Below are 51786 nucleotides of genomic sequence, written 5' to 3'. Positions count from 1 at the left end.
ACGGGCACCCCCGGGAGCGTGCACTGGGCCGTCCGGCAGCGTGCATCGGGCCGCCTGGCGGCGCGCACCGGACAGTCCGGCAGCGCGCACGGGGCGGTGCCCGGCGACGCACACGGGCACCCGGGAGCGTGCACTGGGCCGTCCGGCAGCGTGCACCGGGCCGCCTGGCGGCGCGCACCGGACAGTCCGGCAGCGCGCACGGGACGGTGCCCGGCGACCCGCACGGGCACCCGGGAGCGTGCACTGGGCCGTCCGGCAGCGTGCATCGGGCCGCCTGGCGGCGTGCACCGGACAGTCCGGCAGCGCGCATCGGGCCTCCGGTGACGCACACGGCCGCCTGGCGGCGTGCATCGGACAGTCCGGCAGCGCGTCCCCGGCCGCCCGGCCGCGTATGGGAGGCCGCTCCTGCCGCGTACGGGCTCCGTCCTGCCGCCTACGGACCCCGCCCGGTCGCCCCCTCAGTCCTCCGTTCCCTCAGCTCTCCGTCCCGTCGGCGTCCCTGGTCGACGGGGCGTACGTGCCGAAGCTCCAGACGTTGCCCTCGGTGTCGCGGGCCATGTAGTCGCGGGAGCCGTACTCCTGGTCGGTGGGCGGGACGAGGATCTCCGCGCCGGCGGCCCTGGCCCGCGCGTGGTGCGCGTCGACGTCGCCGACGACGACGTAGACACCGGTCGGGCCCGCGTCGCCCATCGTCTCGGCGAAGACTCCGGCGCGGCCCTTCGCGCCGAGCATGACCGTGCCGTTGCCGTAGGACAGCTCGGCGTGCAGCACGGTGCCGGTCTCGTCCTCGTACAGCGCGCCCCTGGTGAAGCCGAAGGCGGTCGTCAGGAGCTCGATCGCGGCCTTGGGGTCGCGGTAGAGGAGCGTCGGGCAGATCGAGGGAGGCGGGGTGGCGGACATGATGCGGTCCCTTCGCGAGCCGGTGTGTCCTGACTCACATCAGTGTGCCAGTGGGGTCCGACAACGCCATGTGACCTGGGAGTACACCCGCTCCACGGGCGCTCCGGGAGCGCCCCCGGAGCCCCCGGCCGGTCCGCGCCGGCGCCGGCGGCAGCGGGCTGACCGGTCCGCTCCGGCGCAGGCGGCAGCGGAAAAAACTGCTTGCACAGCCCCGTTAGACTGGTCCCATGGCAATTCTCCTTGTGCATTAGACGGCGCAGGCCCGTCCGCGCTCCCTCTGCCGAGCGCGCCGCGTTGCGGCTTCTCCCGCCCGTCCGTTCGCCGTCCACCCTGCCCTGGAGTCTTTCCCCGTGATCACCGCCTCCGGTCTCGAGCTGCGCGCCGGCGCCCGAGTCCTCATCGAGTCCGCTTCCTTCCGCATCGCCAAGGGCGACCGCATCGGCCTGGTCGGCCGGAACGGCGCGGGCAAGACCACCCTCACCAAGGTGCTGGCCGGCGAGGGCATCCCCGCCGCGGGCACGGTCACCCGGTCCGGCGAGGTCGGCTACCTCCCGCAGGACCCGCGCACCGGCGACCTGGACGTGCTGGCCCGCGACCGGGTGCTCTCCGCCCGCGGCCTGGACGAGGTCCTGCGCAAGATGCGCGAGAACGAGGACCGGATGTCCAACGGCAAGGGCGCCACCCGCGAGCGCGCGATGAAGAAGTACGAGCGCCTGGAGACGGAGTTCCTGACCAAGGGCGGGTACGCCGCCGAGGCGGAGGCCGCGACCATCTGCGCCAGCCTCGGCCTGCCCGACCGCGTCCTCGGCCAGCCGCTGCACACCCTCTCCGGTGGTCAGCGCCGCCGCGTCGAGCTGGCCCGGATCCTCTTCTCGGACTCCGACACGCTGCTCCTGGACGAGCCGACCAACCACCTGGACGCCGACTCGATCCTCTGGCTGCGCGACTACCTCAAGACCTACCGCGGCGGCTTCATCGTCATCTCCCACGACGTGGACCTCGTCGAGACCGTCGTCAACAAGGTGTTCTACCTGGACGCCAACCGGTCGACGATCGACATCTACAACATGGGCTGGAAGCTGTACCAGCAGCAGCGCGAGGCCGACGAGAAGCGCCGCAAGCGCGAGCGCGCCAACGCCGAGAAGAAGGCGGCGGCGCTGAACTCCCAGGCGGACAAGATGCGCGCCAAGGCGACCAAGACCGTCGCCGCGCAGAACATGGCCAAGCGCGCCGAGAAGCTGCTGGCCGGCCTGGAGGAGGTGCGCCAGTCCGACAAGGTCGCCAAGCTGCGCTTCCCGAAGCCCGCGCCGTGCGGCAAGACCCCGCTCACGGCGGAGGGCCTGTCCAAGTCGTACGGCTCGCTGGAGATCTTCACCGACGTCGACCTGGCCATCGACAAGGGCTCCCGGGTGGTCATCCTCGGCCTGAACGGCGCGGGCAAGACGACCCTGCTGCGGCTGCTCGCCGGGGCCGAGAAGCCGGACACCGGCACGGTCACCCCCGGCCACGGCCTCAAGCTCGGCTACTACGCGCAGGAGCACGAGACGCTCGACCCGGACCGCACGGTCCTGGAGAACATGCGCTCGGCGGCTCCTGACCTGGACCTGGTCGAGGTCCGCAAGACCCTGGGCTCCTTCCTGTTCTCCGGCGACGACGTGGACAAGCCGGCGGGCGTGCTCTCCGGCGGTGAGAAGACCCGGCTCGCGCTCGCGACCCTGGTCGTCTCCTCCGCCAACGTCCTCCTTCTGGACGAGCCCACCAACAACCTCGACCCGGCCAGCCGCGAGGAGATCCTCGGGGCGCTGCGCACGTACGAGGGCGCGGTGGTCCTGGTGACCCACGACGAGGGTGCGGTGGACGCCCTGGAGCCGGAGCGGATCATCCTGCTGCCGGACGGCGTGGAGGACCTGTGGGGCCCGGATTACGCGGATCTGGTGGCGCTGGCCTGAGGCCCGCTCCGGCCCGCCGCGGTGCCCGGCACGGCGCGGCACGGGCCGTGGGACACCGTGATCAACACCGTATGGATCATTCGGCCGACGGGTGATCCATCATCTGAGTGAGAACGGCTCGTACCCGGCGCGCCGCACCGCACGAGAGGCGGTGCGCCGGTACGAGCCCGCCGCCGTTCTGTCGTATACCTCCTGACCTGGCCGTTCTTCCGGGCGCTCGGACGGGGCCGCTCGGTAAGGCCCTTGGAATTCGCGATTCCGGGCACTCGTGCGCCATCCCGCGCGCCAAACGATGTCCTACCGACCTTGTCGAATGGGTGGCCAGGACGGGCGGGAGGGGTGATCATGAGAGTCCAGAGCGCACTTCCCATGAGGAGGCACGGGTGGCCGAGACTCTGAAGAAGGGCAGCCGGGTGACCGGCGCCGCGCGCGAGAAGCTCGCGGCAGACCTGAAGAAGAAGTACGACTCCGGAGCGAGCATCCGGGCGCTGGCCGAGGAAACCGGCCGCTCCTACGGATTCGTGCACCGGATGCTCAGCGAATCCGGTGTGGTCCTGCGCGGTCGTGGCGGGGCCACGAGGGGCAAGAAGGCCGCCTCGGCCTGACTCGAGGCGGCCCGCGACTCCGAAGAGCCGACGGTGCCACCCGGTCGAAGAAGTGATCGACCGGGTGGTTACTGTTCAGTTAACTTAGCGGTTGCTGTGCAGTGACCGTTGAAACTCGGAGGCGCTCCATGACCCTGCTCGACAAGGATGGTGTCCGGCTCACCGTTGACGACGCCGTCGCCACGGTGACGCTCACCAACCCCGCCAAGCGCAACGCCCAGTCGCCCGCCCTGTGGCGGGCCCTGGCCGAGGCGGGGCAGCAGCTGCCGGGGAGCGTACGGGTCGTCGTGCTGCGCGGCGAGGGAAAGTCCTTCTCCGCGGGGCTGGACCGGCAGGCCTTCACTCCCGAGGGCTTCCCGGGCGAGCCGTCGTTCCTGGACATGGGACGAGGTCCGGAGAGCGAGCTGGACGCGCTGATCGCCGAGTACCAGGAGGCGTTCACCTGGTGGCGGCGGAACGACCTCATCTCCATCGCCGCCGTCCAGGGGCATGCCATCGGCGCCGGCTTCCAGCTCGCGCTCGCCTGCGACCTGCGGGTGTGCGCGCAGGACGTGCAGTTCGCCATGCGTGAGACGAGCCTGGGCCTGGTGCCGGACCTGACCGGCACGAAGCCGCTCGTCCACCTGGTGGGCTACGCCCGTGCGCTGGAGATCTGCGCCACCGGCCGGTACGTGCACGCCGAGGAGGCCGAACGCACCGGCCTGGCCAATCTCGTCGTACCCGGCGACCAGCTCGACGCCGCCGTCACCGACCTGGCCGCCGCGCTGCTCGCCGCGCCCCGGGACGCCGTCGTCGAGACCAAGGCCCTGCTCGCCGGTGCTGCTGCGCGCTCGCTCGACGAGCAGCGTGCGGCGGAGCGTGCGGCGCAGGGCCGCCGGCTGCGCGACCTCGCCGGCGCGGGCGAGTAACCGGCCGCCGTGTCCGGGGCGCGCCGCGCGTGCCCCGGGCGCGCAATGGATCACTGCGCGCCGCCTTCCCGCCGCTTTGCCCGCCCGGTCGGCGTATCCCGGCGGTATCCCGGCGGCGCTCCGCCCCGACCACCCCTAATGTGGGTTTCGAGGGCATGCCAGGTGTGCCCGCTCCTCCCCGAGGAAGGGACGACGCGATGAGCGACACCGCACAGGGCGGCCGGCCGCACGGCGAAGGCGGCGCCCGCAAGACCCTCGGCACCGAACGTGGTGGCGGCGACCCGGCGACCCGGGGCCGTACGACCATCGCGGACGGCGTGGTCGAGAAGATCGCCGGCATGGCCGCCCGGGACGTCATGGGCGTCCACGCGATGGGCGGCGGACTGGCCCGCACCTTCGGCGCGGTACGCGACCGGGTGCCCGGCGGCCGCTCCGTCACGCGCGGCGTGAAGGCCGAGGTCGGCGAGGTGCAGACGGCACTGGACCTGGACATCGTCGTCGAGTACGGCGTGGCGATCGCCGAGGTGGCCAAGGCGGTGCGGGAGAACGTCATCGCCGCGGTCGAGCGGATGACGGGACTGGAGGTCGTCGAGGTCAACATCGCGGTCGGCGACGTCAAGCTGCCGGACGAGGTCGAGGAAGAGGAAGCGGAGCCCCGGCTCCAGTAGCGGTCCGATCCGTCCGGGCGGTCCGGCCGGACGGGCGTACGGATGCCGGCGGCCGGGTTCCGGCAGTGGTCCGGCTGGTCCGCCATCCCTGCCGGGGTGGCAGCGAGGGAGTGCACGATGAGCATGGCCGTGGCCGGTCTGTTGGCCGGCATGGCACTGGGCTTCGCCGGGTACTTCGGCGGATTCGGGGCCTTCTTGCTGGTGGCGGCGTTGGGGGCGGTGGGGTTCGTGGCCGGCCGGTTCCTCGACGGCGACCTGGAGCCCGGGGAGTTCTTCCGGCGCCCCGGAGGCCGTGAGCGCGACGTCCGGCGGCGGTGAGGCGTGGCCGGACAGCTTCCGGAACCGGCCGTCGAGGCGGGGCTGCGCGGTGCGACGCGGATCGCCGACCGGGTGGTCGCCAAGATCGCGGCACAGGCCGCACGGGAGGCGCTGCGGCACGGCCCGGACGGCGGCGCGGAAAGCGGCAGCGGGGCGCACGCCGCCGGCCGCCCGCCCGCCGACGCACGCGGCCCTGACGCCGTGCCCGCCGGCGCGGCCCCCGACGACGCGGCGGCGGCCCCTGAAGACGGAACGCCGGACGGCGGGACGGTGACACGCCCTGGCGGCCCGGCGCGTGACGTCCGTCCCGGTGACGCCGACGCCACCGTCGTCGTACGCCGCCACAACAGTCAGGACACCTTCGGCGAGGCCCGGGTGCGGGTCTCCGTCGAGCTGGGCTACCCCGGCGACATCGGCGCCCAGTGCGGCGCGGTGCGTCGCCGGGTGACGGAACGGGTATGGGCGTTGGCGGGCATGACGGTGCCCGAGGTGGCGATCCAGGTGACCCGTCTGCACTCGCCGCAGCTGAGGCGGACCGGGCAGGGGAGAGTGCGATGACACGTACGGTGACCCGGGTGACGGGACGCGGAGCATGAGCGAGCCGGACACGACGCGGCGCCTCCCGACCCTGGAGAAGGCCGGCCGCGGCCCCGAACAGTCCGCTTCCGACGCCGCCTACACCTCCGGCGCGCGCGGCGGCAGGACCGGGCGCTTCTGGTCGGCCCGGCGGCTGCCGGCCGCGCTGGTGGCACTGGTGGTGCTCGCGGTGGCCGGGCTGTTCCTGTACGACGTGGCCGCCGTGCGCGCCGGGCAGCCCGCGATGGCCTGGCGCCGCCGGCTCGCCGACGAGCTGGCGAGCCGCCCGCTGGAGGACACCTGGGTGCTGGCCGCCGCCGCGCTGGCCATGGCCCTGGGCCTCTGGCTGGTCGTGCTCGCGGTGACCCCCGGGCTGCGCGGCGTCCTCCCGATGCGGCCCGCCACGCCCGCGACCCGCGCGGGCCTGGACCGCTCGGCCGCCGCACTGGTACTGCGCGACCGGGTCATGGAGGTGCCGGGCGTGCAGTCCGTACGGATCACGGTGTCCCGGCGCAAGGTGACGGCCCGCGCGTTCGCGCACTTCCGCGAGCTGGACGAGGTACGCGGCGACGTGGACGCGGCGCTGGCCGAGGGCCTGGAGCGGCTCGGCCTCGCCCGGCCGCCGGGCATGTCTGTGCGCGTACGGCGCGCCGGGAAGAGGTGAGCTGTGGCGATGCGTCAGGTACGGCGGACGGTCAACCGGGTGCTGCTCGCGCTGCTCGGGCTGGTGCTGCTGGGCACCGGCGGGCTGGTGCTCTTCGGCGGGCTCGGTCTTGCGGACGCATGGCACGCGGGGCCGCCCGGCGGTTGGCCGTGGACCGCGCCCCGTGACGTCCTGCTGCCGGCGGCCGACCGCACCCGCTGGACGGGGTCGGGCTGGTGGTGGCCGGCCGTGATCGCCGCGCTGGCCGTGCTGGTGCTGCTCGCCCTGTGGTGGCTGCTGGCCCAGTTCCGCAACCGGCGGCTGCGCGAGGTCCTGGTCGACACCGGGGACGGGGAAGGGGCGCTGCTGCGCGGCCGGGCCCTGGAGGACGTCCTCGCGGCCGAGGCGGAGAGCGCGGACGGCGTGCACCGCGCCGTGACGCGCCTGACGGGCCGGCGTCGGGAGCCCCGCGTACGGGTGCGCCTGCTGCTGGAGCCGCACGCCGACCCGGCCGGCGCCGTGCACCTGCTGAGCACCCGGGCGGTGGCGCACGCCCGGGAGGCGACGGGCCTGCCGGAGATCCCGGCCGAGGTCCGGCTGCGCGCCGTACGGCACCGCGCCGAACGGGTCACCTGAGCGCCTGGTACGCCGCGGGGTGCCGCCGGACGGCGGCACCCCGGGCAAGGAGAGGGGTGCTCAGAAGCCGTGCCGCGCGCCGCCGTCCACCGGCACCATCACGCCGGTGACGTAGGACGCCGCGGGGGAGAGCAGGAAGGCGGCGGTGCGGCCGAACTCCTCCGGCGTGCCGTAGCGGCGCAGCGGGATCGAGGCGGAGTTGCGGGCGCGCGCGGCCTCCGGGTCGCCCGACAGGTCGTCCAGCTGCCGCATCCGGTCGGTGGCGATCCGGCCGGGCAGCACGCCGACGACGCGGATGCCCTTGGGGCCCAGCTCGACGGAGAGCGACTTGGCGAAGCCGGCCAGGCCGGGGCGGAGTCCGTTGGAGATGGTCAGGCCCGGGATCGGCTCGTGGACGGAGCCGGAGAGCACGAAGCCGATCACGCCGCCCTCGCCGAGCGCCTCGGCCGCAGTGCGGGCCAGCCGGACCGCGCCCAGGAACACCGACTCGAAGGCGTCCCGCCACTGCTCGTCGGTGTTGGAGGCGCCGGTGCCGGGGGGCGGGCCGCCGACGCTGATGAGGATGCCGTCCAGACCGCCGAAGCGGTCCTCGGCCGCGTCCACCAGGCGCTGCGCGGCGGCCGGGTCGGCGTTGTCCGCGCCGATGCCCAGCGCGCGCGGCCCCAGGCCCTTCGCGGCCTCGGCGGCCGCCTCGTCGGTGCGGCCGGTGATCACGACGTTCGCGCCGTCGGCGACGAGCGCACTGGCGGTGGCGTGGCCCAGCCCTCGGGTGGCGCCGGTGACGATGTACGTCCGGTCGGTGAGTCCAAGATCCATGGGGTCAGTCTGCCTTGGGCATGCCCGCCAGGGTGAAGGCGGTCCCGATCAGACCGATGTGGCTGAACGCCTGCGGGAAGTTGCCGAGCTGGCAGCCGCTCACCGGGTCGTACTCCTCCGCCAGCAGCCCGAGGTCGGTGCGCAGCTCCAGGAGGCGGTCGAAGAGCTCCTGTGCCTCCTTGGGCCGTCCGGTGAGGTACAGCGCGTCGGCGAGCCAGAAGGAGCACACCAGGAAGGCGCCCTCCTCGCCGGGCAGCCCGTCGGTCGCGTGCGAGCCGTCGCCCCGGTCCGCGCTGTAGCGGCGCACCAGCCCGGCGCGCGCGCCGCCCGCGCCGTCGGGGCCGGCGGCGTACGTCAGCTCGCGGCGGACCGCGTCGACCGTGCCGATCACGCGCGGGTCGTCACCCGGCAGGAAGCCGACGCGCGGGATGAGGAGCGTCGCGGCGTCCAGCTCCTCGGAGCCGTAGTACTGGGTGAACGTGCCGCGCTCGGGGTCGTACCCCTTCTCGCACACCTCGCGGTGCACCTCGTCCCGCATCTCGCGCCAGGCGTCCAGGTCCGCCTTCAGACCGGGGTGCGCCTCAGCGGTGCGGATGGCGCGGTCGGCGGCGGCCCAGGCCATGACCTTGGAGTGCACGAAGTGCCGGCGCGGGCCGCGGACCTCCCACAGGCCCTCGTCCGGTTGCCGCCAGTTCTTCTGGAGGAAGGCGAGCAGGGCGCGCTGGATGTTCCAGGCGTGCGGCTTGTCCTCCAGGCCGGCGTTGCGGGCGAGGAACAGGGAGTCCAGGACCTCGCCGTAGACGTCGAGCTGGAGCTGGTCGACGGCGGCGTTGCCGATGCGCACGGGCGCGGAGCCGGAGTAGCCCGTAAGCCAGGGCAGCTCCGCCTCCGGGAGCCGCCGCTCGCCCGCCAGCCCGTACATGATCTGCAGGTCGGCGGGGGAGCCGGCCACCGCGCGCAGCAGCCAGTCGCGCCAGGCCCCGGCCTCCTCGGTGTACCCGGCGGAGAGCAGCGCGTTGAGGGTGAGGGTGGCGTCGCGCAGCCAGCAGTAGCGGTAGTCCCAGTTGCGTACGCCGCCGATCTCCTCGGGCAGCGAGGTGGTGGCCGCCGCGACGATGCCGCCGGTGGGCGCGTACGTCAGCGCCTTCAGCGTGATCAGGGAGCGGATGACGGCGTCGCGGTGCGGTCCCTCGTACGTGCACCGCGCCGACCACTCCTTCCAGTCGTCCAGCGTGCACTGCAGCGCCTCGTGGGGATCGATGCGGCGCGGGCGGGGCCGGTGGGAGGGGTGCCAGGTGAGGACGAAGGCGACCTTCTCGCCGGCCTCGACGGTGAAGTCCGAGCGGGTGCTGTAGCCCTGGCCGTACGTCGTCACCTGCGGGTCGGCGGACAGCCAGACGGAGTCGGGGCCGGCGACGGCCACCCGGCAGCCGTCGACGTGCCGTACCCAGGGGACGACGCGTCCGTAGTCGAAGCGCAGCCGCAGCACGCCGCGCATCTCGACGCTGCCCTCCAGGCCCTCCACGATGCGGACGACGTCGGGTGCGCGGTCCCGCTGGGGCATGAAGTCGGTGACCCGGACGCGTCCGGTGCCGGTCGTCCACTCGGTGTCCAGGACGAGCGAGTCACCCCGGTACGAGCGGTCGGCGCGGGCCTCGTGGTCGGCGGGCGCGAGCCGCCAGTGGCCGTTGTCGCGGTCGCCCAGGAGCGCCGCGAAGCAGGCGGCCGAGTCGAAGCGGGGCAGGCACAGCCAGTCGATGGAGCCGTCGCGGCCGACGAGCCCGGCGGTCTGCAGGTCCCCGATGAGCGCGTAGTCCTCGATAGGTGGATGCACGCTGTGACGACTGCCCGGAGCGGGCGGGGGCTATGCAGTACCGGACCCCGGCCCGTCCTGCGGGGCGGCAGCGGCCGGCTCCTTGGGCCGCTCCGGTTCGGCCGGCGCCGCTGAGTCGTCGGCCGCGGCGGCGGCAGCGGCGCGGTCCTTGCGCTCGCGGCGTACCAGGATCACCCAGCCGACCGGTACGGCGGCGGCGAACAGCCACCACTGGACGGCGTACGCCATGTGCGGGCCGATGCTGCTGTGGTCCGGCTCGGGGACCAGCTCGGGCTTGCCGCCCTTGGGCTCGGGCGCGGTCTGCTCGATGTAGCCGCCGAGCACCGGGCGGTGCAGCCGCTCGGCCGCCTGCTTGCTGTTGATCAGCATGACCTGGCGGTCGGGCAGCCCCTTGGTGTCCTTGATCCCGCTCTCGGCGGTGGTCTCGTCGGGGATCGCCCGGCCGGTGACGGTGACCGTGCCCTTCGGTGCCGGGGGCACGTCGGGGAAGGTGGTGAGCGCGCCGCCGCTGGGCGCGATCCAGCCGCGGTTGACCAGGACGGTGGCGCCGCCGGTCAGCCGCAGCGGGGTGAGGACGTAGTAGCCGATGGTCTGCTCGTCGGCCGCGGTGCGGTTGCGCACCACGACCTCGCCTTTGGTGTCGTACCGGCCCGTGGCCTTCACCGGGTGCCAGCGGTCCGCCTCCGGCAGGTCGCGCCCCGGCTTCGCGAGGTCGGTGACCGGTACCGGCTTGGCGTCGAGCGCCCGGGCGATCTGGGCGTTCTGGGCGACCTTGTGCTCATGGCGGTGCAGCTGCCAGAAGCCCAGCCTGACCATGACGGGGATCAGGACGAGGCCCACGAGGGTGAGGATCACCCACTGCCGGGACAACAGGAAGCGGTACACGGTATTGACGGTACCTGTCCACATTCGGCCCCCGACGGCAGGGTCCCGCCCTGGCCGCCGGGCCCGCCCCGGCCCGCCGCGTCAGACCCGGTCGACGATGCCCACCTTCCCCTCGGCGCGGGCGCAGTGGGCGCAGCAGTACCAGTGGCCGTCGGCCTCGACGCCGTGGCCGATGACCTGGCACCGGCAGTGCTCGCAGATGGGCGCCATGCGGTGGATGGCGCAGGAGAAGCAGTCGAAGACGTGCACCGCGCCCTGCGCGTGCACCTCGAACGTCATGCCGTAGTCGTTTCCGCAGACCTCGCAACGTGCCATGCGCCCCAGGGTGGGGCGCGGTTTTCCGGGGGACCAGCCCCGCGCCGGGTGTGTTGTCGGGCTTCACCCGGACGGTGGCCGGGGCCTCGGCTGCCCGCCGTGAGGGGTTCGGTCGTCGGCCGACCGTGTCGCCGTTGTGGTTGCTCGCGCAGTTCCCCGCGCCCCTCAGGGGGCGGGCTGGACGTCCTGGAGGAGTTGCATGAAGGCGGGCTCGTCGACGACGGGGGTGCCGAAGGAGCGGGCCTTGGCGGTCTTGGAGGTGGGGGAGTCGGGGTCGTTGGTGACCAGGAGGCTGGTCAGGCGGGAGACGCTGGTCGCGACGTGCAGGCCGGCCTCGATGGCGCGGTCCTCCAGCAGCTCGCGGTCCACGGAGGTGTCGCCGGAGAAGGCGACCCGCATGCCCTGCTGCAGCCGGCCGCCCGGTTCGTACCGGCCCGGATTCGGATACGGGCAGGCCGGGCGCTTGCGGGAGGGGCGCCAGGCGGTCGGGCGGTACGCGCCGTACCCGGAGCGCTGCGCGGGCGGGCGCGGCGCGTCGGACCACTCGGTCAGCGGCTGGCAGGCCAGCAGCGGCAGCCGGAGGTTCTCCCGGGCGGCCAGCCGGAGGCTCGGCCGGAACGCCTCGGCGAGCACCCGGGCGTCGTCCAGCGCGTGGTGCGCGTGCTCCTGCACGACGCCGTAGTGCGCCGCGAGGGACTCCAGCTTGTGATTGGGCAGCGGCAGCCGCAGCTCCTTGGCGAGCGCGATCGTGCACAGCCGCTGGCGCACCGGTGCCTGGGCCTTCGCTCGGGCGTACTCGCGGGCGATCATCGACCAGTCGAACATCGCGTTGTGCGCGACGAGGACGCGGCCCTCCAGCCGCCGGGACAGCTCGGGGACGATCTCCGGGAAGAGCGGGGCGCCCGACAGCACCTCGGTGGTGAGGCCGTGGATCCAGACCGGGCCCGGATCGCGCTCGGGGTTGACGAGGGTGTACCAGCGGTCCTGGACCTCGCCCCTCGCGTCCAGTTGATACACGGCGGCAGAGATGATCCGGTCGTCGCGGGCCAGTCCGGTGGTCTCCACGTCGACCACCGCATACCCCTGTGGGTACGCGGTGGGCCAGGGGGCCTGTTCCTCCTGCGGGGCCGGCTGCCGCGCGATCTCCGGGGAGAGCGGGCGGTCGGCTGCCGTGCGGTCTTCGAGCATGGTCCATGAGGATACGGGCCGGGACTGACAGCGCCGCCCTGCGGGGGCGTGCAGATGCGCGCTTTGGGGCGTATCGGACATCGTGCGCCGCTTGTGGCCTCGATTTCCCGAAGGGGCGTCAGGGGGCAAGTGGTGCTTGTGCGCTGAGGTCCGCTGTCGGCGACCGCTTCCGGACGGATGCCGTGCCGTGCCCTGCGGATGCCGTGGTGATGCCGTGGGGCCTTTGTGCCGACGAGGGTGGGCGGTGGCAACGGCCTTGTCGCCGGGCGCCGTTCACGGGCGGCCCCTGACCGGTGCACGTCTCTTTACCCCTCGTGGGCCGTCGCTGTAACCCTGTTGCAGCACGGGCACGACGGCACGCGCCCCGCGCGTGACGGGACCACCTCGAACGTTTCCTTCCGGACCGACCGAGGAGCCGCGATGACGGACCCGACCGACCCGTACCTGATCATCTCCGCCGCCTGCCACGCCGGGCTGCCCACCGAGCGGTACCGGCCCTATCTGGAGGCCGCGCACCACCGGGCCTTCGACGACTTCCTCGCGCAGCGGGACGCCCGGCGCGCCGAGGCCGGCCGGCGCGGCACCGGGAGCGGCGCGCCGGCCCTCAGGTGGTACGAGGACAACGAGGAGGGGCTGCGCGGCGGCTGGGACGCCGCACAGCGCATCAAGGAGCTGGACGGCGACGGGGTGGCCGCCGAGGTCGTGTTCCCCGACACGCAGACCGCGGACGGCGGCACGGCGCCGCCCTTCGGCGCGGGCCTGGACCCGGCCGCCGGCGCCGGGCCGGAGGCGGCCCTGGCGGGCGCCCGGGCGTACAACCGCTGGCTCGCGGAGTTCTGCGCCACCGCGCCCGAGCGGCACTGCGGCGTCGCGGTGCTCCCGGTCGCCGCCGAGGTCGACGAGGTGGTCGCGGAGATCCACCGGGCCCGCGAGTCCGGCCTCGGCGCGCTGCTGATCCCGGCCGGCCGGGACGGCGCCGCGCCCTACCACGACCGCCGGTACGACCCGGTGTGGGCGGCAGCGGCCGAGACGGCCATGCCGGTCCTCACGCACGCGGGCACCGGGCCGCGCGCCGAGCACGGCGGCCACCTCGGCATCGAGCTCTCCGAGGCGGCGTGGTGGCCGGCCCGCCCGCTGTGGTTCCTGCTGTGGTCGGGGGTCTTCGAGCGCCACCCGGGGCTGCGCTTCGGGGTCGCGGGCGCCGGCTGCTGGTGGCTGCCGGACCTGCTGTGGCACCTGGACCGGTTGTACGCGGACGTGCGCGGCGGCCGGAAGCGCTCGCCGTTCGCCGGGCTGAAGCGGTCCCCGCACGAGTACCTCGACCGGCAGGTCTTCGTCTGCGCCACCGCGCCCACCCGGCACGAGCTGGCGCGGCGGTACGAGATCGGCGTGGACAACGTCCTCTGGGGCTCCGGCTTCCCGCACCCCGAGGGGACCTGGCCGCACACCAGGGAGTGGCTGCGCCGGGCCTTCCACGACATCCCGGTGGGGGAGACCCGCCGGATGCTGGGCGAGTCGGCCGCGGAGGCGTTCGGGTTCGACAAGCGGGCGCTCGCACCGGTCGCGTCCCGCATCGGTCCGGCCCCCGACGAGCTGGGACAGCCGCGCAACCAGGCGCCGGTGGAGGCGTCTTGGCGGCGGGCGCGGGAGACCGGACGGCACTGGCTGACGGGCTTCGACTTCCCGTTCGTGGGGAGGGGTGAGTGATGTGGCGTAACTAAGTCAACGGCGGTAACTTTCTCTTCCCTCATTGCGTTTGTTGGACGGGTGTGCCAACTCAATGAGACGGAGGGGGAGTTCGGTGATCCCAGAGGCTTTCGGCCAGCTCGCGGCGGCCGGCGGCACGGCCCTGATCGGTGCGATGGCGACGGACGCCTGGCAGTCGGTGCGCGGCGGGTTCGCCACGCTGCTCGGCCGGGGCGACCGGAGCCGTGCGGAGGACGTGGCGCGCCGGCTGGAGGGCACCTCGACGGAGGTCGCGCGGGCCGCAGGGGCCGGGGGCGACGCGGTACGGCAGGTGCTGGCCAACCAGTGGACGAGGGAGCTGCAGGCGCTGCTGGAGGAGCGGCCCGACGCCGAGCAGGCGCTGCGCGAGCTGGTGGCCAGGGCGCGGGCCGAGGGCGCGGCGGCGGCCGGCACGACGTACGTCCAGCACAACACCGCCGAGTCGGGCGGGGTGCAGCACATCGTGCAGGGCGGCGGCTCGCTCCACGTCCACCACGGCCCGGGGAGCGCCGGATGACGACTCCCGGGTCCCAGGACAACCGGGCCCAGGACGGCGGGACGCAGAACATCGCACAGCACGGGGACGTGCACGCCACCAGCACCGACAACCGCCAGTACGTCTTCCTGCAGGCCGCACCGGCGAGCCCGCAGCAGCAGCCCGGGAAGCGCCCGGCGCGGCTCCTGCGGCCGGTGCCGCTGGCGGTCTGCGGGGTGCTGGTGGCCGCCGCGGCGGTCGCGCTCGCGCTGGGCGGCCGGCAGTGGTTCGGCACCGCGGGCGACGCGGCCGACGCGACGCCGCCGGGGGCCGCGGCGGGCGCTGCCACCGCGTCCGCCGGTCCGGCCGGCCGGTCCGCGCCGCCGAGCCCGTCGGGGACGGCGGAGCGGACCCGTGAGCCGTCGGCGTCGAAGACCTCCGAAAAGGCCGCGCCGCCGGAGCCGAAGGAGCCCGCCGCCGCATCGCCGGAGGCCACCGGCGCGCGGCTGGAGGCGACGGTCAGCAGCCCGTATCCGGACGCGCACATCAGCTGCGGGCACTGGCGCGGCACGGGGTTCAAGGACCTGGAGATGCGCGGCTGCGTCCAGGCGGTGGACCACTCGGGCAGCGCGCAGTTCGGGGTCATCGTCCGCAACAGCCGTGCGGAGCAGGCGCTGGTGACGGTGGACGTCGCCTGGTACAAGGGGCGCGTCCCGCAGGAGTGCGACGGCGGGAGCGCGCTGCGGCACGTGGTGATCGACCCGGGGAAGACCTGGTACAGCTCGCTCGCCTCGTGCTCGGCCGACGCGGTGGAGGGCAGCGGCGTCCAGTCGGTCGCCTGGGCCTCGCTCGACCCCGGGCGCAGCGACGACCCGCGGAAGTCGGGGCAGCGGACGTACTCGCCCACCGCGCAGATCCAGCAGGACGGGAGCGTGACGCTGCCGCCGGACGCCACCTGACGGGCCGGGCGGGGCAGGCTGGGCGTACCGGCGGTAACTTCGGCTGATACTCATTGGTAACAACCTCTGGCCGAGACGCCGTACGCCGCCTTATGGTGCCCGCATGCCGAACCTGCCCGATGTCGTGTTGTGGTCGATACCGGCCTTCGTCCTGCTCACCGTCCTGGAGATGGTGAGCTACCGGCTGCACCCGGACGAGGACGCCGCCGGGTACGAGGCCAAGGACGCCGCCACCAGCGTCGGCATGGGCCTCGGCAGCCTCGTCTTCGACGCGCTGTGGAAGATCCCGATCGTGGCGATCTACGCGGCCGTCTACGAACTGACGCCGCTGCGCATCCCGGTGCTGTGGTGGACGCTGCCCCTGATGCTGCTGGCGCAGGACTTCTTCTACTACTGGTCGCACCGCGGCCACCACGTGATCCGCATCCTGTGGGCCTGCCACGTGGTGCACCACTCCAGCCGCAAGTTCAACCTCACCACCGCGCTCCGCCAGCCGTGGACCACCTGGACCGTCTGGCCGTTCTACCTCCCGATGATCGCCCTCGGCGTGCACCCGGCGGCCCTCGCCTTCTGCTCCTCGGCGAACCTCGTGTACCAGTTCTGGGTGCACACCGAGCGGATCGACAAGCTGCCCCGCCCGTTCGAGTACGTGCTCAACACGCCCTCCCACCACCGCGTCCACCACGCCTCCCAAGGCGGCTACCTGGACCGCAACTTCGGGGGCATCCTCATCGTCTGGGACCGGCTGTTCGGCTCGTTCGTCCCGGAGACGGAGCGGCCCGTCTTCGGGCTCACCAAGAACATCGACACCTTCAACCCGCTGCGCGTGGCCACCCACGAGTACGCGGCCATCGCCCGCGACGTCCGGGCGGCCCGCAGCTGGCGGGAGCGCGCCGGGCGGGTCTTCCGCGGGCCGGGCTGGCAGCCCGCGCCGGACGGCGATGCCGCGTCACGCGTGCCGGACGCCGGGGCGTCCGCCGCATGAGCCGGGGAACCGCCGCACGCGCCCTGCTCGCCGCCTTCGGAGCGCTGGCCCTCGTGCACCTCGGTGCGCTGCTCTTCGGGGCAGGGACGGTGGAGGTGGTGATCAAGCCGGCGCTGATGCCGGTCCTCGCGGCCTACGTGCGCGTACGCGGCGGGCCCCTCCTGCTCGTCGCCGCGCTGCTCTTCGGATGCGGCGGCGACACCCTCCTCCAGGCGGGCGGCGACACCGCCTTCCTGGTGGGCATGGCGTCCTTCGCGGCCGGACACCTCTGTTACCTCGCGCTCTTCGTGCGGCGCGGGGCGACGCCCCGGTGGGGCCGCCGGTGGCGGCTCGCCGCGGTGGCCGCCGGCTACACCGCGGCCTGGCTCGGCACGGTGGCGCTGCTGTGGCCGGACCTGCCGGCCGCGCTGCGCGGACCGGTCGCCGGGTACAGCCTGCTGCTCACCGCGATGGCGTACGGCGCGCTGCGGGCCGGGCCGCGGGCGCTCCTCGGCGGCCTGTGCTTCCTCGGCTCCGACACCCTGATCGCGACCGGCATCGCGCACTGGCCGCAACCGCCGGCCCCGCAGTTCTGCATCATGCTCGGCTACCTCGCGGCCCAGTGGCTGCTGGCCGACGGGGTGCTGCGGACGACGGGTCCGCCCGCCTCAGGGACGGGCGGACCGCCCGGTCGCCGGGACCCGGCTGCCACGGGCCCCGGCACCGATGGTCAGCGCTGTTCGACGGCGTCCAGCGCGTCCACGATCCCGTAGCCGTAGTGCCCGTTGACGTGCGCCGTACCGGTGCACGTCGCGTCACCCTGGGGGCAGCCCGGGTTGTCGGCGTCCCTCTTCAGCAGCCACTGGATCTCCTGCGGGCTGCTCTTCGGGTGCGCGCTCTTCACCAGCGCCGCGACGCCCGCCACATGCGGGCTGGCCATCGAGGTGCCCTGCAGGTAGGCCCAGTCGCCGCCCGGCATGGTGGAGAGGATGGTGCCGTTCTTCGCCGGCAGTTCGGGCACCTGCCGGGCGTCACCGCCCGGCGCCGCCACGTCGATCACGCCGTTGCCGTAGTTGGAGTAGTACGACTTCAGCTTCTTCACGCCGGTCGCGGCGACCGTGACGGTGCCCGGGAGCTGGGTGGGCACGTCCCAGCACTTGGCCGGGTCGATCTTCCGCTCCACCGGGGTGGTGTCGTTCGGGCTCGACTTGTCGGTGAGTTCCTTCGCCGCGAGGTCCAGGTTGGAGTTGCCGGCCGCGGCGACGTTGATCGCGCCCTTGCGCTCGGCGTACTTGGCGGCCCGGCCCACCGCGTCGACGATGGCGCCCTGGCCGGGGTCGTCCTTGCAGTTGAACATCCACGGGTCGACGTAATAGCTGTTGTTGGTGACCTCGACGCCGTGGTCGGCCGCGAACACGAAGGCACAGACGACGCTCTCGGCGTAGAACAGGCTCGTCTTCGGTTCGCTGACCTTGATGGCGGAGATCTTCACGCCCGGGGCGACGCCGGCCACGCCCACACCGTTGCGCGCGGCGGCGATCGTGCCGGCGACGTGGGTGCCGTGGTAGTCCTCGGCGGGGTCGTACGGGCGCCAGGAGCCGGGGGTGGTGTCGGCCTTGCCGCCCACGCAGTTGGCGGACTGCTGCGCGGAGAAGTTGGGCTTCAGGTCCGGGTGGGTGTCGTCCACGCCGGTGTCGATGACGGCGACGGTGACCTTCTTGCTGCCCGGGTTCACCTTCGCGGCCTGGTCGGCCTTGATGGCGGGCAGGTCCCACTGGAGGGGCTCCAGGGGCTCCTCGCCGGCCGCCTTGGCCTTGGCGCCGGCCAGCTTCGCTGCCTTGCTCAGATCGGCCTTCTGCGGCTTGCCGACATCGGTGGTGCCGGAGGGCTTCAGGGGGGCGGTGCGGGTGGCGCCGGCCGACTGGACGTCCCGCACCGTGCGTATCGTCTCGGCGAACTGCGGGTTCGCGGAGTGGACGACGATCACGCCTATCTTCTCGTGCGCGACGACCACCGTGCCGCCGGCCGCGCGTATCGCCTTGCCCACCCTGGCCACCGAGGCCTTGCCGGGCGTGGCGTTGACGACGTACGAGAGCAGCGGGCCGTCGGCCGCGGCCGCGGAGCGCGGCGCTTCCTGAGGAGCGGCGGTGGCCGCCTGCGGGAGGAAGCCGAGGGAGGCCACAAGGGCCAGTCCGACCGGAACGCCGAGCGCGCGCACCCGTCTGGATCTCAGATGTGCCATGGGTACTCCACATCATCTCTGACCGCTCGCGGGCAGGTCGCGCGCGAGCCGGTTCGTGACGAGTGAAGCTATCCGTGATCACCCGGACAGTTCAACGGTCGGTAAAGAAAACCCGCCCATCGGCGGGGGAAACCCGTCAACTGCCGCAGGAGCGGGGTCCGTCAACCACACCGGTGACGGCGCAGCGCACCGATGCTCAGCGGCGGCAGCGCGATCCGCCGGCCGTCCCAGCGGCAGGCGTCGTGCCTGGTGGGACGGGGCGGTACCGGGGGTGCGAGGGCGACGGGGCAGGGCAACGGCACGGCGCCGTACGGCAGTCGGCCCGGCCCCGGCCGGCGTCGGCGGGCTGGAGGCGTCACACCCGGACAACGACCCCGCCCGCCGCCGGTGGCGGGCCGTACCCCTCGATTTCGCCGGTGATTTGGGGCCCGGCCCCTGTCGGAAGGGATCGCGCACCTCTAGCATGCGTGATCCGCGTCACTGATCTGAATCTTATGCCACCTCCCGGAACCAGCCGGACCCCGCGAGAAACAGGAGACCGCGTGAGCACCGCCGCCCAGCCGCCCGCCGACCCCGGGCCGCACCAGGAACACGAGGCGCAGCACGACGCGCCCCACGAGGCGCCGCCCTTCACCGAAGTGCAGGCCGGCGCGGAGTTCAGCGAACTGCGCCGCTCCTACCGCTCGTTCGCCTTCCCGCTGACCGTCGCCTTCGTGCTCTGGTACCTGCTGTACGTGCTGCTCAGCAACTACGCGGGCGACTTCATGGGCACCAAGGTCGCGGGCAACGTCAACGTCGCCTTCGTCCTCGGCATCGCCCAGTTCGTGACGACCTTCCTCATCGCCTGGTGGTACTCCCGGCACGCCGCCACCAAGCTCGACCCCCAGGCCGAGGCGATCAAGGTCCGGCTGGAGCACGGCACCACCCGCGAGGAGGGCGACGCATGAGCCTCACGTACCAGCTCGCCGCCGGAGCGCCGGCACTGGCCGCCGAGGGCGCGAGCCAGCACCGGGCACTCATCATCACGCTCTTCGCCGTCTTCGTGGCCGCCACCCTCGGCATCACCGTGTGGGCCGGCCGGCAGACCAGGGGCGCCGAGGACTTCTACGCCGGCGGCCGGCAGTTCTCCGGCTTCCAGAACGGCCTGGCGATCTCCGGCGACTACATGTCCGCCGCGTCCTTCCTCGGCATCGCCGGCGCCATCGCCCTCTTCGGGTACGACGGCTTCCTGTACTCCATCGGCTTCCTCGTGGCCTGGCTGGTCGCACTGCTGCTGGTCGCCGAGCCGCTGCGCAACTCCGGCCGCTTCACCATGGGCGACGTGCTCGCCTACCGGATGCGGCAGCGCCCCGTGCGCACCGCCGCCGGCGTCTCCACCATCGTCGTCTCGATCTTCTACCTGCTGGCCCAGATGGCGGGCGCCGGCGCGCTCGTCACCCTGCTGCTCGGCATCACCAGCGAGACCGGCAAGATCCTCGTCGTCGTGCTCGTCGGCATCGTGATGATCCTCTACGTCACCATCGGCGGCATGAAGGGCACCACCTGGGTGCAGATGGTCAAGGCCATCCTGCTGATCGCGGGCACCCTGCTGATCACCTTCCTGGTGATGCTCAAGTTCCACTTCAACATCTCCGAGCTGCTCGGCAGGGCCGCCGAGGAGAGCGGCAAGGGCGCGGCGTTCCTGGAGCCGGGCCTGAAGTACGGCGCCACCGCCACCTCGAAGATCGACTTCCTGTCGCTGGGCATCGCGCTGGTCCTGGGCACCGCGGGCCTGCCGCACATCCTCATCCGCTTCTACACCGTGCCCACGGCCAAGGCCGCCCGGAAGTCCGTGAACTGGGCCATCGGCATCATCGGCGTCTTCTACCTGATGACCATCGCGCTCGGCTTCGGCGCCGCTGCCCTGGTCGGCCCCAAGACGATCACCGAGTCCAACCCCGCCGGCAACACCGCGGCACCGCTGCTCGCCCAGGAGATCGGCGGCGGCGCCGACTCCACCGGCGGCGCGATCCTGCTCGCCGTCATCTCGGCCGTCGCCTTCGCCACCATCCTCGCCGTGGTCGCGGGCCTCACCCTCGCCTCGTCCTCGTCCTTCGCGCACGACCTGTACGTCAACGTGATCAAGAAGGGCAAGGCGTCGGAGAAGGAGGAGGTCAGGGCCGCGCGCTGGGCCACCGTCGGCATCGGCGCCGTCGCGATCGTCCTCGGCGTCTTCGCGCGCGGCCTGAACGTCGCGGGCCTGGTCGCCCTGGCCTTCGCCGTCGCCGCCTCCGCCAACCTGCCCACGATCCTCTACAGCCTCTTCTGGAAGCGCTTCACCACCTCCGGAGCGCTGTGGTCGATCTACGGCGGCCTGATCTCCTCCGTGTTCCTCGTGCTCTTCTCGCCGGTCGTCTCCGGCAAGGAGACCTCGATGTTCCCCGGCGCCGACTTCGCCTTCTTCCCGCTGGAGAACCCGGGCCTGATCTCCATCCCGCTGGGCTTCCTGCTCGGCTGGCTCGGGTCCCTGCTCTCCAAGGAGGAGCCGGACGTGAAGAAGTACGCCGAGCTGGAGGTCCGGTCCCTGACCGGCACCGGAGCGCACTGAACCGGCCCCCGGCACCGGACGGGACCGGCCGCGTCGTAGCTCCCTACGACGCGGCCGGTCCCACGTCGTGAGATCGGATCCGTGCCGGTTGTCACACCCATCGCGTACGCTCGACAACGTACTGAACCGACACCGGGGGAGGGGGCCTCGTGCTCATCGACACTTTCGGGCGAGTAGCCACCGACCTGCGGGTTTCGCTGACCGACCGGTGCAACCTGCGCTGCACGTACTGCATGCCCGAAGAGGGCCTGCAGTGGCTCGCCAAGCCCGACCTGCTCACGGACGACGAAATCGTCCGCCTGATCCGCATCGCCGTCACGCAGCTCGGTGTCGACGAGGTCCGCTTCACCGGCGGCGAGCCGCTGCTGCGGCCCGGCCTCGTCTCGATCGTCGAGCGCGTCGCGGCCCTCGACCCGCGCCCCCAGATGTCGCTGACCACCAACGGCATCGGACTGGAGCGCACCGCCACCGCGCTGCGCGACGCCGGCCTGGACCGGGTCAACGTCTCGCTGGACACCCTGCGCCCGGACGTCTTCCAGGCCCTGACCCGCCGCAAGCGCCACGCCGACGTGCTGCGCGGCCTGGCCGCCGCCCACGCCGCCGGGCTCACCCCGGTCAAGGTCAACTCCGTCCTGATGCCGGGGCTCAACGCCGACGAGGCCCCCGACCTCCTCGCCTGGGCCGTGGAGCACGGTTACGAGCTCCGCTTCATCGAGCAGATGCCGCTCGACGCGCAGCACGGCTGGAAGCGCGAGGGCATGATCACCGCGGGTGACATCCTCGCCTCGCTGCGTACCCGCTTCGAGCTGACCCCCGAGGGGCAGGAGGAGCGCGGCTCCGCGCCCGCCGAGCGCTGGCTCGTCGACGGCGGCCCGGCCCGGGTCGGCGTCATCGCCTCGGTCACCCGCCCGTTCTGCCGGGCCTGCGACCGTACCCGGCTGACCGCCGACGGCCAGGTGCGCACGTGCCTGTTCGCCACCGAGGAGACCGATCTGCGGGCCGCGCTGCGCTCGGACGCGCCGGACGAGGAGATCGCGCGCCTGTGGAAGGGCGCGATGTGGGACAAGAAGGCCGGCTCGGGCCTGGACGACCCGAGCTTCCTGCAGCCGGAGCGGCCGATGTCGGCGATCGGCGGCTGAGCACCGGGCGGGGCCGGCCGCCGCGGCCGCGTGCAGCGCCGCGGGGGCCGGTGCCGATGCGAGTCCACGCGCCGCAGAGGCCGGGGCGTGCGCCGACGGAGCGGCCGCGCGCCCGGAGTTGGGCCTCAGTCCTCCCGGGCCTCCCACTCCTCCAGTTTCACCACGTCCTTCAGGAAGCCGCGGACGCCGAGGAATTGGGAGAGATGCTCGCGGTGCTCGTCGCATGCGAGCCAGGTCTTGCGGCGGTCGGGCGTGTGCAGCTTCGGGTTGTTCCAGGCCAGTACCCACACCGCGTCGGCACGGCAGCCCTTGGCGGAGCAGATCACTGCGTTCTCAGGGGAGTTCACAGCCTCAACCCTACGTCGCCCCGGCCCGGCCTTCCGGATCCGGGCATGGCGACGCCGGGCAGCCACGGGGGGAGCCGCCCGGCGTCGGTCCGTCGCTCCGACGGGGGATGCGGAGCGCGTACGAAGTATGTCATGGGGGACCGTGCCGGGTGCACCGGAACCACATGATTGATCTGAGCTTTTCTTGAGCTTTGCGTACCGTCAGGAGATCAGCCGTGCTCACCGCGGGGTTCGGCGGAGTCGGCCCGTCCCGCTTCCGGCGCGGGTTCCGCCGGAACGTCACCCGATCGAGCGGTCAACATGGGCCGCGACGGAGCGCCGATGAAGGACGACGGGAGTGAAGTCACGTTCTCCCGGCCCGCGTTGGCGATGACCACCGCGATGTAGGGCAGCACCAGACCCGCGATCAGGGTGATAATGGCGACGGGCCGCTCGACGTTCCAGAGCACGGCGGTGAGGATGACCGCCACCGTCCGCACGGACATCGAGATCACATAGCGTCGCTGCCGCCCACGGACGTCCTCGGTCAGCCCCTGGCGGGCTCCCGTGATCCGGAAGGTCTGGGCGCTGCTCTGCTTCCGCATCACGTTCCACCACCTGTCGTCATACCGGGCACACCCCTCATGCCGGACCCGTCCCACGTTACGCCGGGCCTGCGCAGCCTTCGAGACCGGGTCGTGATATCTCCGGGCAGGCACGGGGCGGCGTCATGCGTACAGACGGCTCCGACGTGCGCCGTACGGGTGGCGGTACGAAACTGAACGATGCACGGCCTTGTACACCGCGCCCCACTAGGAGGCGACATGAACTGGTTGTGGGCCATCATTCTGGGTCTGGTCCTGGGCGTGATCGCGAGGGCCCTCATCCCCGGCAAACAAGCGATCCCGCTCTGGCTGACGGTGGTCTTCGGCATGCTCGGCAGTGTGCTGGGCAACTGGGCCGCCACCGGCATCGGAGTCGAGGACACCAAAGGAATCGACTGGACCCGGCATCTGCTCCAGCTGATCGGCGCGGTGATCGTCGTCGGCGTGGGCAGTCGGCTGTGGGCCATGGTGCGCGGGAGGACACACCGGCAACAGCGGGTCTGACCCCGCCGTCACGAACCGTTCCGGCGGACCCGGCTCCCGGGCCCGCCGGAACGGCGCGACGTACCGCACGTACGGCCACGTACCGCGGCCTGCGAAGCGCCCCCGCGGCGTCTCCGCGCGCCCGCTCCGGACGGTGCCGCTTACGCCTCGCCCTCGAGCTGGGCCAGCTTGCGGCCCGCCTTGAGGTACGGCGTACCGGGCGTGGCGGCCAGCTTCTCCGCCAGCACCTCGGCCAGCGGACGGATCGCGTCCGCCTCGGCCAGCACCACCGTCTCCTGGCCCGACTCGGCCTCGATGACCAGCCGCAGCGCGTTCTGCTTGGCCAGCCGGCGGGCCGCCGACGCGCTCGGGGTGAACTCCAGGACCTTGGTCAGCACCGTGGCCACCGTCTCCGCGCCGTGCTCGGCGAGGTCCACCGACGGCAGCGTGGAGACGTCGGCGAAGGACTTCTTGGAGAACTGCGCGACGAACCCGGCGCGGGCCGCCATCGCCGCCTCGATGCCGTACAGCGCGGCCACGACCTCACCCGCGAGGATCTTCTTCAGATCCATCGGGTGCAGCGTCTTCGCCTCGATACGGCCCAGGACCTGGGCGATCTCCTCGTCCGTCCACTCGGTCCACGCCTTGAGGTACGGCTCCATCAGCCGGTCCGGGACCGACATGATCTTGCCGAAGACGTCGTCGGCGGGGGCGGACAGGCCGACGTAGTTGCCCTTGGACTTGGACATCTTCGCGCCCGTGCCGTCGGTGCCCTCGATCAGCGGCATCGTGACCACCAGCTGCGGCTGCTGGCCCTTGAGCTCCATGAGCTTGCGGCCCATCTGGAGGTTCAGCAGCTGGTCGGCGCCGCCCAGCTCCACGTCGCACTCCAGCGCCACCGAGTCCAGGCCCTGCGCGATCGGGTAGAGCATCTCCGTCATGGTCAGCCCGGCACCCGACGCGAGGCGGGTACGGAAGTCCTCGCGCTGCAGCAGCTGGGAGGCCGGCACCTTGGAGAGCAGGCTCAGCAGCTCGGGGAAGGTGTACGGCGCCAGCCACTCGCTGTTCTGCCGGAAGCTGACCTTCTCGAAGTCGAAGAACGGCCGGACCTGGTCGCGGTAGCTCGCAAGATTCCGCGCGATGTCCTCGTCGGTCAGCGGCGGACGCTCGGCCGTGCGGCCCGACGGGTCGCCGATCTTGGCCGTGAAGTCGCCGATGATCAGCGTGACGTCGTGGCCGAGCCGCTGGAAGCGGCTCAGGATGATCAGCGGGACCGCGTGCCCCAGGTGCACATCGGTCGCGGTCGGGTCGATGCCCAGCTTGATGTGCAGGCCCTTGCCGGCCGCCCGGCGCTCCTCGATGCGCTCGGCGAGCTGGTCCACGCCCGGCAGCACCTCGACCGTACGGGAGGCGATCAGCTCGGCCTGCTCCTTGGCCGGCAGGTCCGTCAGGTCGAGATAGCGCCGCGAGCCGGTCTCCTTCAGCAGCTCCGCGACGGTGGTGTCGGCGGAGAGGTCTGCGGAGAGCAGCGAGCTGGCGCGGGCGACGGATTCGCCGAGGCGTGTCATGGCGTTCCTGATCGGTCGTTGATCCCAAACGGGAGGACGGCACCGATTCTATTAGCCGTGCGAAGCGTGGCCGACCGAGTATCCACAGGCAGGCCACACGGTACGACGAATGCCCGCCGCCCCGGGGCGGGCCCCCGCGGACCCGCCCCGGCAGCACGACAGCCCCTCACACCCCCGGGCTCACCGAGCTCATGTTGAAGTCCGGGACGCGCAGCGCGGGCATCGCGGCGCGCGTGAAGTAGTCGCTCCACTCGCGCGGCAGCGTGCGCTCCGTGCGGCCCGCCTCGCTCGCCCGCCCCAGCAGGTCCACCGGCGACTCGTTGAACCGGAAGTTGTTCACCTCACCGACCACCTCACCGCGCTCCACGAGGTACACGCCGTCCCGCGTCAGCCCCGTGAGCAGCAGCGTCGCCGGATCGACCTCGCGGATGTACCACAGGCAGGTCAGCAGCAGCCCGCGCTCGGTGCCGGCCACCAGCTCGTCCAGCGACTTGGTGCCGCCCGCCTCCAGCAGCAGGTTGTCCACGGCCGGGGCCACCGGCAGGCCGGTCAGCTCCGCGCTGTGCCGGGTGGTGACGAGCTGGTTCAGCGCGCCGTCCCGGATCCAGTCGGTGGGCCCCAGCGGCAGCCCGTTGTCGAACACCGAGGCGTCGTCCCCCGAGCTGTGCGCCAGCACGAAGGGCGCGCACTCCAGGCCCGCGGCCCCCGGGTCGCTGCGCAGCGTCAGCGGCAGCCCGGAGAGCTTCTCGCCGACCCGGGTGGCGCCGCCGGGCGCCGAGAAGACCGTACGGCCCTCGGCCGCGTCCCGCGCCCCGGACGACCACAGCTGGTACACGAGCAGATCGGCGACGGCGGTCGGCGGCAGCAGCGTCTCGTACCGCCCGGCCGGCAGCTCGATCCGCCGCCCCGCCCAGGCCAGCCGCCGCGCCAGGTCGGCGTCCATGGCCAGCGGGTCGACGTCCCGGAAGTCGCGGGTGGCCCGGCCCGCCCAGGCCGAGCGGGTGCGGTCGGGCGACTTGGCGTTCAGCTCCAGCGTCCCGGTCGGCTGGTCGTGGCGCAGCCGCAGCCCCGCGGAGGAGCCCACGTACGAGGAGACCACCGCGTGGCTGGCGAACCCGTACAGCTCGCGGCCGCCGTCCCTGGCCCGCCGGAAGGACTCGCCCAGCGCGGGCGCGAAGTCCGCGAAGACGTCCGGGGAGGTCTCGGCGGGCGGCTCGGTGAAGCCGGGCGAGGGCGCGCCGCCCGGGACGAGCGGCCGGGCGTCCTCGGCGGGCCCGGCGGCCCTGGCGGCCGCCTCCGCCGCCCGCACCAGCGCCTCCAGGTCGTCGGCGGTCACCGCGGCGCGCGAGACGACGCCGGACGCGGTGCCCTCCGTGCCGTCCACGGTGGCGATCACCGTGAGGTTGCGGCCGCGGGTGACGCCGTTGGTGGTCAGCGCGTTGCCGGCCCAGCGCAGGTTGGCGGTGGTGGACTCGTCCGCGATCACCACGCAGCCGTCGGCCCGGGAGAGCGCCAGCGCCCGCTCGACGATCTCGTGCGGCGCGTCCGTACGCGGCGTACGTGTGCTCATCGCCCGGCCTCCTGCGTGGTGTTCAGAATGTTGACGCCCGTGAAGAGGGCGGAGGGGCAGCCGTGCGAGACGGACGCGACCTGGCCCGGCTGGGCCTTGCCGCAGTTGAAGGCGCCGCCCAGCACGTAGGTCTGCGGCCCGCCGACCGCGGCCATCGAGCCCCAGAAGTCGGTGGTGGTGGCCTGGTACGCCACGTCCCGCAGCTGGCCCGCCAGCCGCCCGTGCTCGATCCGGAAGAACCGCTGCCCGGTGAACTGGAAGTTGTACCGCTGCTGGTCGATGGACCAGGACCGGTCGCCGACCACGTAGATGCCGTGCTCCACGCCCGCGATCAGCTCCTCGGTGGACGGCCCGTCCGGCGCCGGCTGCAGCGAGACGTTGGCCATCCGCTGCACCGGTACGTGACCGGGCGAGTCCGCGTACGCGCACCCGTTGGACCGCTCGAAGCCGGTGAGCTTCGCGATCCTGCGGTCCAGCTGGTAGCCGACCAGGACGCCGTCCCTGACCAGGTCCCAGGACTGGGCCTCGACCCCTTCGTCGTCGTACCCGATGGTGGCGAGCCCGTGCTCGGCGGTCCGGTCACCCGTCACGTGCATCAGGTCCGAGCCGTACTTCAGGGTGCCCAGCCGGTCGAAGGTGGCGAACGAGGTGCCCGCGTACGCCGCTTCGTACCCCAGCGCCCGGTCCAGCTCGGTCGCGTGGCCGATCGACTCGTGGATCGTCAGCCACAGGTTGGAGGGGTCCACCACCAGGTCGTACCGGCCGGCCCGCACGCTCGGCGCGCGCATCTTCTCCGCCAGCAGCTCCGGCAGCTCCGCCAGCTCGGCGTCCCAGTCGTACCGCCCGTCGGTCAGGTACTCCCAGCCGCGGCCCACCGGCGGCGCGACGGTCCGCATCGAGTCGAACTCGCCGGTGCCGCCGTCCACCGCGACGGCCGTCAGCTCCGGGTGCAGCCGGACCCGCTGCTGGGTGGTCGTGGTGCCCGCGGTGTCGGCGTAGAACTTGTTCTCCCGGACCGTGAGCAGCGAGGCGTCCGCGTGCGTCACGCCCGGCGCGGCCAGCAGCCGCCCGCTCCACTCCGCCAGCAGCCCGCTCTTGTCCGCGTCCGGCACGTCGAAGGGGTCGGTCTCGTAGGACGACACCCACGTGCGGTCCGGGTACGCGGGCTCGTCGGCCAGCTCGACCTTCTCCCGCGAGCCCGCCGCGTCGATCACCTTCGCCGACAGCTTGGCCATCGCGACCGCCTGGGCCGCCACCCGCGCCGCCGCGTCCATGGTCAGGTCCACACCCGACGCGAAGCCCCAGGCTCCGCCGTGCACGACCCGTACCGCGTACCCGAGGTCGGTGGTGTCGGACGACCCGGCGGTCTTCGCGTCCCGCAGCCGCCAGGAGGCGTACCGGACGCGTTCCAGCCGGAAGTCGGCGTGGTCGGCCCCGAGCGCCCGGGCCCGCGCGAGCGCGGCATCGGCCAGCGCGTGCAGGGGCAGCGCGAGGAAGCTCTCGTCTACGGAACGAGGTGTAGCGGGCACGGCATCCCTCCCGTGGTCGGCGCCACGCATCATGCCGTGCCGGACCCGTCCCGCGCAGGACGTCGGGCCGGTCGGCCGGGGCATGCGACGCGGATGCGGCGCACGGGGTTCTGTAGGGACCCGACAGTGACCGGCGAGCGCACCTGTGCGAGGTCGATTCTCCGTATCGGCCCGCTGACCGCTAGTTTCGTAAGGAACACACGTCGGACAGGACACGGAAAGGGTGATCTCTTGAGCCGCTCGGTTCTGGTCACCGGAGGCAATCGCGGCATCGGCCTCGCCATCGCCCGCGCCTTCGCCGAGGCAGGCGACAAGGTCGCCATCACCTACCGCTCCGGCGAACCCCCGGCGGGGTTCTTGGCCGTGAAGTGCGACATCACCGACACGGAGCAGGTCGAGCAGGCGTACAAGGAGATCGAGGAGAAGCACGGCGCGGTCGAGGTGCTGGTGGCCAACGCCGGCGTCACCCGTGACCAGCTGCTCATGCGGATGTCGGAGGACGACTTCGCCTCGGTCCTGGAGACCAACCTCACCGGTACGTTCCGCGTGGTCAAGCGGGCCAACCGCGGCATGCTGCGGGCGCGCAAGGGCCGTATCGTGCTGATCTCGTCCGTGGTGGGCCTGCTGGGCTCGGCGGGCCAGGCGAACTACGCGGCCTCCAAGGCCGGCCTCATCGGCTTCGCCCGCTCGGTCGCCCGCGAGCTGGGCTCCCGGAACATCACCTGCAACGTCGTCGCGCCCGGCTTCGTCGACACCGACATGACCCGCGCGCTCACCGACGAGCAGCGCGAGAACATCGTGAAGCAGGTTCCGCTCGCGCGTTACGCGCAGCCCGAGGAGATCGCCGCCTCGGTCCGCTTCCTGGCCTCCGACGAGGCCGCGTACATCACTGGAGCCGTCATTCCCGTCGACGGCGGATTGGGCATGGGTCACTGACGATATGAGTGGAATCCTCGCCGGCAAGCGCATCCTGGTCACGGGTGTCATCACCGACGGCTCGATCGCCTTCCACGCGGCCAAGGTCGCGCAGAACGAGGGCGCCGAGGTCATCCTGACCGGCTTCGGCCGGCTCTCGCTCGTGGAGCGCATCGCCAAGCGGCTGCCCAAGGAAGCCCCCGTCATCGAGCTGGACGTCACCAACCAGGAGCACCTGGACGGTCTCGCCGACAAGATCCGCGAGCACACCGGTGACGACGGCCGGCTCGACGGTGTCGTGCACTCCATCGCCTTCGGCCCGCAGGGCGCCTTCAACTTCCTGGAGGCGGAGTGGGAGGACGTGGCCACCGCGGTCCAGGTCTCGGCGTACTCCCTGAAGTCGCTGACCATGGCGTGCCTGCCGCTGATGCCGCAGGGCGGCTCGGTCGTCGGCCTGACCTTCGACGCGTCGATCGCCTGGCCGAAGTACGACTGGATGGGCGTGGCCAAGGCGGCCCTGGAGTCCACCAACCGCTACCTGGCCCGTGACCTGGGCGCCAAGAACGTGCGCTGCAACCTGGTCTCGGCCGGCCCGATCAAGTCGATGGCCGCCAAGTCCATCCCCGGCTTCGAGGAGCTGGCGGACGTGTGGAACCACCGCGCCCCGATCGGCTGGGACCTCACCGACCCGGAGCCGGCCGGCCGCGGCGTCGTCGGCCTGCTCTCGGACTTCTTCCCGAAGACCACCGGCGAGATCGTGCACGTCGACGGCGGCGTGCACATGATGGGCGCCTGACCCGCACCGACGCGTGAGGGCCGCGGCCCGCCCCCGTACACGACGGTACGGGGCGGGCCGCGGCCCTTCTGCACGCGCGGGGGGACGGCTTACGGGGCCTGCGGGGCTTGCCTACGGGCTGCCTGCGCCGGGCCTACGGGACCGCCTGCGCCGGGCCTACGGGACCGCCTGCGCTGCGTCTACGGGGCGAATCGAACGAGGTCGTCCCCCCAGCAGGGGGTTACCCAAGAGGGGGCGGGCGGAAGCGCGGCGGCCTCCTCTGGCCCGCCTTCCCGGCCTCCTCGGGACGGGCGCCTCAGACCTGGCCCAGCCGGCAGCCGTACGGGTGGGCGCTCGCCTCGGCCGCCGCGCGGTCGCCGTCGCCGTCCCGGATCGCGTCCACCAGCCGGGAGTGGTCCAGGTGCGATTCCGGGCGGAGCACGTCGCCCACGTCGGCGCGGAGGAACTCCCGCAGCACCCCGCCGAGGTCCGCGTACAGCTCCGCCAGTACGTCGTTGTGCGAGGCGGCCACGATCGCCATGTGCAGCGTGGCGTCCGCCTCCACGAACGCCGCCGCGGCGCCCGACTCCCACGCCTGCTCCCGGCGCTGCAGCGCCGCGTCCAGCTGCTTGAGGTCGCCCTCCGTACGGCGCTCGGCGGCCCGCCGCGCCGCCTCGGCCTCCAACGCGCTCCGCAGCTCGGCCACGTGCCGCGGGTCGGCCTCGGCGAACCTGCGGTTCATCACGCCCGCCAGCTCACTGGTGGCGACGACGTACGTGCCGGAGCCCTGGCGGATGTCCAGCAGGCCGTTGTGGGCCAGCGCCCGGACCGCCTCGCGGACGGTGTTGCGGGCCACGCCGAGCTGCTCGACCAGCTCCGGCTCGGTGGGGATGCGCGCGCCGACCGGCCACTCGCCCGAGGTGATCTGGGCGCGCAGCTGGGCGATCACCTGGTCGGCCAGCGCGGAACGCCGGGGCGAGGTCAGCGGCATAGGGGCGCTCCTGGGTGCATGAGCCTGAACACGGCATCGCTGATGCTAAGCCTTTCCCGGCCCGTCACCGGGAGGCGGGAATCACCTGGACAAGCATTCATCCCATGATTCTATGATGTGCGTATGGCAGACGACGACCTCGCGACCCTCGGTACCGCTCCCGAGGCTCCCCAGACCACCGGGACGCCCGGCGGCGCCCCGCCCGACCGTGCCCCCGCGCCCGTACCGCGCTGGCTCGGCGCGGTCCTGACCGCCGGTCTCGTCCTCGCCGCGCTCAACCTGCGCCCGGCCATCACCAGCCTGGGCGCCCTCATGGAGGAGGTGCGGGACGGACTCGGCATGAGCGGCACCGTCGCCGGCCTGCTCACCTCCGTACCGGCCCTGTGCTTCGCCGTCTTCGGCGTCGCGGCGCCGCGGCTGGCCCGCCGCTTCGGCCCGGGCGCCATCGTGTGCGCCGGCATGGCCGCGATCACCGTCGGCGTCGTCGTACGGCCCTTCGCCGGCGGCACGGCCGGCTTCCTCGCCGCCAGCGCCCTCGCGCTCGCCGGCATCGCGGTCAGCAACATCCTGCTGCCCGTGGTCATCAAGACCTTCTTCCCGGACCGGGTCGGCTCGATGACCGGCCTGTACTCCATGGCGCTGGCCATGGGCACCTCGCTCGCCGCAGCGCTCACCGTGCCGGTCACCGGCGCGCTCGGCGGCGGCTGGCAGGCCGGCCTCGCGATCTGGGCCGTGCTCGGCGCCCTCGCCGTCGTGCCCTGGCTCGCCGTGCTGCGGCACCGCGCGCCCCAGGAGGCACCGCAGGAGGCCGGCGCGCCGCAGCAGGAGGCCCCGGCCGTCCGGATCAGCCGCTCGCCCACCGCCTGGTCGCTCGCCGTCTTCTTCGGCCTCCAGGCGACCGCCGCGTACATCACCATGGGCTGGCTGCCGCAGATCTTCCGCGACGCCGGGGTGCCCGCCGGGACCGCCGGCGTGCTGCTCGCGATCACCATGGCCATGGGCATCCCGCTGTCCTTCCTGCTGCCGCGGCTGGCCGCCCGGATGCGCCACCAGGGGCCGCTGGCCGTGCTCCTCGGGGCCTGCGGCCTCGCCGGGTACGCGGGCCTGTGGCTGGCCCCGGCCGCCGGCGCCTGGGGCTGGGCCCTGCTGCTCGGCATATCGAACTGCGCGTTCCCGCTGGCCCTCACCATGATCGGCATGCGTGCGCGGAGCGCCGCCGGCGTCGTCAAGCTCTCGGCCTTCGCCCAGTGCATCGGCTACCTGCTCTCCATCCCCGGACCGCTGCTGGTGGGCACGCTGTACCAGCACAGCGGCGGCTGGGGCCTGCCGATCGCGCTGATGGCCGGGCTGATGGTGCCGCAGATCGTGATGGGCGTGCTGGCCGGCCGGGACCGCCGCATCGAGGACGAGCGCTGAGCAGTACCTGAGACGGCCCCCGCCGCATCGAGGAAGGGCGCCCGGCAGTCCCTGGGACGGCCCCCGCCGCCCGTATCCGGTACTGCCGGACGGCGGCGCGGGGCCGTTTGCGACACTGGTGCCATGCCAGTGCTCGAACCGAATCCGCAGGGCGGCCAGAAGAAGCTGCTCATCGTCCTCGGCGCGATGCTCGCCGTCACCGTCGTCGTGGGCATCATCGCCAGCATCGCTGCCCCGTGACTCCCGGCGCCGCGGCGCCGGGTGGGGCTGTCCCCACCGTCCCCTAGGGGGCACGGGTCAGGGGCAAGTGGGTGGTGCACCTGATGGGAGGCGTACGCCCGGCCCCGTAGGTTCGAAGGACACCGCACCAGCGCGGTGGGCGCGGCCGCACGGGGCCGTGCCGTCCCCTCGACCGCACGGAGGCGAAATCCCATGTCCGCCGCTGACACCCGGCCCGCCGGGAAGGCCGCCCGGTCCGTGCGGCTGCCGTGGTGGGCCCTGGCCCTGCCGGTGGTCTCGTTCGTGACGCTGCTCTTCGTGTTCACCCCCGCCGCCCGGGCCGAAGCGGCCGGCGCCCCGCCCGCGCTGGCCTCCCTCGTCCACGTCCTCGCGCGGCTGCTCGGCGCCGGAGTGTAGCCTCCGGTACCACGTCCCGCGCTGTGGAACGAGGCTGTCAACACCCCGCGCCCCGCGCCGGGTTTCATGCGAAGCTGGGACACATGAGCGTCGATTCTCCTCGCCGGATTGTCCTTCTCCGACATGCCAAGGCCGAGTGGTCCCAGGAGAGCGACCACGAGCGGCCGCTCGCCGAGCGCGGCCGCCGGGACGCCCCGGCCGCCGGACGATGGCTCGCGGGAGCGGGCATCAACCCCGGCCTGACCCTCTGCTCCACCGCCCTGCGTACCCGCGAGACGTGGAAGCTCTGCGTCCACGAACTGCCCCGGCGCCCGAAGACCGTCTACGAGGACCGGCTGTACGAAGCCTCGCTCGGCGAGCTGATCGCGGTGGTCAACGAGGTCCCGGACGACGTCGACGACCTGCTGCTGGTCGGTCACAACCCCGGCATGCACGCCCTCGCCGACGCGCTCTCCGGCGAGGCGGACGGCGAGCTGCTCACGCGGATGAACCGCAGCGGCTTCCCGACCGCGTCCCTGGCCGTCGTCGCCTTCGAGGGCTCCTGGAAGTCCGTCGAGCACGGCGTCGGCCGCCTGGTCTCGTTCTGGACGCCGCAGGGCTGACCGCCCCCACGCCGCCCGCGTACACCGAAGGGCCCCGGCACACAGCGTGCCGGGGCCCTTCCGTATGCGGCGGGTGACCGCTCAGTCCGCCATCGTGTCCGCTGCCTCGACCTCTTCGCGGGTGATGCCGAGCAGATACAGCACGGTGTCCAGGAACGGCACGTTCACCGCCGTGTGCGCGGCCTCCCGCACGACCGGCTTGGCGTTGAACGCGACGCCCAGGCCCGCGGTGTTCAGCATGTCCAGGTCGTTGGCGCCGTCGCCGATCGCGACCGTCTGCGCCAGCGGCACCCCGGCCTGCTGGGCGAAGGAGCGCAGCAGGCGGGCCTTGCCCGCGCGGTCCACGATGTCGCCGGTGACCTTGCCGGTGAGCTTGCCGTCCACGATCTCCAGGGTGTTGGCCGAGGCGAAGTCCAGCCCCAGCTCGTCCTTGAGCGCGTCGGTGACCTGCGTGAAGCCGCCGGAGACCACGCCGACCTGGTACCCCAGGCGCTTGAGGGTGCGCACCAGCGTCCGCGCGCCGGGCGTCAGCCGCACCTCCTTGCGCACCCGCTCCACGACGGAGGCGTCCAGGCCCGCCAGCAGCGCCACCCGGGCGTGCAGCGACTGCTCGAAGTCCAGCTCGCCGCGCATCGCGGCCGCCGTCACCTCGGCGACCTCCTTCTCGCAGCCCGCGTGCGCCGCGAACAGCTCGATGACCTCGTCCTGGATCAGCGTGGAGTCCACGTCCATCACGACCAGGCGCTGCGCCCGGCGCTGCAGCCCGGAGGCGCTCACGGCGATGTCCACGCCGAGCACGGCGGCCTCGGTGGCGAGCGCGGTGCGCAGGGTGTCGGTGGGCGTGCCGGAGACCGCGAACTCCACCGCGGTGACGGGGTACTTGGCGAGCCGGAAGATACGGTCGATGTTGCCGCCGGTGGCCGTTATGGCGGCAGCGATGGCGGAGGTGGACTCGGCGGTGAGCGGGTGCCCGAGCACGGTGACGTGCGAACGTCCGACGCCGCGCGGGCGGTTGTCACCGGTACCGGAGATGATCTCGGCCTGGAGGTGCAGCGACTCGGCCCAGCTGTGCACGGTCGCGCGCAGGTCGCCCTCGGTGGCACCGTTCGACGCGCTGCCCGTGGGCGTGGTGACCAGCGCGCACAGCACGATGCGGCCCCGGGTCACGACCTGCTCGATGTCGACGACGTCGACGGAGTAGGCGGCGAGGGTGTCGAAGAGACCGGCGGTGATGCCGGGCCGGTCCTTCCCGAAGATCTTGACGAGGAGGGTCGGTACGTCGTCGCCCGGTACGGCGGTGGCAGGCGGTGTCTGCGATGCGCTCATGGTGCTCTTACGGTATCCGGCTCCGCTCAGGAACCGCGCAGGTGTCCCGCCGAGTGGACGCCTGCCACCCCGCTGCCGAGTGGGCCACCTGCCCTCCGGGCGGCCCGGCACCCCGCTCCGGGACGGGCCGCCCGGTGCTCAGCGGCCGGCGCCCGGACGCCCCGGCGGCGGGGGTTCCGGGGGCGGCTGGTCCCACCGGCGCCCGGAGCCGCGGCGCGGCCGGGGGCGCGGCAGCGGGATGCCGCTGATGGTGGGCCGGGACGCGGTGTCACTGCCGTGCGGCGGGGGCCAGGACCGGCCGGGGCCGCCCCCGCCGGGGGCGTCCGGCGGGGGCGGCGCGGGCCCCTCGGTGCCCCGGGGCGGCGGCGTCCGCAGGTACGGATTGGTGTCCGGGTTCGGCCGCCGGTAGGGCGTGGACGGTGTGTACGGCCCCGGACCGTCCCCCGGCCCGTACGCCGCCGGCGAGCGCCCCTGACCGACAGGACCGGCCGCGCCGCGCCCCCCGAGCCCCGTCCGGGCCGCCAGCACCGCGCCCGCCAGCCCCGCCGCCACGCCCCACACGGCGCCCAGCACCGCGGCGGCGCCCAAGCTGCCGTGCAGGGCGAGGCCGGTCTCGTGGACGCCGATGCCGAAGATCCTCAGCCGGACGGCGGCCGAGACCCGCGTCAGCCACCCGAGGAGGGGGAGGGCCAGCGCGGTGACCGCGCCCAGCCGCACCGCGCAGCCGCCCGCGTACGCGAGCAGGCCGGACCCCGTGCGGGCCGTGCGCACCGCCGTGAGCACCCCCGCGAGCAGCATCAGCACCAGCGCCACCAGCACCGTCGGCCACACCCACGTGCTCTGCTCCGCCAGCCGCGGCACGGTGACCGGCCGCTCGCCCCCGCCGCCCAGCAGCTCCCGCAGCGGTGCGGGGAGCACCTGGAGCAGCGCCCCGCCCGCCGAGCCGTACCAGGGCACGAACAGGCCCAGCGGCAGCGCCAGCCACGCCCCGTTGGGCGCGCCCAGGAGTGCGGCGCCCACCGCGCGCCGCGGCTGGTCGCCGCCGGTCACCCCGTAGAGCCCGGCCACCAGGGCGATGACCACCGCGAGCAGCAGGACGTGGGTCAGCGCCGAGGCGGCCGGGCGGACGGCGCGGCCCGCGCCGGACAGCGCGCGGGGGAGCGGGGTGCGCCGGGAGGCCGCGAGCGCGATCAGCAGGACGGCGAGCACCCACAGCGCACCGGCCACGAGCGCGGGCCAGGTCACCACGGCGAAGTCGACCCGGAGCCGGGCGTCCAGGAGACCCAGCGCGCCGCCCGGCAGCACCAGGCCCGGCAGCTCGCGCCCCAGGTCGCCGAGGCCCGGCAGATCACCGAGCCCGGGCAGCCGGTCGAGCGGCCCGCCGCCCCCGCCGGCCGCCCCCGGTATCAGCCGCTGGGCCGGGATCGTTACGGAGTCGTGTCCGGCCCAGGCGAGGCCGGCGGTGAGTGCCGTGAACAGGGCGGTGACGGCGGCAGCGCGTGCCAGCAGCCCGCCGGCCGTGACACCGCCCGGCACGGCCCGCAGCGACCGCAGGAACAGCAGCCCCAGCAGCAGCGCGCCGACCAGGGAGACGCCCAACGGCACGATGTCAATGACGGTTTCGGCCGTCACGCCGGAGACCCCGAAGGCCGAGACCGCACCGTGCGGGACGACCGTGCCGCCCACCGCGAGCACCATGACGGCCGCCGTCATCGGGCCCAGCGAGCCGTACGCGTCGGCGCCCAGCAGGTGCAGTCCGAGGGCCGCGGTGCCGGCCATCGCCAGGAACGCCCAGCAGACCGTGGCGACGGCGGAGAACAGCACAGCCGCCGGTCCGGTGTGCGGAGACTCGGTCACGCTCATGACAGCCCCCGATCGATGCCGAGTTGCCCGCATCGCATGGCATCCGTACGGATCCGTGGGTGTCTCCCACTCTCCGGGCGGCTTTCGGCGGCGTCAACGCTGTCCGCTTCATGCTCTTGTCACGGCCCGGCTTTCGGTCGCGGCCCTCTGCCTGGAATAGTTCCTCACGATGTTCACCATCCCTAGACTTCCCGTACAGGGGGTCACTCGGGGGACAACTAGTGGGGCATGGAGTGCCTGAACTCGTACTCGAAATCAACGGAATGACCTGGACGCTCGATCCGTCCCGTCCGTACAGCCTGGGCCGCGATCCGCAGGGCGACATGGTGCTGGACGACGCGCGGGTGTCCTGGCGGCACGCGACCCTGCGCTGGGGAGGGCGCAGTTGGGTCATCGAGGACCTCGGCAGCACCAACGGCACGTACGTGCAAGGGCAGCGGATCCACCAGATGGAGATCGGCCCCGGCTCGACCGTGCACCTGGGCAACGCCACCGACGGTCCGCGGCTGACCCTGACCGGCACGGCAGCGGCGGCCGCCGCCGACGCCTACGCCGCGCAGCCCACGGCCCCGGCCAACGACGCCTACGCCGCCCAGCCCGCCACCGCGGCTCCCGCCCCGCAGCAGGGCGCCCCCGGCTGGGCCGGAGCCCAACAGCCGCCGGCGCAGCAGCAGGGATGGCAGGGCGCGCCGCCGCAGCAGGGCCCGCCCTCGCACGGCGCCGGCATCCCGCCGCAGGGCGGGCCGCAGCAGCCCCCGGCACAGGGCGCCGCGGCTCCGCAGCCGGCCGGCGACCGCAGCCCGACCACCTTCCACCAGCTGGACCTCGGCCGCGTCATGCGCATCGGCCGTGCCCTGGAGAACGAGCTGGTCGTCTCCGACCTGCAGGTCTCGCGGCACCACGCGGAGTTCCGGGCCACGCCCGACGGCCGCTTCGAGATCCACGACCTCGGCAGCCACAACGGTACGTACGTCAACGGCCAGCCGGTCCCCAAGGGCGGCTCGGCCCTCATCGGGCCCAACGACACCGTCGGCGTCGGCCACTCGACGTTCCGGCTGGTCGGCGACCGGCTGGAAGAGTTCGTCGACACCGGTGAGGTCTCCTTCTCCGCGCGCCACCTGACCGTCACGGTCGACGGCGGCAAGCAGATCCTGCGGGACGTCTCCTTCGGCGTGCCCGAGAAGTCGCTGATCGCGGTCATCGGCCCGTCGGGTTCCGGCAAGTCCACGCTGCTCAAGGCGCTCACCGGGTACCGCCCCGCCAACCAGGGCGACGTCCTCTACGACAACCGGAACCTCTACAAGCAGTTCGCCGAGCTGCGGCAGCGCATCGGTCTGGTCCCGCAGGACGACATCCTGCACAAGGAGCTGACCGTCCAGAAGGCGCTGCGGTACGCCGCCAAGCTCCGCTTCCCCGGTGACACCGCCGAGGCCGAGCGCGAGGCGCGGATCGACGAGGTGCTGCACGAGCTCAAGCTGCACGTGCACAAGGAGAAGAAGGTCAGCTCCCTCTCCGGCGGCCAGCGCAAGCGTGTCTCGGTCGCCCTGGAGCTGCTGACCAAGCCGTCGCTGATCTTCCTGGACGAGCCGACCTCCGGCCTCGACCCGGGCATGGACCGCGACGTCATGAAGCTGCTCCGCGACCTCGCCGACGACGGCCGCACGGTCCTCGTCGTCACGCACTCCGTCGCCGAGCTCGCGCTCTGTGACAAGCTGCTGGTCATGGCGCCGGGCGGCGGCGTCGCCTACTTCGGCCCGCCCGAGGAGGCGCTGAACTTCTTCCAGTACGAGTCCTGGGCGGACGTCTTCTCGGCGTTCGAGAACTACCGCGACTACGACTGGATGGGCCGCTGGCGCGGCTCCCCGCACTACCAGATGTACGCGGCCGACATCGACGCCGTCGCGCCGCAGTCGGTGAACGTCCAGCCACCACCGGCCCGCATGCAGAAGTCCCAGAGCTGGGGCTCCCAGCTGTGGACCCTGATGCGGCGGTACGTCTCCGTCATCGCCTCCGACCGCGGCTTCCTGGGCCTGATGCTGATCCTGCCCGCCGTACTCGGCGTGGTCTCCATGCTGATCCCCAGCGACTACGGCCTCGGCTACGGCCCGCTGAACCGGGCCAGGACGAACCGCGACGCCACGACGATCCTGCTGATCCTCACGGTCGGCATGTGCTTCTCCGGCGCGGCCAACTCGGTCCGCGAACTGATCAAGGAGCGCGTCATCTACGAGCGCGAACGGGCCACCGGCCTGTCCCGCTCGGCGTACCTGATGTCGAAGGTGCTGGTCCTGGGCGTGGTCACCGCCGTCCAGGGCGTGATCATCGCGGTGATCGGCTTCTCGACGCGGAACATGCCCGCCGAGGGCCTGATCGTGAAGGACCTGCCGGCCGTCGAGATGACCGTGGCGATCATCGCGCTCGGCTTCACCTCGATGATGTTCGGCCTGATGATCTCCGCACTGGTCAAGACCGCCGAGAAGACCATGCCGCTGCTGGTCATGTTCGCCATCGTGCAGGTCGTCTTCACCGGCGTGCTCTTCCAGCTCTACAACACCCCGGGCGTGGCACAGATCTCCTGGCTGATGCCCTCGCGCTGGGCGGTCGCGGCGCTGGGCGCCACCGCCGACCTGAACACGCTGCTGCCCTGGGACAAGACCGACCCCGACCCGCTGTGGCAGCACCAGACCGGTGTCTATGTGATGGACATGGTCTTCATGCTGGCGCTGGGCGTCGCGCTGGCCTTCGTCGTGGCGCGGCTGCTCCGCCGCCACGAGCCGGAGGTCATGCGCAAGTAACCCGTGCGCCCGCCGCACGACGAGAGCCGCGAGGGGCGGCACCCGGATCGGGTGCCGCCCCTCGCGTCGTCATCGTCCGGCGCCGGCCTTCCGGCGCTCCCCGGTGGCTCAGTACGCCGAGTCGACGTTGTCCATCGAGCCGTACTTGTCGGCGGCGTAGTTGCACGCCGCGACGATGTTGGCGACCGGGTCGTAGATGTCGTTGGACGTGCCGGCCACGTGGTACTGCTTGAAGGTCGGGTCGATGACCTGCAGCAGACCCTTGGACGGGATGCCCATCTGGGCGTTGATGTCCCAGTTGTTGATCGCGCGGGTGTCACCGCCGGACTCGCGGATGATGTTGCGCTTGATGCCCTCGTAGGAGCCGGGGATGCCCTTCTGCTTCATGATCGCGAGGGACTCCCGGATCCAGCCGTCCAGGTTGTTGGCGTACTGCACCGGCTTGCGCTCGGTGGAGCGGCTGGCGGCCTGCGTCGTGGTGCGCTGCTGGGAGGCCTTGTTCTTGGCGGCCTCCTTGGCCTGCGCAGCCGCGTCGGCGGCGGCCTTGGCCTTGGCCTGGGCAGCGGCGCGGGCGTCGCCCTCGGCCTGCTTCTTCGCGGCGAAGGCGTCGGCGCCGGCCAGGTCGGCGGCGCGCGTGCTGTCCTGGGTCAGCTCGGCGTTCTGCGCCTTGGCGGCGGCATTGTCGACCAGGCTGTAGGCCGAGGAGTCGTCGACCACGTGGTAGGCGACGGGCTTGACGTTCTGGACCGACGCTGCGTTCTGGGCGGGCTCGGCGTTGGCCGAACCGGGAACGACGGCGAAGACGACGGCGGCGGCACCGCCCGCGGCAACGGCAGCGGCAGAGAGCTTGTGATTCCGGTTCAGGCGGCTGTAGCCAGGAATGGCGTGCAGGGGCATGCGGAAAGAAACCTCTTCCAGTGGGGGACGTCGCGTGGGCCGGATCGGCGCGGTAACGCCGGGATCCTTTTCCACGGCGCCGGGCGACGTCAGCCATTGTTAGCGGCCGGAATTTAAGCCTGCAATCATGTGACGTACGAAGCTGTTTAGTGGAACCCGGGCCATTCGAATTACGTCCCCCACCGCTCAGTCCAAGGGGCGCTACGGATCAACTCCCGCGACCCCCCGTATTCACTTGCCACTAACCTTCTTCGTAAGTGATGTACGCCCTATGTGCGGGCTCACATGTTTAGAGTCGCCGCATGGCGTTATGTCATTGCCGCGGCACGGACAGTGAGTGCCGGATCCCTGCGGGGAACTGCTCCGGCACGCCACTCCCCGCGAAAGCCCGCCTTGCCTTTCCCCTATATAGAGGCCCTGGAAAGAGGTCCCCTATATAGGGGAGGAGAAAGTCCCGGCCGGGAGGGCCATGGGGGTATGGGGAATGGGCCTCCCCGGGGCCTGGCCGCCCCGCCTCCCCGGGGCCGCGCCTCCGTGGGTCGGCGTTTCCGGGACCGGGTCTCCGGTCCTACGTCTCCGGACCCGGTCCGGTCCCCGCCGCGGGCGGATACGCGCCGTGCGGGCCGCCGGTACCGTGAGTGCATGACCAAGGGACCAGGGGCTGAGCGGGGTGCCGGGCTCTCCGCGGTGAGCAGCGCGATCCTCGCCATGAGCCGGCACCTGGAGGTGCGCGACGTGCTCAAGACGATCGTCGCCTCCGCCCGCGAGCTGCTGGACGCCGAGTACGCCGCGCTCGGGGTGCCGGACGACCACGGGGGCTTCGCGCAGTTCGTCGTGGACGGCGTGAGCGAGGAGCAGTGGAAGGCCATCGGCCCGCTGCCCCGCCAGCACGGCATCCTTGCCGCGATGCTCCAGGACGCCACCCCGCAGCGGCTCGGCGACGTCCGCAAGGACCCCCGCTTCGAGGGCTGGCCCAGCGCCCACCCCGACATGTCCGACTTCCTGGGCATGCCGGTGGCCGACGGCGACGAGATCCTGGGCGCGATCTTCCTCGCCAACAAGCGGTGCCCGAGGCCGACCGGCGGCTGCAACTTCACCGCCGAGGACGAGGAACTGCTCGGCATGCTCGCGCAGCATGCCGCCATCGCCCTGACCAACGCCCGGCTCTACGAGCGCAGCCGCGAGCTGACCATCGCGGGGGAGCGGGCCCGGCTGGCGCACGAGCTGCACGACGCGGTCTCCCAGAAGCTCTTCTCGCTCCGGCTGACCGCGCAGGCCGCCACCGCACTGGTCGACCGCGATCCGGCCCGTGCCAAGGACGAGCTGCAGCAGGTCGCCCGGCTCGCCGCCGAGGCCGCCGACGAGCTGCGGGCCGCCGTGGTGGAGCTGCGGCCCGCTGCCCTGGACGAGGACGGCCTGGTCGCCACGCTCCGTACGCAGGTCCAGGTGCTGGACCGCGCGCACAGCGCCGAGGTCACCTTCGCCGCTCACGGGCTGCGGGCGCTGCCCGCCGCGCAGGAGGAGGCGCTGCTGCGGGTGGCGCAGGAGGCGCTGCACAACGCGCTGCGGCACGCCGACGCGCAGCGTGTCGACGTGACCCTCGCCCGGCACGGGCAGGGCGCGGTGCTGCGGATCGCCGACGACGGGCGCGGCTTCGACCCCGGCGCCGTCCGCCGGGCCGGGCGCCATCTGGGCCTGGTGTCGATGCGGGACCGGGCGAGCGGGGTCGGCGGCACGCTCACGGTGGAATCGGCGCCCGGCAAGGGCACCGCTGTCGAGATGGAGGTCCCCGGTGGCTGACGGAGACAGGGGCCGGACCGGCGGCCCCATCAAGGTGCTGCTCGTCGACGACCACCAGGTCGTACGGCGGGGCTTGCGGACGTTCCTGGAGGTCCAGGACGACATCGAGGTCGTGGGGGAGGCCGCCGACGGCGAGGAGGGCGTGGCCGCCGCGGAGCGGCTGCATCCGGACGTCGTCCTGATGGACGTGAAGATGCCCGGGATGGACGGCGTCGAGGCGCTGCGGCTGCTGCGCGAGCAGCGCAGTCCCGCCCGGGTGCTGATCGTGACCAGCTTCACCGAGCAGCGGACGGTCATCCCGGCGCTGCGTGCCGGCGCGGCGGGTTACGTGTACAAGGACATCGACCCCGACGCGCTGGCCGGTGCCATCCGGTCGGTGCACGCCGGGCACGTACTGCTGCAGCCGGAGGTGGCGGACGCGCTGCTCAGCCAGGAGGACACGGGGAGCCACCAGGGGCGCGGCGGCTCACTCACCGACCGGGAGCACGAGGTCCTGGCCCTGATAGCGGACGGCCGCTCCAACCGCGAGATCGCCCGCGCGCTCGTCCTCTCCGAGAAGACGGTCAAGACCCACGTCTCGAACATCCTCATGAAACTGGACCTCTCGGACCGCACCCAAGCAGCCCTCTGGGCAGTCCGCCACGGAGCGGGCGCGTAAACGCCTGTCAGGGGCGCGGGGAACTGCGCGACAAGCCACGACGGCGCCGCACGTGTCCACGTACGGGAAGAACCGCGCCCCGTCAGGGGCGCGGGGAACTGCGCGAGCAACCAGGACGGCGCGGCACCCGGCGTCGCACCGAGCCGACCACGGCGAGCCGCCGTCAGGGGCGCGGGGAACTGCGCGACCGGCCACGACGGCGCCGCACCGGGGGCACTCGCCGGGCCCCCACGGCGCGGCCTCCGTCGGAATTGCCTCCCGCGGCGCTGAGGGGCGCGGGTAACTGCGCGAGCGCCCAGGACGGCGCGGCACCCGGCGTCGCACCGTGCCGACCACGGCGAGCCGCCGTCAGGGGCGCGGGGAACTGCGCGACCGGCCACAACGGCGCCGCACCGGGGACACTCGCCGGGCCCCCACGGCGCGGCCCCCGTCGGAACTACCCCCGCGGCGCGGCCCCCGTCGGAGCGGACGGCCCCTACGGGGCCCTCCGCTCCCGCTCCTCCACGAAGGAGTCGTACGCCGCCACCTGCGCCCGCCGGGCCGTCCGCTCCACCGGACGCAACGCCTCCATCCGCGCGGCGATCTGCGACGAGCTGACCGCCGCCCCGTGCTCCCGGCCGTCGCCGCCCGCAGGGCCCCGCGCGATGTCGATCAGCGCGCCGACCTTCTGCGCCAGCTCCAGCACCCGCACCGCGCGCGGCGGGTACCCCGGCGCGAGCAGCTGCCGGCCGGCCTCCGCGCGCGCCCGGTACGCCGCCAGCGCCGCGTCCGCGACCGGTCCGGATCCGGCCACATCCAGCTTCGCCAGCAGCTCCGTCGCCTCCCGCAGCGCCTCGGCCAGCTCCCGCTCGGCCTCGCCCAGCGAGGGCACGTCGGCCGGCGGCGCCTCCCGTACGGTCATGCACTGCCACACGACCTCGACGTGCACGTCGCCCTCGGGCCCGGCCTCGTGCACCTCCGGCACCAGCCCCAGCGCCACCCCGCAGCCGGTGACCGCCTCCCCGGCGGCCAGCGCCCGCGCGTTGAACTCCGGCGGGCCGCTCAGCCCCAGCGGATGCCCCGGCACCGGCAGCGCCACCCGCAGCCCGGTCGCGCCCAGCGCCCGCAGCCGGCCCAGCGCGAGCGTCAGCCCCACCGGACCCGGCTCACCGGGCAGCCCGGCGACACGGTGGACCGCGTCACCCTCCGCGATCCGCTGAGCTGCGTCATCTGGTGGGACAAGTCCGGCCAAAAGGGCATTTCCCCATGCGGCCAGCCGTCCTGAACGAGGTTCATCGAGCATGGACCCAGCCTAAGGACAGCCACTGACAATGGGTGGCGTAGGTTTGCAGGGGGGCTGCGCCTACAGGTGCACGCGACGACCGAGATGCAATGGGAGACAACGCGCTCATGAGCGATGTTCTGGAGCTGGTGGACGTATCCGTGGTCCGCGAGGGCCGGGCTCTGGTGGACCAGGTCTCCTGGTCGGTGAAGGAGGGAGAGCGCTGGGTGATCCTCGGCCCGAACGGCGCCGGCAAGACCACCCTTCTGAACGTCGCCTCCAGCTACGTCTTCCCGACCACGGGCACCAGCACGATCCTCGGCGAGACCCTCGGCAAGGTCGACGTCTTCGACCTCCGGCCGCGGATCGGCATGGCCGGCATCGCGCTCGCCGACAAGCTGCCGCGCCGCCAGACGGTGCTGCAGACCGTGCTCACCGCCGCCTACGGCATGACCGCCACCTGGCAGGAGCACTACGACGCGGTCGACGAGGAGCGCGCCCGCGCCTTCCTCGACCGGCTGGGCATGACCCCGTACCTGGACCGCAAGTTCGGCACCCTCTCCGAGGGCGAGCGCAAGCGGACCCTCATCGCCCGCGCGATGATGACCGACCCCGAGCTGCTCCTCCTGGACGAGCCCGCCGCAGGGCTGGACCTCGGCGGCCGCGAGGACCTCGTACGCCGGCTCGGCAGACTCGCCCGCGACCCGTTCGCGCCGTCGATGATCATGGTCACCCACCACGTCGAGGAGATCGCGCCGGGCTTCACCCACGTCCTGATGATCCGTCAGGGCAAGGTGCTCGCCGCCGGCCCCATCGACCTGGAGCTGACCTCCAGCAACCTCTCCCGCTGCTTCGGCCTCCCGCTGATCGTCGAGCGCAACGGCGACCGCTGGACCGCCCAAGGTCTGCCGCTCACCTGACAGTTGGCGCGGCGCAGGCCCTGACCCGCGGTCGGGGCCGAAACACCCCCCATGATCCGGCCGCGATCGATCGGGCCCTGTCCGCCTGACCGTTCGCGGATCTACCATGACCGTGTGGACGCATGGGTGTGGTGGCTCGTCGCCGCCGTAGGACTGGGTATTCCGCTCGTCGTCACCGCGATGCCCGAATTCGGGATGTTCGCGGTCGGCGCCGTCGCCGGTGCCGTGGTGGCCGCCCTCGGGGGCGGCACGGTGATGCAGGTCGTCGTCTTCGCCGCCGTCTCGGTCGCACTCGTGGCCGTCGTGCGTCCGATGGCCAACCGCGCCCGCGCCCGGCGGCCCGGCATGGCCTCCGGCGTCGACGCCCTGAAGGGCCGCCAGGCCACGGTCCTGGAGCGGGTCGACAGCTCCGGCGGCGGCCGGATCAAGCTGGCCGGCGAGGTGTGGTCGGCACGCGCGCTGGACGAGAACCAGGTCTACGAGCCGGGGCAGAAAGTGGACGTCGTGGACATCGAGGGAGCAACCGCCGTCGTGATGTGACGACGCTGGTCAACAGGCCCGTGCCGGACCGGAGAACGGCCTGCACAAGAGGGTGACTCTCTGCAAGACTCGATCAACGACACGCCGGGCGGGACCGGCCGACCGACAGCAATGGAAGGGCACGGGGAGCCACTGTGGAACCGATCGTCATCGTCCTGATCATCCTGGTGGTGCTGGTCTTCATCGCACTCCTCAAGACGATCCAGGTCATCCCCCAGGCCAGCGCCGCCATCGTCGAGCGCTTCGGCCGCTACACCCGCACCCTGAACGCGGGCCTGAACATCGTCGTGCCGTTCATCGACTCGATCCGGAACCGCATCGACCTGCGGGAACAGGTCGTACCGTTCCCGCCGCAGCCGGTCATCACCCAGGACAACCTCGTCGTCAACATCGACACCGTCATCTATTACCAGGTGACGGACGCGCGCGCCGCGACGTACGAGGTCGCCAGCTACATCCAGGCGATCGAGCAGCTCACCGTCACCACGCTCCGCAACATCATCGGCGGCATGGACCTGGAGCGCACCCTGACCTCCCGCGAGGAGATCAACGCGGCGCTGCGCGGCGTCCTCGACGAGGCCACCGGCAAGTGGGGCATCCGCGTCAACCGCGTCGAGCTCAAGGCCATCGAGCCGCCGACCTCCATCCAGGACTCGATGGAGAAGCAGATGCGCGCCGACCGTGACAAGCGCGCCGCGATCCTCCAGGCCGAGGGTGTCCGGCAGTCCGAGATCCTCCGCGCCGAGGGCGAGAAGCAGTCCGCGATCCTGCGCGCCGAGGGTGAGGCCAAGGCCGCGGCCCTGCGCGCCGAGGGCGAGGCCCAGGCGATCCGTACGGTCTTCGAGTCCATCCACGCCGGTGACCCGGACCAGAAGCTGCTCTCCTACCAGTACCTCCAGATGCTCCCGAAGATCGCCGAGGGCGACGCCAACAAGCTCTGGATCGTGCCCAGCGAGATCGGCGACGCGCTCAAGGGCCTGGGCGGCGCCATCAACAGCTTCACCCCGGCCGGCGGCGCCCCGGCGGCGCCCGCCCCGACCCCGCCGCGCCAGCAGCCGCCCATCGACTGACGCCCGTCGGCCGAGGCCCTTGGCCGACGCCCGTACGCGGCCGTCCCGCCACGTGGTCGCATCCTCCGTCCGCCGAACCCCTGGTGCATGATCGATTCATGACGCATCGATCACGAGCCAGGGGTTCGGCATGACGGTCTGGGAAGCGCTCGCCGTCTTCGCCGCGGGGATGGGCGCGGGCGCCATCAACGTCGTCGTCGGGTCCGGGACGCTCATCACCTTCCCCGTCCTGCTCGGCATCGGCCTGCCGCCCGTCACCGCCAACGTCTCCAACAGCCTCGGCCTCGTACCGGGCTCCGTCAGCGGCGCCATCGGCTACCGCCGCGAACTGCGCGGCCAGCGCCGCCGCATCCTCCGCTTCGGCGCCGCGGCCCTCGCCGGCGGCCTGGCCGGCGCCGTCCTGCTGCTCGCCCTGCCCTCCGACGCCTTCGACGCGATCGTCCCCGCACTGGTCGCCATCGCCCTCGTACTCGTCGTCCTGCAGCCCCGGCTGTCGGCGGCCGTCAAGGCGCGCCGCGCCCGCAACGGCACCACACCGCACCGCGACGGCGGCCTCGGCCTCCTGGCCGGCCTGCTGCTCGCCAGCGCGTACGGCGGCTATTTCGGCGCCGCCCAGGGCGTCCTGTACATCTCCCTGATGGGCCTGCTGCTCGACGAGGACCTGCAGCGCATCAACGCCCTCAAGAACGTGCTCGCGCTGCTCGTCAACGGCGTCGCCGCGGTCTTCTTCCTCTTCGTCGCGGAGTTCGACTGGACCGCCGTCCTCCTGATCGCCGTCGGCTCGGCGCTCGGCGGCCAGATCGGCGCCAAGATCGGCCGCCGGCTGCCGCCGCCCGTCCTGCGCGGCGTCATCGTCGTGGTCGGCACGGTCGCCATCATCCAGCTCGTCCTGCGCTGAGCCACACGTACGACGAGGGGGCGCGGGTCTCCCCACGCCCCCTCACGCTCCCGTACGCCGGCCCCGAGCCGACCGCGCCGGTCAGCCACGCGTGCGCCGGCGCTCCGGCGCGCAGAGCCGCATCAGCCGGTGACGCGTACGCCGCTCCTCAGGCCGACTGCGCCAGCCAGTCCGGGAGCTCCTCCCGGACCGACACCCCCAGCGCCGCCAGCATCGCGTCCGCCGGCGTCGGCACGAACGGCCGCCGCAGCAGCTCCATCCCCGCTTGCTCCGGCGTACGGTCCGCCTTGCGGTGATTGTCGGCGGCACACGAGGCGACCGTATTCAGCCATGTGTCACCGCCACCGTGCGCCCGCGGCACGATGTGGTCCACCGTCGTCGCGCGCCGCCCGCAGTACGCGCACCGGTGCTGGTCCCGCACCAGCACACCCCGCCGCGACCACGGCGCCTGTCTTCGGAACGGCACCCGTACGTACCTGCTCAGCCTGATCACCTGCGGCACCGGAAGGTCCAGCGAGGCGGCCCGCAGGCGGAGACCCGGGTGCGCCTGCTCGACCACGGCCTTGTCCTGCATGACCAGCACCACCGCACGCCGCAGCGACACCGTCGACAGCGGCTCGAAGCTCGCGTTGAGGACCAGCGTCTCGCGCATCCCGACCACCTCCCGCAATCCGTCCGCCGCTCGGCGAAGTGGCTCCACTGTGCAGTTCCAGTGATCCCCCGGACAACGCAATTTCCGTATACGGCAAGGGAGATGGCAGGTGAGGCACAAGCGAACGAACGACGAACCGGGGACCGGCGGGCCCGCGCGGAAAAGACGAGCACGCGGGCAAGGATGAGCAGGCGCGGGGAAGCGCGGAGGGAACGCTCCGGGCCCCGTCCCCCGTGACAAGGGACCCGGAGCGCCCACGGCAGCCGGCGCGGCCGTCCGACACGAAGCGGACTCCGGCAGACGGCAGGCGACACACCTGCGCCCCGCCGCCCCCGCCACTGCGGTGCCGACTGCCCGACGGCCGGTTGGCAACCGTCGGCCGAACACCACTGTGCGATCCGGGGCGCCGGGGCGCAACGGAATTACGGACGCACGGACCCGCGCACGGCAAGCGGGCGGGCACGCGCGTACGGAGCCGGGATCAGCCCTCGGCGGGGATCTCGTACTCGCCGATCAGCTGGGCGCGGCCCAGCGTGTGGAACCGCAGGTTGAAGCCCACCACGGCGGGCGTGGCGTCCGCGTCCGGACCCAGCTTCTCCTGGTCCACCGCGTACACCGTGAAGACGTAACGGTGCGGGCCGTCACCGGGCGGCGGCGCGGCACCGCCGAAGTCCCGCGTCCCGTAGTCGTTGCGCACATGGACCGCGCCCTGGGGGAGGCCCTTCATCTCACCGGAGCCCGCACCGGCCGGCAGCTCCGTCACCGACGCCGGGATGTCGAACACCGACCAGTGCCAGAAACCGCTGCCGGTCGGCGCGTCCGGGTCGTAGCAGGTGACGGCGTAGCTCTTGGTGCCCTCGGGGGCACCCTCCCACCGCAGGTGCGGCGAGGTGTTCCCCGCGCTGAACACCTGGGCGTCCGCCAGCGTCCCGCCCTCCTGCAGATCGTCGCTCACCACCGTGAACGAGGGCACCTGCGGATGAAAGTCGTGCGGGAGCGGCCGGCGCTTCTGCTCGGACACTTCGACACCTCCTGATCGCGTTCGGAGACCGTCCGGCCAGGTTAGAACCTGCTCGCGGCAGAACCGGTGCCCGGCCCGGCCGGAACTCATGCCCGCGCGCCGGACACCGGTACGCCGCGTCCGCCGCGGCTCAGAACCAGTTGCGCTTCCCGCCGACCTCGGCCAGCCACTGGTTCAGGTACGCCGCCCAGTCCGTGTTCTGGAAGTCGTGCAGCCCCACCTGGAAGGAGCGGTAGGTGTCGCTGCCCTCGGTGAACAGCCCCGGCTTCTTGTCCATCTCCAGTACGACGTCCATCGCCCGGTCGTCCGCCACGAAGGACAGCTCGACCTGGTTCAGCCCCCGGTACTGCTGCGGCGCGAAGAACTCGATCTCCTGGTAGAAGGGCAGCTTCTGCCGCGTGCCCCGGATGTGCCCGCGCTCCAGGTCCGCGCTCTTGAAGCGGAACCCGAGCTGCCCGAACGCGTCGAGGATCGCCTGCTGCGCCGGCAGCGGGTGCACATTCACGGGATCGAGGTCACCGGAGTCGACCGCGCGGGCGATCGCCAGCTCCGTCGTGACGCCGACGTTCATCCCGTGCAGGTGCTGCCCGAGGAACATCGTGACGGGCGTCTCCCACGGGATCTCCAGCCCGAACGGCACGGTGTGCGCGGCACCGGCCTGCACCTCGAAGGCGCCGCCCAGCTGCTGCCGGGTGAACTCGATGTCCTGCTTGTACTCCTGGTCCTGCCCCTCGACCTCGACCCGCGCCTGCAGACCGACCGACAGGCCCTCGATCTGCTGCGGGACCGAGCCGCCCTGGATACGCACCTCGCCCTGCACGACGCCACCGGGCACGACGTTCTCCTCGAAGAGCACCGTCTCCACGGACGCGCCCCCGGCACCCAGACTCGCCAGCAGCTTCTTGAACCCCATTGATCGTCCTCCCCAGGCACGCGCCTGTACTCCGTCGATGTCCGGCCGCGACGCTCCCGCCCGGTCCGGGTACGCCCCCTACGAACGCGAAACGGCGTACGGCGGTTCCCCCGGCGGCCGGCCGCCGCAAGCCCACACCCTGCCAAGACGCGGTACTCCCAGGCCACTCGGCGGCCCGGGAAGAAACGCGGCGAGGTCCATTACCCTGGGATCGCATGATCTCCGAACCCGCCCGAATGCCGCTCCCGCGGACATTCTTCGACCGCCCCGTCCTTGACGTCGCCCCGGACCTCCTCGGCCGCACCCTCGTGCGGAACACCCCCGAGGGACCCATCGAGCTGCGCCTCACGGAGGTCGAGGCGTACGACGGCGAGAACGACCCCGGGTCGCACGCCTACCGGGGCCGCACGGAGCGCAACGCATCGATGTTCGGCCCGCCCGGACACGCGTACGTCTATTTCATCTACGGCATGTGGTTCAGCCTCAACCTCGTGTGCGGCCCCGACGGCTATGCGAGCGGTGTGCTGCTGCGCGCCGGTGAGGTGCTGTCCGGCACGGACCAGGTGGCCGAGCGCCGCCCGAAGTCCCGCCGGCCCAGCGAACTGGCCCAGGGCCCGGCCCGGCTGGCCACGGGCCTGGCCATCGACCGGCAGCTGAACGGCACGGACGTGTGCGCGGGCCCCGAGGCGCCGCTGTCCGTCCTCACGGGAACGCCGGCCGACCCGGCACGGGTACGCAGCGGCCCGCGCACCGGCGTCGGCGGCGAAGGGGCGACGCACCCCTGGCGCTTCTGGATCGAGGGCGACCCGACGGTCAGCCCGTACCGCGCGCACGTCCCGCGGAAGCGCCGGACCAGGGCAGCTTGACTCTGTCGTGGCAGGGCCGTAATGTAGCCCGAGCCGCTTGAGACGGGCAGCGCTATGGGCGCACGCCGCAAGCGGCACAACCACCACTGAGAACGACTCCCTCAACCGGGTCCTCTTTGGCATTGCCAAAAATCGGACCACGGTCGAATCGACCCGGCCCGGTCGGCGCCGATTATGAGAGATCAAGGGAATCCGTTAAAGTGGCGGCACGCCGAAAGGCACCCCTCCCGACAGGGAATCGGAAACGAATTCGAGCCGCCTGCGACTTTCGAGAAGCAGGGCCCGGACGAGGATCTGATAAAGTCGGAACCGCCGAAAGGGAAAGCCCGCAAGGGTCGAACCGGAAAGCGAACCCCGCTCCAACAGGGGGCCGGATCACGAAAAACGATCTGGTAAGGTTGGAAACACCGAAGGGAAGCGCCCGGAGGAAAGCCCGCGAGGGTGAGTACAAAGGAAGCGTCCGTTCCTTGAGAACTCAACAGCGTGCCAAAAGTCAACGCCAGATATGTTGATACCCCGTCTCCAGCATCCGCTGGGACGAGGTTCCTTTGAAAGTCC

The 51786-nt window shown here is 72.6% G+C and carries 51 protein-coding genes; 31 read left to right on the top strand and 20 right to left on the bottom strand.

Features of this window, described 5'->3' with window-relative positions; all coding sequences use genetic code 11:
• Nucleotides 1-474 precede the first annotated feature (474 nt).
• A complete protein-coding gene (locus tag C3486_RS23325) occupies nucleotides 475-900 on the bottom strand; it encodes a VOC family protein (protein WP_103834712.1) in 426 nt (141 codons plus the stop codon).
• Between the two features lie 350 nt (nucleotides 901-1250).
• Here C3486_RS23325 and abc-f point away from each other — a divergent pair, with 350 nt between their 5' ends.
• From abc-f to amaP, 8 genes are all read left to right on the top strand, one after another.
• A complete protein-coding gene (gene abc-f / locus C3486_RS23320; RefSeq protein WP_103834711.1) occupies nucleotides 1251-2849 on the top strand; it encodes a ribosomal protection-like ABC-F family protein in 1599 nt (532 codons plus the stop codon).
• 383 nt (nucleotides 2850-3232) lie between these two features.
• A complete protein-coding gene (locus C3486_RS23315; protein WP_006606369.1) occupies nucleotides 3233-3454 on the top strand; it encodes a helix-turn-helix domain-containing protein in 222 nt (73 codons plus the stop codon).
• Nucleotides 3455-3582: 128 nt separating this feature from the next.
• A complete protein-coding gene (locus C3486_RS23310) occupies nucleotides 3583-4362 on the top strand; it encodes an enoyl-CoA hydratase/isomerase family protein (protein WP_103834710.1) in 780 nt (259 codons plus the stop codon).
• A gap of 197 nt (nucleotides 4363-4559) precedes the next feature.
• Complete coding sequence (locus tag C3486_RS23305) at nucleotides 4560-5030, top strand: Asp23/Gls24 family envelope stress response protein (protein WP_103834709.1); 471 nt, start codon at nucleotides 4560-4562, stop codon at nucleotides 5028-5030.
• Between the two features lie 117 nt (nucleotides 5031-5147).
• Complete coding sequence (locus C3486_RS23300) at nucleotides 5148-5348, top strand: hypothetical protein (RefSeq protein ID WP_103834715.1); 201 nt, start codon at nucleotides 5148-5150, stop codon at nucleotides 5346-5348.
• 3 nt (nucleotides 5349-5351) lie between these two features.
• A complete protein-coding gene (locus tag C3486_RS38810; RefSeq protein WP_103834708.1) occupies nucleotides 5352-5906 on the top strand; it encodes a hypothetical protein in 555 nt (184 codons plus the stop codon).
• 34 nt (nucleotides 5907-5940) lie between these two features.
• On the top strand, nucleotides 5941-6588 hold the full coding sequence (locus C3486_RS23290) for a DUF6286 domain-containing protein (RefSeq protein ID WP_103834707.1): 648 nt from the start codon (nucleotides 5941-5943) through the stop codon (nucleotides 6586-6588).
• 9 nt (nucleotides 6589-6597) lie between these two features.
• Nucleotides 6598-7203, top strand: a complete 606-nt coding sequence (amaP, locus tag C3486_RS23285) for an alkaline shock response membrane anchor protein AmaP (RefSeq protein WP_103834714.1) — start codon at nucleotides 6598-6600, stop codon at nucleotides 7201-7203.
• A 60-nt stretch (nucleotides 7204-7263) separates the two neighbouring features.
• Here amaP and C3486_RS23280 read toward each other — a convergent pair whose 3' ends face one another.
• From C3486_RS23280 to C3486_RS23260, 5 genes are all read right to left on the bottom strand, one after another.
• Nucleotides 7264-8019: an SDR family oxidoreductase gene (locus tag C3486_RS23280; RefSeq protein WP_103834706.1), complete on the bottom strand. Its 756-nt coding sequence runs from the start codon at nucleotides 8017-8019 to the stop codon at nucleotides 7264-7266.
• 4 nt (nucleotides 8020-8023) lie between these two features.
• On the bottom strand, nucleotides 8024-9853 hold the full coding sequence (locus C3486_RS23275; RefSeq protein ID WP_103834705.1) for a glycoside hydrolase family 15 protein: 1830 nt from the start codon (nucleotides 9851-9853) through the stop codon (nucleotides 8024-8026).
• 30 nt (nucleotides 9854-9883) lie between these two features.
• Nucleotides 9884-10738: an SURF1 family protein gene (locus tag C3486_RS23270; RefSeq protein WP_103834704.1), complete on the bottom strand. Its 855-nt coding sequence runs from the start codon at nucleotides 10736-10738 to the stop codon at nucleotides 9884-9886.
• 81 nt (nucleotides 10739-10819) lie between these two features.
• Nucleotides 10820-11053, bottom strand: coding sequence for a hypothetical protein (locus C3486_RS23265; protein WP_078649612.1), 234 nt, complete (start codon nucleotides 11051-11053; stop codon nucleotides 10820-10822).
• A 165-nt stretch (nucleotides 11054-11218) separates the two neighbouring features.
• On the bottom strand, nucleotides 11219-12241 hold the full coding sequence (locus C3486_RS23260) for a DEDDh family exonuclease (protein ID WP_103834703.1): 1023 nt from the start codon (nucleotides 12239-12241) through the stop codon (nucleotides 11219-11221).
• 420 nt (nucleotides 12242-12661) lie between these two features.
• Between C3486_RS23260 and C3486_RS23255 the strand changes: the two genes are divergently transcribed.
• The 5 genes from C3486_RS23255 to C3486_RS23235 all read left to right on the top strand — a co-directional run bounded on the left by C3486_RS23255 (nucleotide 12662) and on the right by C3486_RS23235 (nucleotide 17137).
• Nucleotides 12662-13948 (top strand): amidohydrolase family protein, encoded by a 1287-nt coding sequence (locus tag C3486_RS23255; protein ID WP_103834702.1) that lies wholly within the window; start codon nucleotides 12662-12664, stop codon nucleotides 13946-13948.
• 94 nt (nucleotides 13949-14042) lie between these two features.
• Nucleotides 14043-14483, top strand: a complete 441-nt coding sequence (locus C3486_RS23250) for a hypothetical protein (protein WP_103834701.1) — start codon at nucleotides 14043-14045, stop codon at nucleotides 14481-14483.
• Nucleotides 14480-15400, top strand: a complete 921-nt coding sequence (locus tag C3486_RS23245) for a hypothetical protein (protein ID WP_103834700.1) — start codon at nucleotides 14480-14482, stop codon at nucleotides 15398-15400. Before C3486_RS23250 ends, C3486_RS23245 begins: the two co-directional genes overlap by 4 nt.
• Before the next feature lie 103 nt (nucleotides 15401-15503).
• Nucleotides 15504-16385, top strand: coding sequence for a sterol desaturase family protein (locus C3486_RS23240; protein WP_103834699.1), 882 nt, complete (start codon nucleotides 15504-15506; stop codon nucleotides 16383-16385).
• Nucleotides 16382-17137: a lysoplasmalogenase gene (locus C3486_RS23235; RefSeq protein WP_103834698.1), complete on the top strand. Its 756-nt coding sequence runs from the start codon at nucleotides 16382-16384 to the stop codon at nucleotides 17135-17137. Before C3486_RS23240 ends, C3486_RS23235 begins: the two co-directional genes overlap by 4 nt.
• On the opposite strand, the gene C3486_RS23230 is transcribed toward C3486_RS23235, so the two are convergent.
• Nucleotides 17095-18606 (bottom strand): S8 family serine peptidase, encoded by a 1512-nt coding sequence (locus tag C3486_RS23230; protein WP_103834697.1) that lies wholly within the window; start codon nucleotides 18604-18606, stop codon nucleotides 17095-17097. The genes C3486_RS23235 and C3486_RS23230 overlap by 43 nt on opposite strands.
• A 542-nt stretch (nucleotides 18607-19148) precedes the next feature.
• On the opposite strand from C3486_RS23230, the gene C3486_RS23220 reads away from it, so the two are divergent.
• From C3486_RS23220 to moaA, 3 genes are all read left to right on the top strand, one after another.
• Nucleotides 19149-19553 (top strand): DUF485 domain-containing protein, encoded by a 405-nt coding sequence (locus C3486_RS23220; protein WP_374936908.1) that lies wholly within the window; start codon nucleotides 19149-19151, stop codon nucleotides 19551-19553.
• Nucleotides 19550-21193: a cation acetate symporter gene (locus tag C3486_RS23215; protein WP_103834694.1), complete on the top strand. Its 1644-nt coding sequence runs from the start codon at nucleotides 19550-19552 to the stop codon at nucleotides 21191-21193. Before C3486_RS23220 ends, C3486_RS23215 begins: the two co-directional genes overlap by 4 nt.
• 149 nt (nucleotides 21194-21342) lie before the next feature.
• A complete protein-coding gene (gene moaA / locus C3486_RS23210) occupies nucleotides 21343-22332 on the top strand; it encodes a GTP 3',8-cyclase MoaA (protein ID WP_103834693.1) in 990 nt (329 codons plus the stop codon).
• Between the two features lie 125 nt (nucleotides 22333-22457).
• Here moaA and C3486_RS23205 read toward each other — a convergent pair whose 3' ends face one another.
• A complete protein-coding gene (locus tag C3486_RS23205; protein ID WP_103834692.1) occupies nucleotides 22458-22679 on the bottom strand; it encodes a hypothetical protein in 222 nt (73 codons plus the stop codon).
• Between the two features lie 209 nt (nucleotides 22680-22888).
• Nucleotides 22889-23263, bottom strand: a complete 375-nt coding sequence (locus C3486_RS23200) for a DUF3099 domain-containing protein (protein ID WP_103834691.1) — start codon at nucleotides 23261-23263, stop codon at nucleotides 22889-22891.
• A 219-nt stretch (nucleotides 23264-23482) separates the two neighbouring features.
• Here C3486_RS23200 and C3486_RS23195 point away from each other — a divergent pair, with 219 nt between their 5' ends.
• Entirely contained in the window at nucleotides 23483-23767 is a 285-nt protein-coding gene (locus C3486_RS23195) for a GlsB/YeaQ/YmgE family stress response membrane protein (RefSeq protein WP_103834690.1), read from the top strand.
• 140 nt (nucleotides 23768-23907) lie between these two features.
• Here the strand turns inward: C3486_RS23195 and tyrS are convergent, their stop codons facing one another.
• From tyrS to C3486_RS23180, 3 genes are all read right to left on the bottom strand, one after another.
• Nucleotides 23908-25314, bottom strand: a complete 1407-nt coding sequence (gene tyrS / locus C3486_RS23190) for a tyrosine--tRNA ligase (RefSeq protein ID WP_103834689.1) — start codon at nucleotides 25312-25314, stop codon at nucleotides 23908-23910.
• Between the two features lie 166 nt (nucleotides 25315-25480).
• Nucleotides 25481-26884, bottom strand: a complete 1404-nt coding sequence (locus C3486_RS23185) for a metallopeptidase TldD-related protein (protein ID WP_103834688.1) — start codon at nucleotides 26882-26884, stop codon at nucleotides 25481-25483.
• A complete protein-coding gene (locus C3486_RS23180; RefSeq protein WP_103834713.1) occupies nucleotides 26881-28443 on the bottom strand; it encodes a TldD/PmbA family protein in 1563 nt (520 codons plus the stop codon). Before C3486_RS23180 ends, C3486_RS23185 begins: the two co-directional genes overlap by 4 nt.
• A gap of 201 nt (nucleotides 28444-28644) precedes the next feature.
• Here C3486_RS23180 and fabG point away from each other — a divergent pair, with 201 nt between their 5' ends.
• Nucleotides 28645-29349, top strand: a complete 705-nt coding sequence (fabG, locus tag C3486_RS23175) for a 3-oxoacyl-[acyl-carrier-protein] reductase (protein WP_103834687.1) — start codon at nucleotides 28645-28647, stop codon at nucleotides 29347-29349.
• 4 nt (nucleotides 29350-29353) lie between these two features.
• Nucleotides 29354-30124: an enoyl-ACP reductase FabI gene (fabI, locus tag C3486_RS23170; RefSeq protein WP_103834686.1), complete on the top strand. Its 771-nt coding sequence runs from the start codon at nucleotides 29354-29356 to the stop codon at nucleotides 30122-30124.
• Between the two features lie 295 nt (nucleotides 30125-30419).
• Here the strand turns inward: fabI and C3486_RS23165 are convergent, their stop codons facing one another.
• Complete coding sequence (locus C3486_RS23165) at nucleotides 30420-31094, bottom strand: FadR/GntR family transcriptional regulator (RefSeq protein ID WP_103834685.1); 675 nt, start codon at nucleotides 31092-31094, stop codon at nucleotides 30420-30422.
• A gap of 123 nt (nucleotides 31095-31217) precedes the next feature.
• On the opposite strand from C3486_RS23165, the gene C3486_RS23160 reads away from it, so the two are divergent.
• The 4 genes from C3486_RS23160 (at nucleotide 31218) to C3486_RS23150 (ending at nucleotide 33748) form a co-directional block, all read left to right on the top strand.
• The gene (locus C3486_RS23160; RefSeq protein WP_103834684.1) at nucleotides 31218-32510 is read left to right on the top strand and encodes an MFS transporter; all 1293 of its coding nucleotides are present in this window, start codon (nucleotides 31218-31220) and stop codon (nucleotides 32508-32510) included.
• 123 nt (nucleotides 32511-32633) lie between these two features.
• Nucleotides 32634-32750 (top strand): SGM_5486 family transporter-associated protein, encoded by a 117-nt coding sequence (locus C3486_RS38165; RefSeq protein WP_258052954.1) that lies wholly within the window; start codon nucleotides 32634-32636, stop codon nucleotides 32748-32750.
• A gap of 192 nt (nucleotides 32751-32942) precedes the next feature.
• Nucleotides 32943-33146 (top strand): hypothetical protein, encoded by a 204-nt coding sequence (locus C3486_RS23155; RefSeq protein ID WP_103834683.1) that lies wholly within the window; start codon nucleotides 32943-32945, stop codon nucleotides 33144-33146.
• Between the two features lie 83 nt (nucleotides 33147-33229).
• Complete coding sequence (locus C3486_RS23150) at nucleotides 33230-33748, top strand: histidine phosphatase family protein (RefSeq protein WP_103834682.1); 519 nt, start codon at nucleotides 33230-33232, stop codon at nucleotides 33746-33748.
• 81 nt (nucleotides 33749-33829) lie between these two features.
• Here the strand turns inward: C3486_RS23150 and serB are convergent, their stop codons facing one another.
• Complete coding sequence (gene serB, locus C3486_RS23145) at nucleotides 33830-35074, bottom strand: phosphoserine phosphatase SerB (protein ID WP_103834681.1); 1245 nt, start codon at nucleotides 35072-35074, stop codon at nucleotides 33830-33832.
• Nucleotides 35075-35212: 138 nt separating this feature from the next.
• A complete protein-coding gene (locus C3486_RS37415; RefSeq protein WP_181138660.1) occupies nucleotides 35213-36937 on the bottom strand; it encodes a streptophobe family protein in 1725 nt (574 codons plus the stop codon).
• Nucleotides 36938-37200: 263 nt separating this feature from the next.
• On the opposite strand from C3486_RS37415, the gene C3486_RS23135 reads away from it, so the two are divergent.
• A complete protein-coding gene (locus C3486_RS23135; protein ID WP_103834679.1) occupies nucleotides 37201-39732 on the top strand; it encodes an FHA domain-containing protein in 2532 nt (843 codons plus the stop codon).
• A 108-nt stretch (nucleotides 39733-39840) separates the two neighbouring features.
• Here C3486_RS23135 and C3486_RS23130 read toward each other — a convergent pair whose 3' ends face one another.
• The gene (locus C3486_RS23130; RefSeq protein ID WP_103834678.1) at nucleotides 39841-40629 is read right to left on the bottom strand and encodes a transglycosylase SLT domain-containing protein; all 789 of its coding nucleotides are present in this window, start codon (nucleotides 40627-40629) and stop codon (nucleotides 39841-39843) included.
• A gap of 642 nt (nucleotides 40630-41271) precedes the next feature.
• On the opposite strand from C3486_RS23130, the gene C3486_RS23125 reads away from it, so the two are divergent.
• The gene (locus C3486_RS23125; protein WP_103834677.1) at nucleotides 41272-42429 is read left to right on the top strand and encodes a GAF domain-containing sensor histidine kinase; all 1158 of its coding nucleotides are present in this window, start codon (nucleotides 41272-41274) and stop codon (nucleotides 42427-42429) included.
• Entirely contained in the window at nucleotides 42422-43087 is a 666-nt protein-coding gene (locus C3486_RS23120; protein ID WP_103834676.1) for a response regulator transcription factor, read from the top strand. Before C3486_RS23125 ends, C3486_RS23120 begins: the two co-directional genes overlap by 8 nt.
• A 475-nt stretch (nucleotides 43088-43562) precedes the next feature.
• Here the strand turns inward: C3486_RS23120 and C3486_RS23115 are convergent, their stop codons facing one another.
• Nucleotides 43563-44369: a hypothetical protein gene (locus tag C3486_RS23115; RefSeq protein WP_103834675.1), complete on the bottom strand. Its 807-nt coding sequence runs from the start codon at nucleotides 44367-44369 to the stop codon at nucleotides 43563-43565.
• A gap of 89 nt (nucleotides 44370-44458) precedes the next feature.
• Between C3486_RS23115 and C3486_RS23110 the strand changes: the two genes are divergently transcribed.
• The 4 genes from C3486_RS23110 (at nucleotide 44459) to C3486_RS23095 (ending at nucleotide 47776) form a co-directional block, all read left to right on the top strand.
• Nucleotides 44459-45268, top strand: coding sequence for an ABC transporter ATP-binding protein (locus C3486_RS23110; RefSeq protein WP_103834674.1), 810 nt, complete (start codon nucleotides 44459-44461; stop codon nucleotides 45266-45268).
• A gap of 126 nt (nucleotides 45269-45394) precedes the next feature.
• A complete protein-coding gene (locus tag C3486_RS23105; RefSeq protein WP_258052955.1) occupies nucleotides 45395-45808 on the top strand; it encodes an NfeD family protein in 414 nt (137 codons plus the stop codon).
• Between the two features lie 134 nt (nucleotides 45809-45942).
• A complete protein-coding gene (locus C3486_RS23100; RefSeq protein WP_103834672.1) occupies nucleotides 45943-46878 on the top strand; it encodes an SPFH domain-containing protein in 936 nt (311 codons plus the stop codon).
• A gap of 130 nt (nucleotides 46879-47008) precedes the next feature.
• Nucleotides 47009-47776, top strand: a complete 768-nt coding sequence (locus tag C3486_RS23095; protein ID WP_103834671.1) for a sulfite exporter TauE/SafE family protein — start codon at nucleotides 47009-47011, stop codon at nucleotides 47774-47776.
• Nucleotides 47777-47924: 148 nt separating this feature from the next.
• Here C3486_RS23095 and C3486_RS23090 read toward each other — a convergent pair whose 3' ends face one another.
• The 3 genes from C3486_RS23090 to C3486_RS23080 all read right to left on the bottom strand — a co-directional run bounded on the left by C3486_RS23090 (nucleotide 47925) and on the right by C3486_RS23080 (nucleotide 50362).
• The gene (locus tag C3486_RS23090) at nucleotides 47925-48428 is read right to left on the bottom strand and encodes an HNH endonuclease (protein ID WP_103834670.1); all 504 of its coding nucleotides are present in this window, start codon (nucleotides 48426-48428) and stop codon (nucleotides 47925-47927) included.
• A gap of 481 nt (nucleotides 48429-48909) precedes the next feature.
• The gene (locus C3486_RS23085; RefSeq protein ID WP_103834669.1) at nucleotides 48910-49449 is read right to left on the bottom strand and encodes a YbhB/YbcL family Raf kinase inhibitor-like protein; all 540 of its coding nucleotides are present in this window, start codon (nucleotides 49447-49449) and stop codon (nucleotides 48910-48912) included.
• Between the two features lie 130 nt (nucleotides 49450-49579).
• Nucleotides 49580-50362 (bottom strand): sporulation protein, encoded by a 783-nt coding sequence (locus tag C3486_RS23080; protein ID WP_103834668.1) that lies wholly within the window; start codon nucleotides 50360-50362, stop codon nucleotides 49580-49582.
• Nucleotides 50363-50577: 215 nt separating this feature from the next.
• Here C3486_RS23080 and C3486_RS23075 point away from each other — a divergent pair, with 215 nt between their 5' ends.
• On the top strand, nucleotides 50578-51228 hold the full coding sequence (locus C3486_RS23075) for a DNA-3-methyladenine glycosylase (RefSeq protein ID WP_103834667.1): 651 nt from the start codon (nucleotides 50578-50580) through the stop codon (nucleotides 51226-51228).
• Nucleotides 51229-51786 lie beyond the last annotated feature (558 nt).

The organism is Streptomyces sp. Ru73 (assembly GCF_002920575.1).
In the GTDB taxonomy this organism is placed as follows: domain Bacteria; phylum Actinomycetota; class Actinomycetes; order Streptomycetales; family Streptomycetaceae; genus Streptomyces.
The sequence above is the reverse complement of the archived record's forward strand: the minus strand, read 5'-3'. Positions and strand labels throughout refer to the sequence as shown.

Coding starts and splice junctions, on each gene's coding strand:
- C3486_RS23195 (WP_103834690.1), top strand. CDS start 23,483: ATGAACTGGTTGTGGGCCATCATTCTGGGTCTGGTCCTGGGCGTGATC.
- C3486_RS23215 (WP_103834694.1), top strand. CDS start 19,550: ATGAGCCTCACGTACCAGCTCGCCGCCGGAGCGCCGGCACTGGCCGCC.
- C3486_RS23290 (WP_103834707.1), top strand. CDS start 5,941: ATGAGCGAGCCGGACACGACGCGGCGCCTCCCGACCCTGGAGAAGGCC.
- C3486_RS23155 (WP_103834683.1), top strand. CDS start 32,943: ATGTCCGCCGCTGACACCCGGCCCGCCGGGAAGGCCGCCCGGTCCGTG.
- tyrS (WP_103834689.1), bottom strand. CDS start 25,314: ATGACACGCCTCGGCGAATCCGTCGCCCGCGCCAGCTCGCTGCTCTCC.
- C3486_RS23090 (WP_103834670.1), bottom strand. CDS start 48,428: ATGCGCGAGACGCTGGTCCTCAACGCGAGCTTCGAGCCGCTGTCGACG.
- C3486_RS23300 (WP_103834715.1), top strand. CDS start 5,148: ATGAGCATGGCCGTGGCCGGTCTGTTGGCCGGCATGGCACTGGGCTTC.
- C3486_RS23240 (WP_103834699.1), top strand. CDS start 15,504: ATGCCGAACCTGCCCGATGTCGTGTTGTGGTCGATACCGGCCTTCGTC.
- C3486_RS23135 (WP_103834679.1), top strand. CDS start 37,201: ATGACCTGGACGCTCGATCCGTCCCGTCCGTACAGCCTGGGCCGCGAT.
- C3486_RS23130 (WP_103834678.1), bottom strand. CDS start 40,629: ATGCCCCTGCACGCCATTCCTGGCTACAGCCGCCTGAACCGGAATCAC.
- C3486_RS23075 (WP_103834667.1), top strand. CDS start 50,578: ATGATCTCCGAACCCGCCCGAATGCCGCTCCCGCGGACATTCTTCGAC.
- fabI (WP_103834686.1), top strand. CDS start 29,354: ATGAGTGGAATCCTCGCCGGCAAGCGCATCCTGGTCACGGGTGTCATC.
- C3486_RS23115 (WP_103834675.1), bottom strand. CDS start 44,369: ATGCTCGATGAACCTCGTTCAGGACGGCTGGCCGCATGGGGAAATGCC.
- C3486_RS23150 (WP_103834682.1), top strand. CDS start 33,230: ATGAGCGTCGATTCTCCTCGCCGGATTGTCCTTCTCCGACATGCCAAG.
- C3486_RS23095 (WP_103834671.1), top strand. CDS start 47,009: ATGACGGTCTGGGAAGCGCTCGCCGTCTTCGCCGCGGGGATGGGCGCG.
- C3486_RS23185 (WP_103834688.1), bottom strand. CDS start 26,884: ATGAGCACACGTACGCCGCGTACGGACGCGCCGCACGAGATCGTCGAG.
- C3486_RS23080 (WP_103834668.1), bottom strand. CDS start 50,362: ATGGGGTTCAAGAAGCTGCTGGCGAGTCTGGGTGCCGGGGGCGCGTCC.
- C3486_RS23310 (WP_103834710.1), top strand. CDS start 3,583: ATGACCCTGCTCGACAAGGATGGTGTCCGGCTCACCGTTGACGACGCC.
- C3486_RS23200 (WP_103834691.1), bottom strand. CDS start 23,263: ATGCGGAAGCAGAGCAGCGCCCAGACCTTCCGGATCACGGGAGCCCGC.
- C3486_RS23325 (WP_103834712.1), bottom strand. CDS start 900: ATGTCCGCCACCCCGCCTCCCTCGATCTGCCCGACGCTCCTCTACCGC.
- C3486_RS23255 (WP_103834702.1), top strand. CDS start 12,662: ATGACGGACCCGACCGACCCGTACCTGATCATCTCCGCCGCCTGCCAC.
- C3486_RS38165 (WP_258052954.1), top strand. CDS start 32,634: ATGCCAGTGCTCGAACCGAATCCGCAGGGCGGCCAGAAGAAGCTGCTC.
- C3486_RS23180 (WP_103834713.1), bottom strand. CDS start 28,443: ATGCGTGGCGCCGACCACGGGAGGGATGCCGTGCCCGCTACACCTCGT.
- C3486_RS23160 (WP_103834684.1), top strand. CDS start 31,218: ATGGCAGACGACGACCTCGCGACCCTCGGTACCGCTCCCGAGGCTCCC.
- C3486_RS23265 (WP_078649612.1), bottom strand. CDS start 11,053: ATGGCACGTTGCGAGGTCTGCGGAAACGACTACGGCATGACGTTCGAG.
- C3486_RS23235 (WP_103834698.1), top strand. CDS start 16,382: ATGAGCCGGGGAACCGCCGCACGCGCCCTGCTCGCCGCCTTCGGAGCG.
- C3486_RS23260 (WP_103834703.1), bottom strand. CDS start 12,241: ATGCTCGAAGACCGCACGGCAGCCGACCGCCCGCTCTCCCCGGAGATC.
- serB (WP_103834681.1), bottom strand. CDS start 35,074: ATGAGCGCATCGCAGACACCGCCTGCCACCGCCGTACCGGGCGACGAC.
- C3486_RS37415 (WP_181138660.1), bottom strand. CDS start 36,937: ATGAGCGTGACCGAGTCTCCGCACACCGGACCGGCGGCTGTGCTGTTC.
- C3486_RS23305 (WP_103834709.1), top strand. CDS start 4,560: ATGAGCGACACCGCACAGGGCGGCCGGCCGCACGGCGAAGGCGGCGCC.
- C3486_RS23230 (WP_103834697.1), bottom strand. CDS start 18,606: ATGGCACATCTGAGATCCAGACGGGTGCGCGCGCTCGGCGTTCCGGTC.
- amaP (WP_103834714.1), top strand. CDS start 6,598: ATGCGTCAGGTACGGCGGACGGTCAACCGGGTGCTGCTCGCGCTGCTC.
- C3486_RS23125 (WP_103834677.1), top strand. CDS start 41,272: ATGACCAAGGGACCAGGGGCTGAGCGGGGTGCCGGGCTCTCCGCGGTG.
- C3486_RS23280 (WP_103834706.1), bottom strand. CDS start 8,019: ATGGATCTTGGACTCACCGACCGGACGTACATCGTCACCGGCGCCACC.
- C3486_RS23110 (WP_103834674.1), top strand. CDS start 44,459: ATGGGAGACAACGCGCTCATGAGCGATGTTCTGGAGCTGGTGGACGTA.
- C3486_RS23165 (WP_103834685.1), bottom strand. CDS start 31,094: ATGCCGCTGACCTCGCCCCGGCGTTCCGCGCTGGCCGACCAGGTGATC.
- C3486_RS23245 (WP_103834700.1), top strand. CDS start 14,480: ATGACGACTCCCGGGTCCCAGGACAACCGGGCCCAGGACGGCGGGACG.